The organism is Pseudomonas sp. NPDC077186 (assembly GCF_044543505.1).
Taxonomy (GTDB): Bacteria; Pseudomonadota; Gammaproteobacteria; order Pseudomonadales; family Pseudomonadaceae; genus Aquipseudomonas.
In genome coordinates this window covers 1,665,682-1,720,390 of the sequence record NZ_JBITWE010000001.1, presented here as the reverse complement: position 1 = coordinate 1,720,390, position 54,709 = coordinate 1,665,682, and the positions used below count along the sequence as shown (strand labels likewise).

The window sequence follows — 54,709 nt, the reverse complement described above, 5'->3', positions numbered from 1 at the left end:
GCCGAAGACATGGCGGTCGGCCAGGGCGAAGCGCTGGACGCCTATGCCACCCTGCTGGGCATCGAGGCGCAGGACCGCGCGCATTTCGCCAAGGTCACCCACCAGAACTTCGGCAGCATCTTCCAGCACTCCGACACCACCAGCGAGCAGGTGCTGGCCGCGACCCTCGAGGTGATGAGTCGCGACGCCCAGCTGGCGCGCTATGTGAAACAGCCGGCCTGATTGTCTTGGCCACAAAAAAGCCCGCCGAGTTGGCGGGCTTCTTCATTCGCGGCTGAGGCTTAGTTGCCGTAGACCGGGAACTTGGCGCACAGCGCCTTGACCTGCTCGCGCACGCGGCCTTCGACTTCGTCGTTGCCGATGTTGGCCAGCACTTCGCAGATCCAGCCGGCCAGTTGGCGGCATTCCTCTTCCTTGAAGCCGCGGGTGGTCACCGCCGGGGTGCCGATGCGCAGACCCGAGGTGACGAAGGGCGAGCGCGGATCGTTCGGCACGCTGTTCTTGTTCACGGTGATAAAGGCGCGGCCCAGGGCGGCGTCGGCGTCCTTACCGGTGATGTCCTGCTTGATCAGGCTGAGCAGGAACAGGTGGTTCTCGGTACCGCCGGAAACCACGTCGTAGCCGTTGTCGATGAACACCTGCGCCATGGTCTGGGCGTTCTTGATCACCTGCGCCTGGTATTCCTTGAACTCCGGCTGCAGGGCTTCCTTGAAGCACACCGCCTTGGCGGCGATCACGTGCTCCAGCGGGCCACCCTGGCCGCCCGGGAACACGGCGGAGTTGAACTTCTTCTCCAGTTCCTCGTTCTTGCGCGCCAGGATCAGGCCGCCGCGCGGGCCGCGCAGGGTCTTGTGGGTAGTGGTGGTGACCACGTCGGCGAAGGGCACCGGGTTCGGGTACAGGCCGGCGGCGACCAGGCCGGCCACGTGCGCCATATCGACGAACAGGTAGGCACCGACCTTGTCGGCGATGGCGCGGAAGCGCGGGAAATCCAGTACCTGCGAGTAGGCGCTGAAGCCGGCGATGATCATCTTCGGCTTGTGCTCCACGGCCAGGCGCTCGACTTCGTCGTAGTCGATCAGGCCGTTGTCGTCGATGCCGTACTGCACGGCGTTGTAGATCTTGCCGGAGAAGCTGACGCTGGCACCGTGGGTCAGGTGGCCGCCGTGGGCCAGGCTCATGCCCAGCACGGTGTCGCCGGCGTTGAGCAGGGCCATGTATACGGCGCTGTTGGCCTGCGAGCCGGAGTGCGGCTGGACGTTGGCGTAGTCGGCGCCGAACAGCTGCTTGGCGCGGTCGATGGCCAGTTGCTCGACCACGTCGACGTACTCGCAACCGCCGTAGTAGCGCTTGCCCGGGTAGCCTTCGGCGTACTTGTTGGTCAGCACGCTGCCCTGGGCTTCCATCACCGCCGGGCTGGTGTAGTTTTCCGAGGCGATCAGCTCGATATGTTCTTCCTGGCGCTGGGCTTCCTGCTCCATCGCGGCAAACAATTCGGCGTCATAACGAGCAAGGTTCAAATCACGGCTGAACATGGCATTCCCCTGAGAAAAATCAGCTGGGCGGTAGAAAGAGGGGGCGGATTCTACCGCAAAGGTCGCATTCAGGCATATGAAGGTCGGTCATGCGGCAGACAAATGGCCTTCATGGCGGGGGCGCTCCGCAGGCCATGGCCCGTTTTGCAGTGGCGTGTGCAGAAAGCTGGCGCGAGAAGCGGGCGCCCGGGCCGCGCTACCAGTGCCGGCGCCAGCGGTTCCAGCGATACAGGGCGCGGGCGAACAGGTTGTAGGCGCGCTGCGCCAGCCAGTGCAGGCCGGGCAGGCGCAGCAGGCGGGCCAGCCAGCGCTGGCCGCGGGTATGGCCGAACAGCGCAGCGAAGGCGTCCACGCCGACCAGCACTTGGCCCCGCTCGTCGCGCAGGTGCAGGCGCTCGCGCACCGGCTCCAGGGCCTGGTTCAGCTCCTCGACCGTCTGCGGCTGCCGGTGCACGTCGACCCATTCCACCGGGCAGTCGCCGCCGGCCTGCATGCGCCTGCGCTGCGCCGCGATGCCGGCGTCGCACACCGGGCAGGCGCTGTTGTAGAACACCTTGAGCTTGGTCATCAGAGGTAGGGCTCGGTTTCCACTGCCTGACACACATCGATCCACTCGGCGTCGACCAGCTCGGCCATGCTCGCGCCGCCTGCCGAGGCCGTCAATACCGCTTGGCCTCAACTTGCCAGCAGATGCGCCGCTTTTACCGCCTCATCGAGCCAGTAGCGACCTTTTTCGTCGCGCGTTACCCGGCCCATGGCCACCTGCGGATCGTGGGTGAACACCAGCCGGCCGCCGCGGGAAAACAGGTCGCTGAGCAGCGCCTGTTTTTCCTCGATCAGGCCTTCGGGGAAGCGGTCGTAACCCATGGTGATGGGCAGGTGGACCCAGGGCGCGCCGGGGATCAGGTCGCCGGGAAACACCACCGGCCCGCCCGGCATGGCCACTTCCGGCAGCAGCTGGCCCGGCGTGTGGCCGTCGCTCCAGTGCAGGCGCCAGTCGGGGCCGAGCAGTTCGCAGCTGTCGGTTTCGTCGATCAGCTGCAGGCGGCCGCTGGCTTCCAGCAGGTCGAGCAGCTCGGTGATATAGGAGGCGCGGTCGCGGGCATGGGGCTGGCGCGCCCGCTGCCATTGGCGGCGGCCGGTTACGAAGCGGGCCTTGGGAAACAGCAGGCGCGCCGGCTGGCCCTCTTGCCAGGCGGCGAGCAGGCCGCCGGCATGGTCGAAGTGCAGGTGGGTCAGCACGACGATATCGATGTCGGCATCGCTCAGGCCGAGTTTCGCCAGTTCGTCGAGCAGCACGTGGCGATCTTCCTGCACGCCGAAGCGCTGCTTTAGCTCAGGGCTGAAGAAGGCGCCGATGCCGGTTTCCACCAGGATGTTGCGCTCGTCCTCCTGCACCAGCAGGGCGCGGCAGCCGAGGTCGATGCGATTGAGGTCGTCGGCCGGCATCCAGCGTTGCCAGAGGGCCTTGGGCGCATTACCGAACATGGCGCCGCCGTCGAGTTTCTGGCTGTTGCCGGTCAGGGTGGTCAGGGTTCGCATGGGAGGACTCTTGTTATGGGGCGTGGTGCGGCGGGGATTGTATCCGGATGCAATCCGGGAGAGGCCTGCCGGCTGTCCCCGGATGGCATCCGGGCTACGGGGAATAAAAACGCGCGGCGCCTCGCAGAGGGACGCCGCGCAACACGCTCAAAGGTTTCAGAATTGCTCGGCAGCGAGGCCGTAGAGCGGGGCGCTGCCGCCACGAATGCTCGCCTCCAGGCTCAGGCTGCGCGGCAGCAGACGGGCGAAGAAGAACTCGGCGGTGGCCAGCTTGCCGCCGTAGAAGGCCTCGTCTTCGCTCTGCTTGCCCTGCGCCACCGCCGCCATGCGCGCCCACATATAGGCGTAGGCGACGTAGCCGAACAGGTGCAGGTACTCCACCGAGGCGGCGCCGACGGCGTTGGGCTCGCTCTTGGCCTGCTCCAGCAGCCAGCCGCTGACCGCTTCCAGGCGCTCCAGGGCCTCGATCAGGCGTTCGCGGTAGGGCGACTCGTGGGCGTGGGCGAAGTCGCGCACTTCGCCGGCGAACAGGCGCAGCGCGGCGCCACCATTGGCCACCACCTTGCGCCCGAGCAGATCGAGCGCCTGGATGCCATTGGTGCCTTCGTAGATCTGCGCGATGCGCACATCGCGCACCAGCTGCTCCTGGCCCCATTCACGGATATAGCCGTGGCCGCCGAACACCTGCTGGCCGTGCACGCAGCTTTCCAGCCCGGTGTCGGTGAAGAAGGCCTTGGCCACTGGAGTCAGCAGGGCGACCAGCGCTTCGGCGTTCTGCCGCTCGCTGGCGTCCTCGGCGTACTTGGCCAGATCGAGCTGCTGGCCGACGTAGCAGGCGAAGGCACGACCGCCTTCGTTCAGCGCCTTCATGCACAGCAGCATGCGACGCACGTCGGCGTGGACGATGATCGGGTCGGCGACCTTGTCGTGGTTCACCGGGCCGCTGGCGGCGCGGCTCTGGATGCGCTCGCGCGCATAAGCCACCGCCGACTGATAGGACGCCTCGGCGCAGCCGATGCCCTGGATGCCGATGGACAGGCGCTCGTAGTTCATCATGGTGAACATCGCCGCCAGGCCCTTGTTGACCTCGCCGATCAGGTAGCCGGTGGCGCCGTCGAAGTTCATCACGCAGGTGCTTGATGCCTTGATGCCCATCTTGTGCTCGATGGAACCGCAACTCACGGCGTTGCGCGCGCCGAGGCTGCCATCGGCGTTGACCATCACCTTGGGCACCAGAAACAGAGAGATGCCCTTCGGCCCGGCCGGCGCGTCCGGCAGTTTGGCCAGCACCAGGTGGATGATGTTCTCGGTCAGATCCTGCTCGCCGCCGGTGATGAAGATCTTGCTGCCGGTAACCTTGTAGCTGCCATCGGCCTGCGGCTCGGCGCGGGTGCGGATGATGCCCAGGTCGGTGCCGGCATGGGCCTCGGTCAGGCACATGGAGCCGGCCCAGCGGCCCTCGTACATCGCCGGCAGGTAGGTGGTTTTAAGGTCTTCGCTGGCATGGGCGTCGATGGCCAGGCAGGCGCCGGAACTCAGCGCCGAGTACAGCGCGAAGCTGGAGCCGGCGGCGTAGAGCATCTCCTCGAAGGCCACAGCGAGCATCTTGGGCATGCCCATGCCGCCGTAATTCGGGTTGCCGGAAAGGCCGACCCAGCCGCCCTCGGTGTAGGTGGCATAGGCCTCGCGGAAACCGGTTGGGGTGCGCACGTTGCCGCCTTCCCACTGCGCACCTTCCTCGTCGCCGCTGCGATTCAGCGGGGCGATCAGGCTGCCGGTGACCTTGGCCGCTTCTTCGAGAATGGCGTCGGCGGTGTCGGCGTCGACGATTTCCGCCAGGGCCGGCAGGCGTGCCCACAGGCTGGGCGCCTGGAACACCTCATGGAGGACGAAGCGCATATCGCGCAGCGGGGCGTTGAATTCGGGCATGGTGCAACCTCGACAGCGGAGGCGCCGCGACAGGCGCGGCGCCGGTGAACGAAAGAACTCAGTCGGCCTCGGCCGCTTCGTTCGGTTTGTCCTTGATGCTGGTGAATTTAAGCAGATGGGTGCGTTCGACCAGGATGTACAGCGCGGCACCCGCAGCCAGGCCCCAGCCCGCGCCGTAGACGGCGAGCACAACACCCATGGTGCCGGCGATGCCGCGCTCGGTGTTGTTGTTGAGCTGCTCGAAACCGACCATCAGGCAGATGTAGCCAGTGAGGATCAGCGTCAGCGACAGGGCGATCGGCAGTACCGGCTGGAAGAAACTGACCAGCGGCAGCATGAACAGCGCGGCGAAACCGGTGATCCAGAAGGTGCCGGCGCCGCTGTAGATCGAGTCCATCGCCTTGCGCCCGTACTTGTAGCGCTCGGCCATGGTCGCCGCCACTGCCGTCCACAGCGGGCCGGCCAGGCCCGGGTAGGGCGCGAAGAAGGCGTGCAGGGCGTTGCGGATGGCGGTCACCAGGTGGATGCGGTCGACGTTGTTTTCGATCACCTCGTCGGTGCGCAGTTCATCGGCGCGTTGCATCAGCGACTGGCCGACGATGATGTCGCCGAAGGCGATCACGTAGGCGATCACCGCGGTGGGCACGGCCAGCATGAACACGTCCAGGCTCGGGAAGCCGACGTTGAATGGCAGGTAGTTCCACATCTCGCCGAAGGCCGGCGCGGTGATGCCCCATTTCACGTCCGGCATCTTGTACTCGCCCACGGCGATGCCGATGAAGATGGCGATCAGCATGCCCGGCACCATGCCGTAGTTGACGATCTTGCGGGCGAAGGGCACGCGCTCGGTCAGGCCCTTGAACGACACCGAGAACATCAGGTACAGGCAGATCAGGCTGCCCAGCACCAGGGAAATCGGCGTATTGGCCAGGCGGCCGCCAGCGCTGATCTCGCCCATCAGTGCGGCGATACCGGCGCCGATGATGATGCCGCCCTTCATCGAGTTGGGGATCAGTCGTACCAGTGCACTGCCCAGGCGGGTGACGCCGAGGAAGAGGAAGATCACGAACACCAGAAATTGCAGGGCGAACAGTGCCTGAATGGCCGCAGGGCCCGGCTCGTAGTTGCCGAGAAACAGCAATACCACGGGAATGCCGGGGGTGATCCAGCCCGGCACCAGCGGCACGCCGAGCAGCGCCGGCAGCATGAAGCCGATACCGCACACCACCACATAGGCCAGGGCCACGTCGTAGGGCAGGCCGAGGTATTTCTCCAGCAGCGGGATCATCGCCAGGCTGACCACGAACATGATCAGCGCCTGCAGCATCTCCGCGGTTTCCCAGCGGTAGTGCACGAAGGGCAGGCGCAGCTTGAACGGGCCGAGGGGCCAGTGCGGTTGTTCGTCGCCGTCACGGCGCTGGAAAATTTGCATGAGGGTTCTCCGTCGGCCGCCTGGGCCGGTTCTTGTTGTTGTGCAAACGGTGGGCTGCGGTCTGTGGGAGGCGCTTTCGGCTCGGGCATCCTGCTTCGCTCTACCTCCTGCATCCATGCAGTCGTAGCGGCGACGCTCGCGGCTGAAGCCCCTCCCACAAGGGATCAGAGCGCCTTGGCCATATCGCGCAGGACGAACTTCTGGATCTTGCCGGTGCTGGTCTTGGGCAACTGGGTGAAGACCACGGTCTTGGGCACCTTGAAGCCGGCCAGGTGTTCGCGGCAGAAGCTCATGATCTCGCTGTCGCTGGCCTGCTGGCCGGTCTTCAGGGTGATGAAGGCGCAGGGCGTCTCGCCCCATTTCTCGTCCGGTCGGGCGACCACGGCCGCTTCCAGCACCGCCGGGTGGCGATAGAGCACCCCTTCGACCTCGATGGTGGAGATGTTCTCGCCGCCGGAGATGATGATGTCCTTGAGGCGGTCGCGGATCTCCACATAGCCGTCGGCATGGCACACGCCCAGGTCGCCGGTGTGGAACCAGCCGCCCTCGAAGGCCTCGGCGGTGGCGCTGGGGTTCTTCAGGTAGCCCTTCATCACGGTGTTGCCGCGCATGAAGATCTCGCCGATGGTCTGGCCGTCACGCGGCACCGGCTCGAGGGTTTTCGGGTCGGCGACCATCACCCCTTCCAGGGTCGGATAGCGCACGCCCTGGCGCGCCTTGATGGTGGCGCGCTCTTCCAGCGGCAGTTCGTCCCATTCGGCGTGCCAGGCGCACAGCGTTACCGGGCCATAGACCTCGGTGAGGCCGTAGACGTGGGTGACGGAAATGCCCATTTCTTCTACCGCGCCGATCACCTTGGCCGGTGGCGCGGCGCCGGCGACCATGGCCTTGACCGGATGATCGATGGCCGCCTTGGCCTCGGCCGGCATGTTCACCAGGGCGTTGAGCACGATGGGCGCGCCGCACAGGTGGCTGACCTGCTCGTCACGGATCAGGGTGAGAATCTTCGCCGGGTCGACGCGGCGCAGGAACACGTGCACACCGGCCAGGGCGGTGATGGTCCAGGGGTAGCACCAGCCGTTGCAGTGGAACATCGGCAAGGTCCACAGGTAGACCGGATGGTTGCCCATGTTCCAGGTCATCTGGTTGCCCATGGCGTTGAGGAAGGCGCCGCGGTGGTGATAGACCACGCCCTTGGGGTTACCGGTAGTGCCGGAGGTGTAGTTGAGGCTGATGGCCTGCCACTCGTCCGCCGGCCACTGCCAGGCGAATTCGGGGTCACCCTCGGCGAGGAAGGCCTCGTAGTCCAGATCGCTGACTGCCTGGCCTTCGCCGTACTCAGGGTCGTCGACGTCGATCACCAGCGGCGGGTGGTCGAGCATGCCGATGGCGGCGTGGATCACGTCATGGAACTCGCGGTCGGCGATCACCACCTTGGCCTCGCCATGCTGCAGCATGAAGGCGATAGCCTCGGCGTCCAGGCGCACGTTGAGGGTGTTGAGCACCGCGCCAATCATCGGCACGCCGAAATGCGCTTCGAGCATCGCCGGAATGTTCGGCAGCATCACCGCCACCGTGTCGCCCTGGCCGATGCCACGCCCGGCCAGCGCCGAGGCCAGGCGCCGGCAGCGTGCGTAGGTCTCGGCCCAGTTGCGGCGAATCGAGCCATGCACCACGGCCGGGTAGTGCGGGTATACCGCCGCGGTACGCTCGATAAAGCTCAGAGGGCTGAGGGCGACGTGGTTGACGGCGGCGCGGCCGAGGCCCTGCTCGTAGATCGACATGGCGGATACACCTTTGGCTGATTGTTAGCTCTGGTTATTCCGGTAATGATGCAGGCATTACCGAAGCTTGCTGGCGGTAATTTATAGGTCATTTCTATTCTTTATGGAAGTTGTACCAAGGTTTTATAGAATAATTACTATATGAAAACTGACGCTCATCTCCCCGCCGTTCCCCTGCAGTCCTGGCTGCGCATCCAGCGCGAGGCTCCGCCGCTGGGCGAGCGGGCCGAGGCCCTGCGCCAGGCTCTGCTGGGCTGCCCGCAGGTGCGCCAGGCCTGGTACCTGGCCTGGCAGCCGGCCAGTCGTACCTACGCTCAGGTGGATAGTGGGCCGCGCCTGCCGCCGGGCATGGGCGATCCGCTGGAGGCCAGCGACGAGGCGCTGTTCGCCGCGCTTGGCGAGCAGTCGAGCCTGACCTTCGACGCCCTGCGCCGGCTGCCGTGCTGGCTGGCCGGGCGTCTGCGCCGCGCCGCGCTGCATCATGGCCAGGCGCTGGCCCTGCAGCTGCGGCCCGGCCAGCCCGGCGTGCTGCTGTTGCAGGTCGACGAGGCGGCCGGGCTGGAATGGCTGCCCTGGCTGCGCGAACTGCTGGCGCAGATGGTCGAACTGGCCTCGGGGCTGGCGCGTAGCGCGCCGCTGCTATCGGCCGACCCGCAGCCGGCGTTGCTGCTCGATGCGCGCGCACGGCCGCTGGAGTTCAACCAGGCGTTGCAGGCGCTGCTCGACGAACGTCCGCTGGCCCGGGTCGGTGAACTGCTGCCGGTCAATCATCTGCCGCTGGTGCGCGCCTGCTTGCAGCAGTCGCGAGCCATCGAAGCGGTGGAGGCACAGGACGGCGAGCGCATCCTGATCTGGAGCTTTATTCCCGATGTGGCAGAGCAGCGGGTGCTGGCACGCTGCCGCGAAGCGACCCAGGAGATTCGCGAGCAGCGCGAGGCCGCGCGGGCGCGGCGGCTGTACCGGCTGATTACCGAGAACACCACCGACCTGATCTCCCGGCATACCCCGGACGGCGTATTCCTCGACGCCACGCCTGCCAGTTGGACGCTGCTCGGTTACTGGCCGGAAGAGCTGCGCGGCATGGCGGTCGACGGCCTGCTGCATGCGCAGGACCAACTGCAGCAGGCCAAGCAGGCGCGCGAGGCGCTGGAGCAGGACGGCTACCACACCATGACCTACCGCATCCGCCACCGCGACGGCCACTACCTGTGGTTCGAGACCGCCAGTCGCGCCATTCGCGAGACCTACACCGGCGCGGTGGTGGAGGTGGTCAGCGTGTCGCGCGACATCACCGCGCGCATCCAGGCCGAGGAGAACAAGCGCCGCCTGGAGGACGAGCTGGCGCACACCACGCGGCTGATCACCCTGGGCGAACTGGCCTCGGGCATCGCCCACGAGATCAACCAGCCGCTGGCCGCGGTGGTCAACTACGCCAGCGCCAGCCAGCGCTACCTGCAGGGCGTCGGCGGCGAACCGGCCGCAGTCGACAAGGTGGCCCAGGGCCTGGCGCGTATTACCGAGCACGCCAACCACGCCGCGGCAGTGATCAAGCGCCTGCGCGCCTTCCTGCGCAAGGGCCAGCGGCGCATGCAGGCGCTTAATCTGGCCGAGGTGGCGCGCGAGGCGGTGCGCCTGTGCAACTGGGAGGCCGGTGCGGCGCAAGTGGCGGTCAGCGACGTCTTGCCGGACAATCTGCCGCCGGTATTCGCCGACCGCGTGCTGCTCGAACAGGTGCTGCTGAATCTGCTGCGCAACGCCATCGAGGCCAACCGCGAGCTGCATCCGGACGCACCCTCGCAGATTCGCCTGGAGGCTGGCGAACGCGACGGCGGCCTGGCGATTCGGGTGATCGACCAGGGGCCCGGTGTCAGCGACGAGCAACTGGGCAAGCTGTTCACCCCCTTTTACACCAGCAAGGCGGACGGCCTTGGCCTCGGTCTGTCCATGAGCCGCAGCATCGTCGAAGGCTTCGGCGGTGCGCTGGAGGCCTATGCGGCCGAGGGCGGCGGGCTGTGTCTGGAATGCCGTTTGCCGCTGGGTAGGGACGATGAGTCGTTGTCGAACAGTCGCGGCTAAAGCCCCTCCCACGGAATATGCAAGCTATGGGAGGTAATGCTGTTCACTTAATGTTGCACGCGTTTGGCTCCCCTCTGCCATTGATGGGAGAGGGGCTGGGGGAGAGGGCCGAAAACACCGCGAAACCGCCGGTTTTCCCCTCTCCCCAAAGGGGCGAGGGGACTGAGCGTGTTTGACCGTTTCTTCAGTGAACAGCATCACTCTGTGGGAGGGGCTTTAGCCGCGACCCATGAAACGCATAACAACAAGAGGAGCAGCACGCAGATGCAACAACGGGTTTATGTGGTCGACGACGACCAGGGCATGCTCGACTCGACGCTCTGGCTGCTGGAATCGGTGGGCCTCAAGGGTGTGCCCTTCACCAGCGGCCGCGCCTTTCTCGAGGCCTGCGACCCGACTGCCAATGCCTGTGTGCTGCTCGACGTGCGCATGCCGGGCATGGGCGGGCTGAACGTGCAGGAAGAGATGCGTGCGCGCGGCATCGAGCTGCCGGTGATCTTCGTCAGCGGCCATGCCGATGTGCCCATCGTGGTGCGCGCGTTCAAGGCCGGTGCGGTGGACTTCATCGAGAAGCCCTACAACGAGCAGCTGTTGCTCGACAGCGTGCAGCAGGCGCTGGATCGCCGTCCGTCCCGGCCGCGGCACGATCCGCGGCTGGCCGAGGTGCAGGCGCGGCTCGATCAGCTCACCCCGCGCGAGCGCGACGTGCTGCTGCCGCTGGTGCGCGGCTACACCAACCGCGAAGTCGCCGAGCAGCTGGAGATCAGCGTGAAGACCGTCGACCTGTACCGTTCGCGGGTGATGAAGCGCATGCAGGCCGAGACGTTGGCGGAATTGGTGGGCATGGCCATCGCCGCCGGCCTGGTGGATGGCCTGGCGCTGCGCGAGACGGCCTGACGCCTCAACTCTGCTGGCCCGCGCCCTGGCGCACGCCGGCCGGCGTCGGGCCGTGCAGGCCGAGTTGCTCGGCCGGCTGCGGGGCGCCGTAGAGATAGCCCTGGAAGTAGTGACAGCCCAGGCGCAGCAGGGCGTCGCGCTGCGCCTGGCTCTCCACACCCTCGGCGATCACCCGCAGCTCCAGCGCCTGGCCCAGGGCCAGGATGGTGCGCACTATGGCGGTGTCGCTGGCGCTGTCCTGCAGGTCGTGGACGAAGCTGCGGTCGATCTTCAACTGGTCCAGCGGCAGGCGCTTGAGGTAGCTCAGCGACGAGTAGCCGGTGCCGAAGTCGTCCAGCGAGAAGCGCACGCCGTGGGCCTTGAGCTGAGCCATCTTGCCGATCAGCGCCTCGATGTCCTGCACCAGCTGGCTTTCGGTCAGCTCCAGTTCCAGGCGCTGCGGGTCGGCACCGCTTTCCTCCAGGGCGGCGAGCACGTCGGCGACGAAGTCGGGGTGATGGAACTGGCGCGCGCTGACGTTGATCGCCAGGGTCAGCCCGGCCTGACGCGGGTCCTGCGCCCAGCTGGCCAGCTGGCGACAGGCGCTGTGCAGAATCCAGCGGCCCATCGGCAGGATCAGCCCGCAGCTCTCGGCCAGCGGAATGAACTCGCCCGGCGGCACCAGGCCGCGTTGCGGGTGCTGCCAGCGCACCAGCGTCTCGACGCCGAGCATCTCGCCGCGCTGGTCGACCTGCGGCTGGTAGTGCAGCAGCAGCTGGCCGTCGGCCAGGGCGCGGCGCAGCTCGTGTTCCAGGGCGGCGCGGGCGGCCAGCGCCTGCTGCATGCGCGGGTCGAAGAAGCGCAGGGTGTTGCGCCCGGCGGCCTTGGCTTCGTACATCGCCAGATCGGCGTGCTTGAGCAGCTCCTCCGGTCGGTCGTGAGGCTGGGAGAACAGCGCCACGCCGATGCTGGCGCTGCTGTCGTGGCTGTGTCCGGGCAGCTCGAAGGGCATGGCCAGGGCGCGCAGGAGCTTGTCGGCGACCTGTTCGATGGCGGCGATGGCGGCCTGCGGCTCGGGGTCGAGGTTTTCCAGCATCAGCACGAACTCGTCGCCGCCCAGGCGCGCCAGGCTGTCTTCCTGGCGCAGCTGATCGAGCAGGCGATCGCCGACCTGCTGCAGCAGCAGGTCGCCCATGTCGTGGCCGAGGGTGTCGTTGAGCTGCTTGAAATTGTCCAGGTCGATGAACAGCAACGCGCCCTCGCGGCGGTTGCGCGCGCTGCGCGCCAGGGCGAACTGCAGGCGTTCGAGCAGCAGGCGGCGGTTGGGCAGGCCGGTCAGTGCGTCGTAGTAGGCCAGTTGGTGGATCTGTTCGAGGTTCTTCTTGTGCTCGCTGATGTCGGTGGAGATGCCGCACAGGGCGTAGATGCTGCCGTCGGCGGCGCGCAGCGGCAGCTTGACCGAGAGGTAGGTGCGCTCGCGCCGGCCGTTGCGCGAGCGGTTGGTTTCCTCGGTTTCCATGCGCTCGCCGCGCAGCACGCGGCGGTCGTTGTGCTGCAGCGCCAGCACGGTCTCGGCGTCGAAGAAGGCGGCATCGGTCTGGCCGATCACCTGCGCCGGCGGCAGCCCGAACAGCTCGCAGACCTTGCGGTTGGCGTACTGGTAGCGAAATTGCGGGTCCTTGATGTAGATGTAGGCCTCGACGCTGTCGAGGATGGTGTTCAAGCGTTCTTCGCTGGCCTTGAGGTGACGGGTCTTGTCCGCCACCTGGCGGCGCAGCAGCAGGCCACCGCCGACGGCCAGCGCCAGCAGCAGGCCGAGCGTCGCCAGGCCCCACCAGAGCAGGGTGGGCACGCGCCAGCGCGCCTGCTCGCCGCCCCAGCGCTGCAGCACCTGGTAGTAGATCGAGTCGGGCGCGTCCTGCCAGGCCTGCAGATGCCGGTCGATGGCGCTCAGCAGGTCGGCGTTGCTGCCCTTGCGCGTGGCATAGAACAGCTGCGCCGGCTGGAACATGATCGGCGTGCCGGTCAGGCGGTAGCTGGGCGCGTTGAAGTCGCCGAACAGATGATTGGCCGCCACCGCATCGGCCTGGCGCGCCACCACCAGCTCGAAGCCCTGGCGCAGATCGCGCAGCGGAATCATCTGCGCCTGCAGGCCGAAGCTGTACAGCAGGTTCTGCAGGTACTGGTACTGGATCGAACCCTCCAGCGCGGCGATGCGCAGGCCGCGCAGGTCGAGCACGCTGCGCAGCTGCACTTCCTCGTGGCTGTACAGCTGCGACCAGCTGAACAGCGACGGCACGCGGTGGAAATCCAGCACGCGGGCGCGCTCCTCGTTGAAGGCGACGTCCGGCAGCAGGTCGATCTCGCCGTCCTGGGCCAGCTGCAGGCACTGTTGCCAGGCGCAGGGCACGGGCTGCAGCTGCCAGCCCTCCTCGCGGGCGATGGCCAGCAGCAGTTCGCCGAGGATGCCGGCGGGCTGGCCCGCGTCGTTCTGGAACAGCTTCGGCTCGTTGGCATACAGGCCGACGCGCACCGTGCGCGCCTCGGCCAACAGCGGCCAGGCGCCCGCCAGCAGGGCCAGGCACAGGGCCAGGCGCTGGGCGAACGGGCGGAGACGGATGGACGGCGTGGCGGGCTTCATGCGCGAGTCGGCTTCCCTTCGGTGGAGGTCCAACAACCTGAGTTGCAGTATGGCCTGCCGCGGCGAGGATGCGAGCCGGGCGGTCGTTCGAGGCGCGGGCCCTCAGTCGGCCCAACCGCGATAGACATGGGTCATCGGCCGCGGGCCCTTGAGGTAGCCGCTGTCCAGCTGGCGGATATGAAAACCGCCGGCCTCGATCAGCGCGGGGATGTCGCGGTCCAGGTGGCAGCCGCCGGCCAGCGGTTTCCACCAGGGCGTCAGGCGCTTTTGCCAACGAACCACGGGTAGATCCGGGGCCAGGCCGTGCTCGCCGAACAGCAAGCGGCCGCCGGGCTTGAGCACGCGGCGCATCTCGCGCAGGGCCGCTACGGCGTCGGGGATGGTGCACAGGGTGAAGGTGCAGACGATATCGTCGAAGCTGGCGTCCTCGGCTTGGATCTGCCCCAGTTCCAGGGCGATCATTTCCACCGGCACCGCGCAGGCGGCGGCGCGGCTGCTGGCCAGGGCCTGCATCGCGGCGGACGGGTCGACGCCGACCACCGCGCTGACCTGCTCGGGGTCGTAGAAACCCAGGTTGAGGCCGCTGCCGATGCCGATCTCCAGCACCCGCCCACGCGCCAGGGGCACGAGCTGCGCGCGCAGCTTCATCACGTCGCCCATGCCGCAGGCGAAATCGATCAGGTGCGGCAGGATATGGCGCTCGTAGAGGCCCACGGTTCAGGCCTCGTCGGCGTCGTCGTCAGCCTCGTTGTCGCCGCGAAAGGCGGCGAAGCACTTGAGGCTGTGGCTCGCGTCGCTGCCGTCGAGGCGCCAGCTGTCGTCCTCCGCGACGTGCCGGGCGGCCTGCACCGCGGCCAGGGAGAACTGCCACAGGCGGCGCTCGCGACCATCGATGCAGTGCACCTGCAGCAGTGGCTTGGTCGCGCTGTCGGCGCTGACGCTGCCTGCGCTGACCTGGGCCAGCAGTTCGGTGTCGAGGTCGAACTGCCAGGCGTGCAGGCCGTCGATCTCCAGCATGTCGGCGTTTTGCAGGGCTTCGATCAGGCTTGTCGGTTGCATGGCTTCGTCCACGGCGTCAGCGCCCGAGGCGGCGCAGGTCGGAGGACTCTATCACGCGCACGCCGTCCTCTTCCTCCAGGGCCAGGCGCCACAGCGCGCGGGCCAGGGCGCAGGCTTCGATGCCGCGGTACTTGCCCGGCAGCCAGCGCAGCAGCGGCGCGGCCAGGCGTTCGCCGAGGCGGAATTCGCGGCGCGCGCCGAGCAGCAGCGAGGGGCGGACGATGGTCAGTTGCGGCCAGTCCATGGCTTGCAGCGCCTGTTCGGTCTCGCCCTTGACGCGGTTGTAGAACACCGAGGAATTAGGATCGGCGCCGAGGGCGCTGACCACCAGCAGATGCCGCGCGCCCAGCTCGCGGGCGCGGCGGGCGAAGGCCAGGACCAGGTCGTGATCGATGGCGCGGAAGGCCTCCTGCGAGCCGGCCTGCTTGATCGTGCTGCCCAGGCAGCAGAAGGCGGTGTCGACGGGCCCGGCCAGCTGCGGCAGCAGCTCGGCCAACTCGCCCACCGGGTTGTCCAGGTGGGCGTGGGCGGCCAGCGGCCGGCGCGTCGGCGCCAGCACGCGGGCCACGGTGGGTTCGCTGAGCAGGCGGTCGAGCAGGTGTTCGCCGGTGAGGCCGGTGGCGCCGGCGAGCAGGATGTGCTGCGGGGTCAGGTACATGCAGTTGTCTCTTGTCCGTTACAGCTGAGCTTAGTCGTTGGCGTCGTTGCTGGCCGAATGTAAATGAGCATCCGAGCCTGTTTTTAACGTAGCGGGGCCGACGCGCAGCAGATCGTACGCAGGTTCTCAGTCGTTGTCGTCGTTGCTGGCCACGGCGCTGAGGGCGCGTTCGGCCTGGCTCTGGCGCAGGCTGCGCCAGTGCTGGAGCACGCCGCGCGGGGCCCAGATCTGCGGTTCGGAGGCTTGATAGTCGTCGGCCTGTTCGCGTTCGGCGACGCGTTCCTTGGCCAGTTCGAAGGCGCGTTCGAGGTTGTCGGTCTCGCCCAGGGCCTCGGCGAACAGGGCGCGGCCGAAGTAGGTGAAATCGTTCTCTTCGCTGCAGCCGAAGGATACCCGGTCGGCGCGCGCGGCGGTCATCACCAGGGTCTTGTCGTCCTTGAGCGGCGGGATGAAACCGCCGGAATAGCAAGCCGAGATCACCACCACCTTGTGGCGCTGCTTGAGCGGGGCGAGCAGCGCGGCCAGCTCGCTGGCGGGCAGGTCGGCCAGCTGCAGGCGCGGCTGGTCGAGGTTGAGCTCGTGCTCGCGCGAGCCGTGGCTGGTCAGGTAGATGAACACCAGGTCTTCCTCGCCGCTGCGCTCGGCCAGGGCCTGCACGGCGCGGCTGAGGTTCTCGCGGGTGGCCAGCGGGCGGTCGGCGAGGTGGTCGCGGTGGTTGATCAGGCTGATGCTGCCGTGGGCGCCGAAGCGCTCGCGGAGCAGGCGGCTGACGTAGTCGGCCTCGCGCATGAACACGCTCTGCTTGCCGTCGCCGGCCAGGGTCAGGGCGTACAGCTCGCGCGCCGGAGTGGAGGCGGGCAGCGCGGCGATGGCCTCGTCGAGCAGCCGGCCCTGCTGCAGCAGGCCCAGTTCCAGGGCATCCGGCAGGGCCTGGCCCTGTTCGTCGCGCACGCGCCGGCCGCGTTGCCAGGTGCCGGCCTGGCGGCTGCCGTCGGCCTGGGTCAGGGTGCCGTTGCCGGCATAGTCGCCGGCGACGAACTGGCCCTGGTAGTGGCTGCCGTCGGCCAGGGTCAGCAGGCCCTCGCCCTGGTAGCGCCACTCCTCGAACTGGCCGACATAGCGGCTGCCGTCGCTGCCGATGTACTCGCCCGGGCCGCCGAGCACGCCCGCGCTGAATTCGCCGCTCCAGACGTCGCCGGCCGCGCTCTGGTAGCGGCCCTTGCCGTGGAACTCGCTGTCCTTGAAACCGCCGCTGTAGGTGTCGCCCTCGGCGTTGCCGAAGCTGCCCTGGCCGTTGAGCTGGCCCTGGCTGAACACCCCGCTGAACTGGTTGCCGTAGGCGTCGCGGCGGACCCCCTGGCCCTCGGGCTGGCCATTGACGAACTGGCCCTGGAAGCTGCTGCCGTCGGCCGTTTCGAGTTTGCCCAGGCCGTGGAAACGGTCGTCGGCGAACTCGCCCTGGTAGCGCTGGCCGCCCTGTTCCAGCAGGCCTTCGCCGGCGAAGCGGTTGCGCGCGAAACCGCCCTGGTAGCGGCTGCCGTCGCTGTAGGTGAGGGTGCCCTGGCCGTGGAACATGCCCTGGCGAAATTCCCCCAGGTAATGTTCGCCGCCCGGGCCCTGCCATTCGCCGGGGCCGTCGAGCTGGCCGTCCTTGAACCGGCCGACGAACCAGCTGCCGTTGCGGTAGTCCAGGCGCCCCGGGCCCTGCAGCAGGCCGTCGACTATCTCGCCGCGGTACTGCGCGCCGTCGGGCAGCACGGCATCGGCCGGCAGCAGGCTGCGCACCTCGTCGCAGCCGCCGAGCAGCAGGGTCAGGCAGAGGGGCAATAGGCGCGGCACAAGCGGCTTCATGGCAGACGTCCGGGTCGGGGCATTGCCGGCAGTATGCCGCAAGCGCGGGCGCTTGCGCTGCTGCGCCGCACGCTTTGGCGAAGGGCGGGGCGGAGCCCGCCGCGAGGGGTCAGACGAAGCAGAGGGTCAGCGGTTCGGCGATATAGGCCGGTTTCTCCTGGCCTTCGATCTCCAGCACGGCGCGGGCCTTGAGCAGCCACTGGCCGGGGTTCTTCTCGTTGGCGTCGGTCAGGGTCACCGTCAGGCGCACCTTGGAATCGACCTTCACCGGCTGGATGAAGCGCACGCTGTCGAGGCCGTAATTGACCGCCATCTTCAGGCCCTGGGGCATGATCATGATGCCTTCCATCAGCATCGGCACCAGCGACAGCGACAGGAAGCCGTGGGCGATGGTGGTGCCGAAGGGGGTCAGCTTGGCCTTTTCCGGGTCGACGTGGATGAACTGGTGGTCGCCGGTGCATTCGGCGAACTGGTTGATGCGCTGCTGGTCGATGGTCAGCCACTCGGACTTGCCGAGTTCCTTGCCAACATAGTCCTTGAGCTCTGCTACGGGTACGAACGGCATAGTTCCTCCTTGAGGACGCGGGTGTTGTTGTTTTTGCGTGGAACCCTTGCCGGCTAGATCATCACGAGGCCGGCAGCGGGTCAAGCCTGCTTCGCCGCACTGAATGACGCGGCATAGGCGCGGCAGGCGTGGCAAGATAGGGGCCAGCGCGCGGCCATCGCGCCTATAATGGCCGGCATGTCCTTGAAGATGCCCGAATACCCCTGAGAACTCGTTGGCGATCTGCTGCGCGGCGGCTTTGCTGCGTTGGCGAGCGCAAACAGCTTCCGCCATTCGGCATCGCACCTTTCGGAGATCTTGCCCATGCTGCTTCGCGGCCTGTCCTGGCTGGTGTTGTGCCAGTTGCTCGGTACCGCCCTCAACGTCCTGCTGCTGCCCATGCTGCCCGGGCCGATCATCGGCATGCTGTTGCTGCTGGTCTTCCTCATGCTGCGCGGCGAGGTGGGCGAGCCGCTCAGCGTCGCCTCCAGCAGCCTGCTCAAGTACCTGCCGCTGATCCTGGTGCCGCCGGCGGTGGGGGTGATGGCCTATGCCGGCGACATCCTCGCCGACTTCTGGGCGGTGGCCGGCGCGCTGCTGCTGTCGCTGCTGCTGTCGGTGGCCTTCGCCGGCTGGCTGATGCAGAAGCTGATCGAGCGCCAGCAGCGCCGGGAGCAGGCATGAGTCCGGACTGGCAGGGCGCCTGGCAGGCGCTGACCCATCACCCCTTGTTCGGTATCGGCATCACCCTGGGCGCCTACCAACTGGCCATCGCCGCCTACGAGCGCACCCGCTGGGTGTTCCTGCAGCCGGTGCTGGTGTCGATGCTGACGGTGATCGGCATCCTGTTGCTCTGCGGCCTGAGTTTCGCCGAGTACAAGAGCAGCGTCGCCGCCCTGACCCTGCTGCTCGGCCCGGCCACCGTGGCCCTGGCGGTGCCGCTGTACCTCAACCTGCGGCGCATTCGCCAGCTGTTCTGGCCGATCGTGCTGACCCTGCTGCTCGCCGGTACCCTGGCCACCGTGTTGGGCGCCGGGCTGGCCTGGCTGTTCGGCGCCGAGCGGCTGATGCTGATGAGCATGGCGCCGAAATCGGTGACCTCGCCGATCGCCATGCTGGTGGCCGAGCAGATCGGCGGCATCGCCGCGCTGGCGGCGGTGTTCGTCATGCTCACCGGGGTCATCGGCGCCATCGTCGGGCCCTCGTTGCTGCGCCTGTGCGGGGTGCAGCATCCGGCGGCGCAGGGCATGGCGCTGGGCATCACCGCGCATGCGGTGGGCACGGCGCGGGCGTTGCAGGAAAGCGACGAATGCGGCGCCTTCGCCGCCCTGGCCATGAGCCTGATGGGGGTGATCACCGCCGTGCTGTTGCCGCTGGCGATCATTCTGCTGCTGTGAGGTGACGATGAATCTGCCGCTGTTTCCGCTTAATACCGTGCTGTTCCCCGGCTGCATGCTCGATCTGCAGATTTTCGAGGCGCGCTACCTGGACATGATCAGCCGCTGCATGAAGCAGGGCAGCGGTTTCGGCGTGGTCTGCATCGTCGAGGGTGAGGAGGTCGGCGAGGCCGCCAGCCGCTTCGCCGCGCTCGGTTGCGAGGCGTTGGTGCGCGACTTCCAGCAGCGGCCCAACGGCCTGTTGGGGATTCGCGTCGAAGGCGGACGGCGCTTCCGGGTACGCAGCGCTCAGGTGCTGCCGGATCAGCTGACCATCGCCGAGGTGGACTGGCTGGACGAGGCCGCGGAACGCCCGCTGCTGGCCGAGCATGCCGACCTCGCCGCGCTGCTGGCGGCGCTGGCCGAACACCCGCTGGTCGCCTCGCTGGGCATGGGCGGCGTGGCCGTCGGCCAGGCGCAACTGGCCAACCAGCTGGCCTACCTGTTGCCGCTGGAGCCGGCGCAGAAACTGCAGTTGCTGCAGCAGGACGACCCCGGCGCGCGCCTGGCCCAGCTGCAACTGTTGCTCGAGCAGTTGCAGGGTGAGTCTGGCGGCTGAGCTAGCAGGCCGTTGAAAAACGTAGGCGAGGCAGCCAGCGCAAGGCAAAAACAGGTGAAAAAGCGGAGTTTACGAGTAGTAAATGAGCATTTGACCGGGCTGGCGTTCCAGCCTGTTTTTAACGTCGCGATGGCAACGCAGGTAGTTTTTCAACAGCCTGCTAGGGCGTGCCCATCCCTGCCGCCTGCATAAACAGGCGCAGCAACCAGGACAGCGCACCCAGGGCCAGTACGCTGCAGCCCCAGATCAATACCAGCCAGCCCAGGCGCTGCCACAGCGGTTTCTTCTCGGCATCGTGCATGGCGCGCCCTCAGTGGTAACCGTCTTCCTGGGTCACCTTGCCGCGGAACACGTAGTAGCTCCAGGCGGTGTACATCAGGATGAAGGGGATGATGAACAGCGCGCCGACCAGGATGAAACCCTGGCTCTGCGGCGGCGCGGCGGCCTCCCAGATGCTGATCGACGGCGGGATGACGTTGGGCCACAGGCTGATGCCCAGGCCGCTGTAGCCGAGGAAGATCAGCACCAGGGTGAGCAGGAAGGGCGAGTAGTGGGCGTTGTCCGCCACCGCCTTGAGCAGCGCCCAGGTGCAGACCAGCACCAGCACCGGCACCGGCATAAACCAGAACAGGTTCGGCAGGCTAAACCAGCGCTCGGCGATCTCCGGGTGCGCCAGCGGCGTCCACAGGCTGACGATGCCGGTCACCGCAAGCAGGACGAACACCAGCGGCCGCGCCAGGTCGTGCATCTGCAACTGCAGGCGGCCTTCGGTCTTCATGATCAGCCAGGTGCAGCCGAGCAGCGCGTAGGCGGCGATCAGCGCCAGGCCGCAGAACAGCGAGAAGGGCGTCAGCCAGTCCAGGGCGCCGCCGGCATAGGTTCGCTCGACCACCTCGAAACCGTCGATATAGGCGCCCAGCGCCACGCCCTGGAAGAAGGTGGCGGTCAGCGAGCCGCCGATAAAGGCCTTGTCCCACAGGTGGCGCTTGGCTGCCTTGGCCTTGAAGCGGAACTCGAAGGCCACGCCGCGGAAGATCAGCCCCAGCAGCATCAGGATCAGTGGCAGATAGAGGGCGTCGAGCACCACCGCGTAGGCCAGCGGGAAGGCGCCGAACAGCGCCGCGCCGCCGAGCACCAGCCAGGTCTCGTTGCCGTCCCACACCGGCGCCACGGTGTTCATCATCACGTCGCGCTCGCCCTCGTCCCGGACGAAGGGGAAGAGGATGCCGATGCCCAGATCGAAGCCGTCCATCACCACGTACATCATCACGCCGAAGGCGATGATCACCGCCCAGATCAGCGAAAGATCGATACCCATATTCAGGCCCTCCCGCCCGGCAGATCGGTTTCCGTGTCGTCGAAGTCCTCTTGCGCCGCCGACAGCGGCCGCGACGGCGTGCGCGGCTGGCCCGGGCCGCCCTGGGTGACTTCCTGGCCCTCGTCGATCTGCGGGCCCTTGCGCACCAGGCGCAGCATGTAGCCGATGCCGGCGCCGAACAGGGCGAAGTAGACCACCACGAACAGCGCCAGGGTCAGGCTCATCTGCGCGAAGCTGTGCCCGGACGAGGCGTCGGCGGTGCGCATCAGGCCCTGGACGATCCACGGCTGACGGCCGATCTCGGTGGTGTACCAGCCGGCGAGGATGGCCAGGATGCCGGACGGGCCCATCCACACCGCCAGGTGCAGGAAGGGCCGCGAGGCGAACAGCCGGCCGCGGTAGCGCAGCCAGGTGCCCCAGAGGCCGACCAGGATCATCAGCAGGCCCATGGCGACCATCACCCGGAAGGTCCAGAACACTATGGTGGCGTTGGGCCGATCCTCGGGCGCGAACTCCTTCAGCGCCGGCACCTGCTGATCCAGGCTGTGGGTCAGGATCAGGCTGCCCAGCGCGGGAATCTCGATCTTGAAGCGGGTTTCCTCGCGCTGCATGTCCGGCCAGCCGAACAGGATCAGCGGGGTCGGCTCGCCGCTGCTGTTGTCCCAGTGGCCTTCCATCGCGGCGATCTTGGCCGGCTGGTACTTCAGCGTGTTGAGGCCGTGTAGGTCGCCGATAAAGGCCTGCACCGGCGCCACCAGCAGCGCCATCCACACCGCCATCGACAGCATCTTGCGGATCGCCGGGTTGTCGCGGCCGCGCAGCAGGTGCCAGGCCGCCGAGGCGCCGACAAAGAAGGCGGTGGCGAGGAAGGCCGCCGTGGCCATATGCGCCAGGCGATAGGGGAACGAGGGGTTGAATACCACGGCAAACCAGTCCACCGGGATCACCCGCCCGTCGACTATCTCGAAGCCCTGCGGGGTGTGCATCCAGCTGTTGGAGGCGAGAATCCAGAAGGTCGAGATCAGCGTGCCGATCGCCACCATCAGCGTGGAGAAGAAGTGCAGGCCCGGGCCGACGCGGTTCCAGCCGAACAGCATGACGCCGAGGAAACCCGCCTCGAGGAAGAAGGCGGTGAGCACCTCATAGGTCAGCAAGGGGCCGGTGACCGCCCCGGCGAAGTCGGAGAAGGCGCTCCAGTTGGTGCCGAACTGGTAGGCCATGACCAGGCCGGAGACCACGCCCATGCCGAAGTTGACCGCGAAGATCTTCGCCCAGAAGTGATAGAGGTCGCGGTACACCGTCTCGCCGGTTCTCAGCCACAGGCCTTCGAGCACGGCCAGATAGCTGGCCAGACCGATGGTGATGGCGGGGAAGATGATGTGAAAGGAAATGGTGAAGGCAAACTGGATTCGGGCGAGATCGAGCGCCTCTAAACCGAACATGGCACATCCTCATACAGGTTATCTCGGACCCGGCACGGTCAGCCGGGCCACAGACTCCAGGCGTTGGAGTCACAGCAAGGCGCAATTGTTCTTGTCGAGCGAGGCGCAGCGGAGGTCGGGCCCAATGGCCCGCAGGCGCAAACCCACCAAGGTTGTATTGACCTGGATCAATCCACGACGAAAAGACTAGCGGGTCTGGGCGTGCTTGACGCTGTGGTGATTTGCCGCGCGGCAGGCCACCGCAGGGGCGTAGGGTGCGCAGCCGGGCAAAAAACGCCGGGAGCGTTTTTTGGCGTCGCGCCGCGACGGCCCGCAGGCTGGCCGCCAGGGATGGCAGGCCGCAAAAAAGGCTATGTCCCAATTGCATGTTGCACGGCGACAAACCGTAGGTTGGGTTGAGGCGCGCAGCGACGAAGCCCAACGAGACATGCCGATGCCCGTTGGGCTTCGCTGCGCTCAGCGCCAACCTACCCATCCATGTAATACCTAACGGGTACATAGCCCAAAAAGGTTATGCCCCAATTGCATGTTGCACGGCGACAAACCGTAGGCTGGGTTGAGGCGCGCAGCGAAGCCCAACGAGACATGCCGATGCCTGTTGGGCTTCGCTGCGCTCGGCGCCAACCTACCCATTTATGCAACAGCTAAGGGGTACATAGCCCAAAAAGGTTATGCCCCAATTGCATGTTGCACGGCGATAAACCGTAGGTTGGGTTGAGGAGCGCAGCGACGAAGCCCAACGAGACATGCCGATGCCTGTTGGGCTTCGCTGCGCTCGGCGCCAACCTACCCATCCCTGCAATACCTGGGTACATAGCCCAAAAAAGGTTATGCCCCAATTGCGTATTGCACGGCGACAAACCGTAGGTTGGGTTGAGGAGCGCAGCGACGAAGCCCAACGAGACATGCCGATGCCTGTTGGGCTTCGCTGCGCTCAGCGCCAACCTACCCATTCATGCAACCGCTAACGGGTACATAACCCAAAAAAAATAGGCGGCCGCGCATCGCGCGGGCCGCCCCAATTCACGGAGTTGCTTACATCCCGTGAGCGCGATGACTGGCGCTCACCGACATTGGATTACTTTTCCAGGATCGCGGTCACACCCTGACCGCCGGCGGCGCAGATGGAGATCAGCCCGCGCCCTTGGCCTGCCGCCGCAAGCAGCTTGGCCAGGTTGGCGACGATGCGCCCGCCGGTGGCGGCGAAGGGGTGGCCGGCGGCCAGCGAGCTGCCCTTGACGTTCATCCGGCTGTGGTCGATGGCGCCCAGCGGCGCGTCCAGGCCCAGGCGCTCACGGCAGTAGTCGGCGTCTTCCCAGGCCTTGAGGGTGCACAGCACCTGGGCGGCGAAGGCCTCGTGGATCTCGTAGTAGTCGAAGTCCTGCAGGCTCAGGCCGTTGCGCGCCAGCAGCCGCGGCACGGCGTAGACCGGCGCCATCAGCAGGCCCTCCTTGCCCCGGACGAAGTCCACCGCCGCCGCCTCGCCGTCGCGCAGGTAGGCCAGCACCGGCAGGCCGCGCGCCTTGGCCCAGTCCTCGCTGGCCAGCAGCACCAGCGAGGCGCCGTCGGTCAGCGGCGTGGAGTTGGCCGCGGTCAGGGTGCCGCGCGGGCCGCGCTCGAAGCAGGGCTTGAGGCTGGCGAGCTTGTCGGCGCTGATATCGGCGCGCAGGTTCTGGTCGCGGGTCAGGCCGCGAAACGGCGTGAGCAGGTCGTCGTGCCAGCCTTCGGCATAGGCGGCGGCGAGTTTCTGGTGGCTGGCCAGGGCCAGCTGGTCCTGCTCGTCGCGCGGGATGGCCCAGCGCTGCGCCATCAGCTCGCAGTGCTCGCCCATCGACAGCCCGGTGCGCGGCTCGCCGTTGCGCGGGATGGCCGGGGCCAGGTGGCGCGGGCGAATCTGCAGCAGGCTCTTGAGCTTGTCCATCGTGCGCTTGCCGCGGTTGGCCTCCAGCAGAATCTTGCGCAGCCCCTCGTTGACCCCGATCGGCGCATCGGAGGTGGTGTCGACGCCGCCGGCGATGCCGCAGTCGATCTGCCCCAAGGCGATCTTGTTGGCCACCAGCAGCGCCGCCTCCAGCCCGGTGCCGCAGGCCTGCTGCAGGTCGTAGGCCGGGGTCTCGGGCGCCAGGCGCGAGCCGAGCACGCATTCGCGGGTCAGGTTGAAGTCGCGCGAGTGCTTGAGCACGGCGCCGGCCACCACCTCGCCGAGGCGCTCGCCGTGCAGGTTGAAGCGCTCCACCAGGCCCTCGAGGGCGCTGGTCAGCATCTCCTGGTTGCTCGCCGTGGCGTAGGCGGTGTTGGAGCGGGCGAAGGGGATGCGGTTGCCGCCGACTATGGCGACCCGGCGTAGCTGGGCCATGCTGACTCCTTGCGAATAAAGATTGGGCTACAGGCTAGCGTGCGCCGCCGCATCTGCATTGGCCGCCTTGCCGCGGCCCCAGGCAGTGCGGTCAATTGCGCGTTGCCCGTCACTGCGTAGAGTGATGCAACTTTTGATGCGCCCGCAGGAGCCTTTCATGTCCGACCCTTACCTCGCCTTCGCCAACTCCGCCGCCGGCCGCCGCCTGGTCGGCGCCCTCGGCCTGCCGGCGCCGCTGCGCTTGGAGCGCTGGCTGGCCGGCCGCATGCGCCCGGTGGACGGCGCCCTGCTGCTCGGCGGCGAGGGCAACCTGCTGCCGGCCGTGCAGCCGTTCGCCGGCAAGCTCAGCGATCAGCTGTTCGCCGCCCGCGAAGGCCAGCTGGAGCTGCCGCGCTGGACCGCCGAGCACGGCCCCAAGCTCAAGGCGCTGCTGTTCGACGCCAGTGGCCTGACCCGCTTCGAGCAACTGATCGAGCTGCGCGACTTCTTCCAGCCGGCGTTCAAGGGCCTGGGCCACTGCCCGCGGGTGGTGCTGCTGGGGCGCGCCCCGGAAGCGCTGAAGGACCCGGTCGCCGCCAGCGTGCAGCGCTCGCTGGAAGGCTTCAGCCGCTCGCTGGGCAAGGAGATCCGCCGCGGCGGCAACGTGCAGCTGCTCTACGTCGGCAAGGGCGGCGAGCAGCCGCTGGAAGGCGCGCTGCGCTTCTTCCTGTCGCCGAAGAGCGCCTACGTCTCCGGCCAGGTGCTGCGCCTGGGGGGCTGCACCGAGCAGGTGCGCGACTGGACGCGGCCGCTGGCCGGCAAGAAGGCGCTGGTCACCGGCGCCTCGCGCGGCATCGGCGCGGCCATCGCCGAAGTGCTGGCGCGCGACGGCGCCGAGGTGATCCTGCTCGACGTGCCGCCGGCCGCCGCGGCGCTCGAGGCCCTGGCCGCGCGCCTGGGTGGGCGCGGCGTGGCCCTGGATATCTGCGCCGAGGACGCCGCCGCACAGCTTATTGACGCGCTGCCCGACGGCGTCGATATCCTCGTGCACAACGCCGGCATCACCCGCGACAAGACCCTGGCGAAGATGAGCGATGCCTTGTGGAACTCGGTGATAGACGTCAACCTCCGGGCCCCGCAGCTGCTGACCCAGGCCCTGCTGGACGCCGGCAAGCTGCACGACAACGGCCGCGTGGTGCTGATCGCCTCGATCAGCGGCATCGCCGGCAATCTGGGGCAGACCAACTACGCGACGAGCAAGGCCGGGGTGATCGGCCTGGCCCAGGCCTGGGCGCCGGCGCTGGCCAAGCGCGGCATCAGCATCAACGCGGTGGCGCCGGGCTTTATCGAGACGCAGATGACCGCCGCCATCCCGCTGGGCATCCGCGAGGCCGGGCGACGGATGAACTCGATGAGCCAGGGCGGCCTGCCGCAGGACGTCGCCGAAGCGGTGGCCTGGTTCGCCCAGCCCGGCTCCGGCGCGGTCACCGCGCAGGTGCTGCGCGTTTGCGGGCAGAGTCTGCTGGGCGCCTGAGTGGAATTGGTGGGCTAAAGCCCACCCTACCAGGCAGTAGGGTGGGCTTTAGCCCACCGATTCGACCGCTCGCCTCACACCTTGCCGCGCTTGCGAAACTCCACCGGGGTCTCGCCGACCCAGCGCTTGAAGGCGCGGTAGAAGGTGCTCGGCTCGGAGAAGCCGGTGCGCTCGACTATCACTTCGATGCGCTCGTCGGTCTTCAGCAGCAGCTCCTTGGCCAGCCGGCAGCGGTAGTCGGTGATCAGGTCGTTGAAGCGCACCCCGGCCATGGCCAGGCGTTCGCGCAGGCGCCGCGCCGGCATGTTCAGGCGCGCCGCCACCTGCTCCAGGGTGGCGCCGCCATCGACCAGCAGCTCGCCGATTAGCTCGCGCACCTGGCGCACCAGGTCCAGCCGCTCCACCTCGGCCAGTTGCCGACGGGCCAGCGACTCGTGCATGCGCAGCAGCTCCGGCGCGGCATGGCGCGAGGCCTTGTCCAGCACCGCGGCGTCGAACACCAGGGCGTAGTCCTCGGCGCCGAGCCGTGCGGGGCAGCCGTAGACCTGCTGGTAGCGCGCCGCCGGTGCGCCTGCGGCATGCATCAGGCGCACCTCGCGGGCGACGAAGGCGCCTTCGGTCAGCGCGTCGAACAGGCGGATCACCGCGCCGGCGAGCATCTCCGGAAAGTGCCGCGGCGTATCGGGTGCCAGGCCGAGGCTGAGCACGGCGCGTTCGCCCTGCACCTGCAGGCCGGCGTTGAGCGTGTCGGAGAGCAGGCGCACGTAGCGCAGGGCGTGGCGCAGGCCGCTGCCGAAGGTGTCGCTGGAGAGGAACAGGTATTCCAGCAGCAGGCCGTGGAAGGCCGGCAGGTGCTGGGCCAGGAACAGGCCGACATGCTCCTGTCCGCATTCGTCGCTGGTGGCTTTCCAGAACTGCGCCTGGGCGCTGTGCGGGAAGCGTCCGGCAGGCAGGCCGCCGGGCGCCAGGCCGACGCGCGCCAACACCCGGTCGGGGTCGGTTCCGCTGGCACGCAGGGCTTCGATTACCGGGCGCATCAGCGCCACATCGTCGGTCAGATCACGCATTTTCTAGGTTTTCTTGTTATCCGTGAGGCGCCGCCATCTTAGGGGCAGCGGAGGCCATGGCGCAAACCGGCGCGGCCGGCGGATTGACTGGCTTGCCGCAGCGGCGGGCAGCACAGCCAATGTCGGGACGAGCGGGGCGGCTAAGCTGCTGCATTCATTTGCCGAGGAGTTTGCCCATGGTCGTCGACTGGCTCGACCTCAACGCCCCGCCGGCCTTGCCCGGCCTGTTCCTGCGCGCCGCGTTGCGGCGCAAGGTGAGCGGTCGGCGCCTGCCGGAGCTGGGCCTGCGCTGCCCGGTGGAGGTCAACCCGGCGCATCTGGCGCGCTACCGCCAGGTCTGCGGCATCGCCGAGAGCGCCTATTTGCCGCCGGTCTACCCGCATATCCTCGCCTTCGGTCTGCAGATGAAGTTGCTTACTGACCGCCGCTTTCCCTTCCCGCTGCTCGGCCTGGTGCACCTGGAGAACCGCATCCGCGTGCTGCGCCCGCTCGGCGGCCTGGGGCCGTTCCAGGCCAGCGTGCAACTGGCCGACCTGCAGGCGCACGACAAGGGCGCCAGCTTCAGCCTGATCACCCGCCTGGAAGACCAGCTCGGCCTGCTCTGGGAGGGCGACAGCCGCATCCTCTGCCGCGCCCTGCGCCTGGATGGCCAGCCGCAGCCGCGCGCGGAGCAGGCGCCGTTGCCGCTGGCGCCGCTGGCCGACTGGGCGGCGCCGGCCGATACCGGACGGCGCTATGCGCGGGTGGCCGGCGACTACAACCCGATCCACCTGTATGCGGCCAGCGCCAGGCTGTTCGGCTTTCCCCGCGCCATCGCCCATGGCCTGTGGAACAAGGCGCGCTGCCTGGTCGAACTGCAGGCGCGGCTGCCGCTGGCGGGTTACGAGGTGGAGGTGCGCTTCCAGAAACCGGTGCTGCTGCCGACGCACGTCGCCCTGCAGGCCAGCGAACCCGCGGCGAGCGGCCAGTTCCGCTTGAGTGGCGAAGGCGACGTGGTGCATATGGCCGGCAGCTGGCAGCCGCTGCCAGCCTGAAGTAGCCCGGTGGGCGCACCGCCATCCCCGTAGGAGCCGGCTTGCCGGCGATCCGCGACTTGAAGCATCGCCGGCAAGCCGGCTCCTACGCAAAGCACCATTCCTCCGGGGCGATAGAACAGCTTCTATACCTTGCAGTGCGCCCTTTTCGAGCCGAAGCTATGCGGCTCGAAAGGAGCCCGTCATGAACCTGCCCGAACTCACCGCCCGCCTGCACGCCATCCGCGACGGCAACCAGTGGAAGCGCTTCCACAGCCCGAAGAACCTGGCCATGGCCGCCAGCGTGGAAATGGCCGAGCTGGTGGAGATCTTCCAGTGGCTCTCCGAGGACGAATCGCGCCAGTTGCCGGCGGACCAGCTGGCCCACGCCGGCCAGGAAGTCGGCGATATCGTGCTCTACCTGCTGCTGCTGTGCAGCGAGCTGGGCCTGGACATGGACGAAGTGGTACGGGCCAAGCTGGCCGACAGCGAAAGGCGCTTCGGCCAATGAGCGACCGCCACTTCGACGAGCTGGCGACCCGTTTCGCCGAGAAGATCTACGGCGGCGCCAAGGGCGCCATCCGCCTCGCCGTGCTTCAGGCCGACCTGGCCGAGGCGCTGCCGGAGCGCCCGCTGCGGGTGCTCGACGTCGGCGCCGGGCTCGGCCATATGAGCCTGTGGCTGGCCCAGCGCGGCCACCAGCTGACCCTGGCCGAGCCGGCCGCGCCGATGCTCGACGGCGCCCGCCAGCGCTTCGCCGAGGCCGGCCAGGCCGCCAGCTTTATCCAGGCGCCCTGGCAGGAGCTGCTCGGCCAGCTCGAGCAGCCCTTCGACCTGGTGCTGTGCCACGCCGTGCTGGAATGGCTGGCCGAGCCGGCGGCGATCCTGCCGGTGCTGCACCAGCTGGTCGCGCCCGGCGGCTGGCTGTCGCTGGCCTTCTACAACAAGGACGCGCTGGTCTACCGCAACCTGCTCAAGGGCCATTTCCGCAAGCTGCGCAAGGAGTGCTTCGCCGGCGAGGGGCAGAGCCTGACCCCGCAGCGCCCGCTCGACCCGCGCGAGCTGGCGGCGCAACTCGGCGCGCAGTGGCAGGTCGAAAGCCGCAGCGGCGTGCGCGTGTTCCACGACTACATGCCGCAGGAGTTTCAGGCCAAGGCCGAGCTGCTCGACCTGCTGGAAATGGAACTGGCCTACCGTCGCCACCCCAGCTTCGCCGGGCTGGGGCGCTACCTGCACTGGCTGTGCCGGCCGCGCTGAGCGGCCGCGATGGACGCCGCGGCAGGCCGGGCGTAGCCTGAAACCACTGGGTATGCCGCGCGCGACCACGGAGAACGCCATGCGCACCGCCATCGCCATCCTGTCATTGCCGCTGCTGGCCGCCTGCCAGAGCCCCAATCCCTACCAGGCGCAATCCCTGCCGATGCCGCCGGCGCCGCCCGAGGCCGCCCAGGTCTTCGACCGCAGCGCCTACCCGGCGCCGCCGCGCGACTACGGACGCTACCGCAACTGGAGCTGGCAGGGTGGCCAGCTGCCGGTGGGTAGCGCCTGGGCCGGCAGCGAGCTGCTGGCCGAGAGCCTCGGCAGCGGCCTCGACCAGCACGGCCTGCGTCCGGCGCCGGCCGGCCAGCCCGGCGACCTGCAGGTCAGCGCCTCGCTCAACCTGGAACGGCGCCTGCGCCAGTACTATGACGACTACGGCGCCTACTACGGCCATGGCCGCTACTGGGATGGCTACGGCGCCTGGGGCAGCGTGCCGCTGGTGCGCACCTACGAGGAGGAGGTGGCGGTGGTATACGTGCAGTTCTTCGACGGCCGCGACGGCCAGCCGGTGTGGAGCGGCAGCGGCGAGGCGCGCAGCGGCGGCAGCCAGCGCGAACGCGCCGATGCCCTGCGCGCCGCGGTCAAGGCCGCCCTGCGCGGCTACCCGCCCTATTGATACCAGAGGAGGAGCCGCCATGTTCCCGCGTCTACTGATTCTCCCGGCCCTGGCGCTGCTGGCCGCCTGCCAGAGCATCCAGGTCGAGCGCGACTACGACACCAGCCGCGACTTCGCCGCCTACCGCAGCTGGAGCTGGCAGGAGCCGGCGCTGACCTACAGCCCCAACGACCCGCGCCTGCACAGCGACCTCACCGAGCAGCGCATCCGCGACGCCACCGCCGAACAGCTCGACCAGCGCGGCCTGCGTCCGGCCGTCGGCGGCGCCCCGGCCGACTTGCGGGTGCAGGCGGCGCTGATCGTGGAGAACAAGCAGAACCAGGTCAGCACCTACCACGGCGGCTTCTGGGGCGGGCCCTGGGGCGGCTACTGGGGCGGCCCGGCCTACACCGAGACGCGCACCCTGGACTACCAGGTCGGCACCCTGCAGATCGACCTGATCGACGGCCGCGATGGCAAGCTGGTCTGGCGCGGCAGCGCCCAGCAGGTGCTGCGCAACAACGCGCCCAGCCCGGCCGAGCGCGCCGCGGCGATCCGCGAGACCGTGGCCAAGGTGTTGGCGCAGTATCCGCCGCACTGAGAGGTTCGCCACGCAGGTAGGGTGCGCCGCGCGCACCACGCCTCCTATTCATGGTGGTGCGCACGGCCTAGGCGGCCCCGCGACACCCTACGGCCAGGCGCCGTGACAATGGATTATTGCCAGGCGAGGCACTAGGCTCGGCATCTACTTCCCCCGACCGGTCCCGCCATGCTCACGACCTCCAGCCTCACCGTCCGCCCGGCGCAGGCCGCCGACCTCGCCGCGGTGGTGAGCTTTCCGCAGAACCCCGACGAACTCTTCTACTGCTACCCCAAGGCCAGCTGGCCGCTGAGCGTCGGCCAACTGGCCGCGGCCATGGCCGAGCGTCGCGACAGCACGGTGGTCTGCCTGGACGACCGGGTCGCCGGCTTCGCCAACTTCTACCAATGGCAGCACGGCGAGTACTGCGCCCTGGGCAACGTCATGGTGGCGCCCTGGGCGCGCGGCCAGGGCGTGGCGCAGCGGCTGATCGAGGCCATGGAGGCGCTCGCCCGTCAGCACTTCAAGGCCCGCGAGATGCGCGTGTCCTGCTTCAACGCCAACAGCGCCGGGCTGTTGCTCTATCCGCGCCTGGGCTACGCGCTCAGCGGCCTGGTCGAACGCCAGGATCACCGCCAGCAGCGGGTCGCCCTGCTGCAGTTCAGCAAGCCGCTGTGATGCCGCCGGCCGCCGCGGGCTGACGGGGCGGACAGGATTTGCGGCATAATCGCGCGCTCTTTGTTGCGCTGGAGATCGCCATGCCTGCCATACCCTGGTGGATGCTCGCCCTGCCGCTGGTCGCCGGCGCCTTCCTGCCGCTGCAGGCCGGGATCAACGGCCAGCTGGCCAAGCAGGTCTCCAGCGTGCTGGCGGCGGCCTTCATCTCCTTCGCCGTAGGCGGCCTGGCGCTGCTGCTGATGGTGCTGGTGCAGCGCGAGGCGCCGAGTTTCGCCGCGCTCAAGGGGCTGACCTGGTGGCACTGGAGCGGCGGCCTGCTCGGCGCCTTCTTCATCGCCACCGCCGCCTTCGCCGGACCGCGGGTCGGCGCGCTGCTGTTCATGGTGCTGGTGATCGCCGGCCAGCTGGGCATGGCGCTGCTGCTCGACCACTTCGGCTGGGCCGGTTTTCGCCAGGCGCCGATCAGCCTGGGCAAGGTCGCCGGCCTGTTGCTGATCGTCGCCGGGATCTGGCTGATTCGTCGCGGCTGAGTCTGCCGGCGCTTGCCCAGGCCAATGTTGGGAGTGGGGGCAAAGCGTAGGGTGGGCTTTAGCCCACCAGCGGTGATTGGCGTGGGCTAAAGCGGATCGCTGCCCGGCCCACCTACAAGGCGGAGTCAGTCGCGCTCGAAGCGGTAGAACAGGTTGGGTTCGCTGGCCAGGTAGAGGTCGCCGCGATTGTCGAAGGTCACCCCCTCGGCCTGCGGCACGCTGTCGCCCAGGCCGGCGAAGCCCCGCAGCAGGGAGCGGAAACTGACCAGCTTGCCGGCGCCGTCCAGCTCGATCAGCAGCTGCGATTCGTCGCTGAGCAGCACCAGGTGCCCGGTGCGTTCGTCGAAGTGCACGGACGACAGGTCGGTGGCGAACACCCCATGATCGATCCAGGCCTGGCGGTCGATGACCTCCAGGTTGAAGTCGCCGGCCAGGCTGCTTTTCAGGCCGCGGATTTCATAGAGCTTGCGCGGCGAGTGTTCCTTGACCACGAACAGGCGGTCGCCGGCGCGGTCGTAGCCCAGCCCCTCGAAGCCCTGGTTGCCGCCCAGGCCGATGCCCAGGGTCAGCGCCCGGTAATCCTCGCGAAACAGCGGCCCCGGCTGTTCCGGCACCTGAACCGCCACCAGACCGTGCTGGCGTTCCTCGGCCAGCAGCAACAGGCCGTCGCCCAGGTAGGTGACGCCTTCGACGTCTTCGAAACCGCTCAGCGGGTAGCGCCCGAGCAACTCGCCGTCCGGGCTCAGACGCAGCAGCTGTTCGGGGTTGTTGACCACGGCCCAGAGCTGGTCGCGGTCGTCGTCGTAGCTCAGCCCGGAGAAATTGTCCGTCACTCCCGCCACCGCCTTGGCCTCGATGCTCACGCGGTATTCCGGCAGCCACAGGCTGCGGTGTTCCCAGGCCTCTTCGTGCCAGCTGGTCTTGACCCAGAAGTACAGGCGGTCGTCCAGATGCAGGGCGCGCACCTGATAGACCATCAGCAGGACGAATAGCAACAGCGCCCATTTCCATGGGCTGACGACAGGTAGCCTTCCTAGCACCCCCTTGGCAGCGGACAGCATCGCTAAAGCGCTCGCAGACAGGTGGGAAAACGGCAGTATGGCGGCCCTGTGTTGCAGTTGAGCGCGCCTGCCGGCCTCGCAAGAGGCTGGCGTTCGACCGGGCGCTGCGCCATGCGTTCGGCCGGGGTTTTGGGCAAAAACGTAACCGGGTGTTAGACTGTGCGCCCTTTTCGCACGCCACGAACCTAGACAGGTCGCCATGACCCTGACTCAAGCGTACGCCTGGCTGCCTACGCCGCCATAAGTTTTCGTCCCCCTCTCGCGCCCGCGTCGGCCCTCGGCTGAGCGCGTGCGCCGCCGCGTGTCCGCCGTTGCGAATGGCCGGCGCACCTCTTTTCTCCGTTTTGTCGTCAACCCCTGTCCGCCTCGCGGCTGCGCGAGCATTGGCGGACCACAACCCTGGAATGTCCCGATGCTGCAAAGCCTGAAAAACACCTGGTTCTTTAATCTTCGCGGCGACGTGCTCGCCGGTCTGGTGGTGGCCCTGGCGCTGATACCCGAGGCCATCGCCTTCTCCATCATCGCCGGGGTCGATCCCAAGGTCGGCCTCTATGCCTCGTTCTGCATCGCCGTGGTGATCGCCTTCGTCGGCGGCCGCCCGGGCATGATCAGCGCCGCCACCGGGGCCATGGCCCTGCTGATGGTGACCCTGGTCAAGGAACACGGCCTGGAATATCTGCTGGCCGCCACCCTGCTGTGCGGGGTGCTGCAGATCGGCGCCGGCTACCTCCGGCTGGGCAGCCTGATGCGCTTCGTCTCGCGCTCGGTGGTCACCGGCTTCGTCAATGCCCTGGCCATCCTGATCTTTATGGCCCAGCTGCCCGAACTGACCAACGTCACCTGGCAGGTGTACGCCATGTGCGCCGCCGGTCTGGCCATCATCTACCTGTTCCCCTATGTGCCCAAGCTCGGCCAGCTGATTCCCTCGCCGCTGGTGTGCATCCTGTCGATGACCGCCGTGGCCATCTACTTCGGCCTGGATATCCGCAGCGTCGGCGATATGGGCGAGTTGCCCGATACCCTGCCGATCTTCCTCTGGCCGGACGTGCCGCTGACCCTGGAAACCCTGGCGATCATCTTCCCCTATTCGGCGGCGCTGGCCGTGGTCGGCCTGCTCGAATCGATGATGACCGCCACCATAGTCGACGACCTGACCGATACCGAGAGCGACAAGAACCGCGAATGCAAGGGCCAGGGCGTGGCCAATATCGCCTCCGGTCTGCTCGGCGGCATGGCCGGTTGCGCCATGATCGGCCAGTCGGTGATCAACGTGAAATCCGGCGGTCGCGGCCGCCTGTCCTGCCTGGTGGCCGGTGTGGTGTTGCTGTTGATGGTGGTGTTCCTCGCCGACTGGGTCAGCCAGATTCCCATGGCGGCGCTGGTGGCGGTGATGATCATGGTGTCCATCGGCACCTTCAGCTGGGACTCGCTGCGCAACCTGAAGAAATTCCCGCTGTCGACCAACCTGGTCATGCTGGCCACCGTGGCGGTGACGGTCTACACCCACAACCTGGCCTACGGCGTGTTCGTCGGCGTGCTGCTGGCGGCGATGTTCTTCGCCAACAAGATCGGCCACTTCCTCTATATCAGCTCGGAGACCGACGCCGACGGCCGCCAGCGCAACTACCAGGTGGTCGGCCAGGTGTTCTTCGCCTCCGCCGACAAGTTCGTCGCCGCCTTTGATTTCAAGGAGGCGGTTGCTAAGGTGAGCATCGACCTGTCGCGCGCGCATTTCTGGGACATCACCGCGGTCGCCGCGCTGGACAAGGTGGTGATCAAGCTGCGCCGCGAAGGCACCGAGGTAGAGGTGCTGGGCCTGAATCAGGCCAGCGCGACCATCGTCGACCGCTTCGGCGTGCACGACAAGGACAACGCCACCGACCTGCTGTCGGGCCACTGAGAAGGAGAACGACAATGACCCAGGTAATGGCCTGTATCGACGGTTCCCAGTCCTCCCCGGCGGTGTGCGACTACGCCGCCTGGGCCAGCCTGCGCTTGGATGCGCCGCTGTGCCTGCTGCACGTGCTCGACCACAAGCAGTACCCGCCGCGCAGCGACCTGTCCGGCAATATCGCCCTGGGCAGCCGCGAGCAGCTGCTGCAGGAACTGGCCGACCTCGACGAGCAGCGCAGCAAGCTGGCGCTGGAGCAGGGCCGTCTGGCCCTGGAGGCGGCCAAGGAACGCGCCCAGCGCGACGGCGTGGCCAATCCGCAGCTGCGCCAGCGCCATGGCGACCTGGCCGGCAGCCTGCGCGAACTGGAGAACGACATCCGTCTGCTGGTGATCGGCCGCCAGGGCGAGACCAGCGACGCCGTCAGCCAACTGGTCGGCAGCCAGCTGGAAAGCGTGATCCGCACCCTGCACCGGCCGATCCTGGTCAGCCCCGGCCAGTTCCAGGCGCCGCGCAGCCTGATGCTGGCCTACGACGGCAGCGCCACCTGCGACAAGGGCGTCGATATGCTCGCCGCCAGCCCGCTGTTCCAGGGCTTGCCGATCCACGTGGTGATGGTCGGTGCCGACAGCGACGATGCCCGCGCACAGCTGGAGCAGGCCAAACAGCGTCTGGTCGCCGGCGGCCACGAAGTACAGCTGGCGATCCGCGCCGGCGAGGTCGAGCCGACCCTGCACGACTACCAGGCCGAGCAAGGCATCGACCTGCTGGTGATGGGCGCCTATGGCCATTCGCGTATCCGCCAGTTCCTGGTCGGCAGCACCACCAGCCATATGCTGCAGACCAGCGTCAGCCCGCTGCTGCTGTTGCGCTGAGTGCCGGCAGACGGGCGGCGCACCGATACTGGCAGTTCGATATCTCGCTGATCGGCAAAAGGCGCTATGCTCAGGCCAGTAGTTGCTGTGATCACAAACAACATGACCGACGCCGAAGTACCGCGCCATCCCGCCGCCTTTGCCCTCTGGCGCGAAGTGCAAGACACCCGCGTGCGCACCCGTCTGGGCGGTTTCTACTACCTGCTGGCCTGGCTGCTGATCTGGCTGTTCAGCGCCGAGCCTGCCGCTCTGCTCGCCGTCGGCTTGGGCGGTAGCGCGCTGTTCTTCGTCCTGCTGCTGGCGCGCCAGCTGCACCGCCCCGGCCAGTTGGAAAGCCCGCAACAGTTGCAGCGCTGGCTCGACCAGCACTGGGGCCTGCTGCTGCTCACCTCGCTGTGCTGGGGCCAGGCCCACGCCTGGACCCTGTACCGCGCCGAATTCGCCGACTCGGCGCTGATCGCCACCCTGGCCACCGTCGCCTTCAGCACGGCGATGACCTTCAACTTCGCCATGCGCAAGCGCCGCGCCATGCTCGCCATCGCGCTGCTTTACCTGCCCGGCCTGGTGGTGCTGGCGTTGGAGTGGCCGCAGCAGCGCGCACTGCTGGTGACCCTGGGCTGCTACCTGAGCTACCTGCTGCTGGTGCTCGGCCGCAGTCACCGCGAATACCAGGCCACTTTGGCCCTGGAACTCAAGCTGCTGGAACAACAGGCGCGCCTCGACCTGCTCAGCCGCACCGACAGCCTGACCCAGTTGGGCAATCGCTACCAGTTCAACAACCTGTTCCCCAGCCTGGTGGCCAACGCCCGGCGCCGCGGCGAGCCGTTGTCGCTGGTGCTGCTGGATATCGACTGGTTCAAGCGGATCAACGACGAGTATGGCCATAGTTGTGGCGACGCCTGCCTCAGCGCCTTCGCCGAGCGCCTGCGCGAGGTGTTCCGTCGCGACGGCGACGCCCTGCTGCGCCTGGGTGGCGAGGAGTTCGGCGTGCTGCTGCCGAACACCGACCTCGCGCATGCCGCCGCCCTGGCCGAGCAATTCCGCCAGGAGCTGGCCCGCGACGGCCTGCGCCTGGGCGATCAGCGATTGCCGCTGACCGCCAGCCTCGGCGTCGGTAGCTTCGACGTCGACCAGGACGCCGAAGCCGAGGCCTTCTTCCGCCGCGTCGATCGCGCCCTGTACCGCGCCAAGGCGCAGGGACGCGATCGCCTGGTGCACGCCTGAGCGCTTGAAGCGTTCGAGTGGGGCGGACATGCCGAAGGCTTGTCCGCCGCATCGCCGGCCACGGTGGACAAGGCTGCGCCATGTCCACCCTACACAGGCGCGGCGCAACACATGAGCTTTGCTTTGCATGGTTTCGGTTCGCACTCCTGGAGAACTGCCAAAATGCCATCACTCGGCTAGGCTGATACTGTAGTGGTCGGAGTGCGCGCCATGCTGTCTGAAGTGAAGATGTCCAGCAGTGCCTTCAAGCTGTGGCGCGAGGCGAACGACGTGCACGCGCGCTCGCGTTTCGGCGGCTTCTACTACCTGCTGGCCTGGTGCCTGTTGTGGCTGACCAGCCGCTCGCCGACGCAAAACCTCTGGCTATGGCTGGCCGGCGGCCTGTTGCTGTTGCTGTTCGTCGCCCTGCGCATCCTTCACGAACCTCGCGAGCAGTGCGGCGAGATCGGCCTGCAGCTTTGGCTGCGCCAGCACTGGCTGCTGATGCTGCTGCAGGCGCTGCTCTGGGGGCTGATGCTGGCCGGGGTCGAGCTGAGCCGGGCGCTGGACGTCTCGCACCTGATGGTGATGCTCAACGTGGTGGTGTTCGCCACCGCAATGGCTTTCACCTACCCGATGCGCCGCGGCCCCTGCGCCCTGGCCATGCTGCTGATCTACCTGCCGGCCACCGCGGTGAAGTTCTGGCAGGAGCGCGGCGCGCCCGCCGAGTCGGTGGCGCTGCTGATCTACCTGGCCTACATGATGCTGTTTCTCTACCGCTGGCACCGCGAGTACCGCATCGGCCTGGAGCGCGAGATGCGCCTGCGCCAGCACAGCGAGGAGCTCGACCAGCGCAGCCGCACCGACGCCCTCACCGGGCTGGGCAATCGCTACCAGTTCAACGTGCTGCTGAGCAACTGGCTGGCCTACGTGCGCCGCCAGCACGGCCCGCTGGCCCTGGTGCTGCTGGATATCGACTGGTTCAAGCAGGTCAACGACCGCCACGGCCACAGCGCTGGCGACCTCTGCCTGCACCTGTTCGCCGAACGCATGCGCAAGGTGTTTCGCCGCGACAGCGACATCCTCCTGCGCCTGGGCGGCGAGGAGTTCGCCGTGCTGATGCCGCACACCGGCCTGGAGCAGGCCCTGCAGCTGGCCGAACGCTTTCGCCGCGAGCTGGAGCAGGAGCCGCTGCAGCTGCCGGCGCTGAGCCTGTCGATCACCTGCAGCATCGGCGTCGGCGACTACCTGCCGCTGTGCGACGACTCGCCGGAGGCCTTCTACAAACGGGTCGACGACGCCCTCTACCAGGCCAAGAGCAAGGGCCGCAACCGCGTCGAACTGGCCTGAGCCGGCCTGCCGGTGTGCGTAGGGGGCGCCGCGCGGCGATCCGCTTTAGCCTTGTAGGGTGGGCCGGGCGGCGATCCGCTTTAACCCACCAACGGTGGTTGGCGTGGGCTAAAGCCCACCCTACGGCCTTTGCACCCACTCCCAACGCTTAACACAGGCACAGCCTTATCCTGAGACGGCCGGTTAGACCGTCTTGGCCATGCGCCCGGCCAGCAGCGCCCAGCCCAGCAGCAGGGCGCAGAGGATCGCCAGCGGCCAGATGCGCCACTGCAGGTAGGGCGTCAGCCCCGTCATCGGCAGTACTTCGCCGTAGAGCACGCCCTGCTCGAACTGCGGCAGCTCGAAAACAATCTGCCCCTGCGGGTCGATCACCACGGTCATGCCGTTGTTGGTGGCGCGGATCATCCAGCGGCCGGCCTCCAACGCGCGCATCTGCGCCATCTGCAGGTGCTGCAGCGGGCCGATGGAGGTGCCGAACCAGGCGTCGTTGCTCACCGTCAGCAGGATCTCGCTATCGGCTGCCAGCGCCGCGGCGAATTCCGGGTAGACCACCTCGTAGCAGATATAGGGGGCCACCCGATAACCCTTGGCCAGCAGCGGCGCCTGCTCGGCCGGGCCGCGGGCGAAGTCGGACATCGGCAGGTCGAAGAAGGCGATCAGCCCGCGCAGCACTTCCTGCAGCGGCACGTACTCGCCGAAGGGCACCAGCTTCTGTTTGAGGTAGGTGCCCTGGCCGTCGCCGAAGCTGGTGATGGCGTTGTAGTAACGCAGCTCGCCTCGTTCATTGGCCTGGCGCACCGGCACCCCGGTGATCAGCGCGCTGCTGCGCTCGCGGGCGAAGCGATCCATCACGCCGATATAGCCTTGCGCCAGGTCCTTGAGTACCGGGATGGCGGTTTCCGGCCAGACCAGCAGGTCCACCCGCTCGGCGCTGAAGCTGAGGTCGCGGTACAGCGCCAACTGGGCGTTGAGTTGGGCCGGGTCCCATTTCAGGTTCTGTTCGACGTTGCCCTGCACGGCAGCGACCGTCAGGCTGTCGCCGGCCGGGCGAGTCCAGGGGCGATCCTTGAACGCCGGGCCGGCGACCCAGGGCGTCAGCAGCAGCACCAGGCCGACGGCGAGAAAAGCCGTGCGTGCCCGCAGGCGCGGCAGGTTGACCAGCAGCGCAGCGGACAGCGCCAGGCTGAAGGAAATCAGCCAGACCCCGCCGAGCGGTGCCAGGCCGGCCAGCGGCCCGTCCAGCTGGCTGTAGCCGGCGTAGAGCCAGGGAAAACCGGTGAGGAACCAGCCGCGGAACACTTCCTGAGCTAGCCACAGGGCGGCGAAGGCCAGGGCGTCGGCCAACGGCGCCTCGCTGCGCCGCAGCCAGCGCGCCCAGAGCGCGGCGGTGAGGGCGAAGAACAGGCCGAGGCCGGCGACGAAACCCAGGGTGAGGAAACCGGCCAGCGCCGGCGACGCGGCGCCGTAGTCGTGAATGCTGACGTAGACCCAACTGGTGCCGGCGGCGAACAGGCCGAAGCCGTAGCTCCAGCCGCGCAGCGCCGCCTGGCCGGGGCGCAGCTCGCGCAGGCCCAGGTAGAGCAGGGCAATCGACAGCAGCGCCAGTGGCCAGATATCGAAGGGGGCGAGGGCCAGCGGGGTGAGGGCGCCGGCGCCGAGTGCGAGCAGGTGGCCGGGCCAGCCCGGGCGAGTCATCCATTGCAACATGGGCAAGTCCTTGGATTCGGGTGGCGCAAGGGTAGGGGCAGGGAGCCGCCAGCGGCAAGCCTCAAGCGAAGGCAATTGCATGCATGGGTAGGGTGGACATGGCGAAGCCTTGTCCGCCATTGCCGGTTCCGCGGTGGACAAGCCTGGCGGCATGTCCACCCTACGCTTCCGCCGTTTGGATTGCGTTTCGCTGATCCACCTTACGCACTCGGCCTTGTAGGAGCCGCGCCCCGCGGCGAATCTCGGTGTGTGCGGCGGCGCAGAAGCCCAAAGCATCGCCCCGGGGACGGGGCTCCTACATGGATGTTGGCGGGCTAGAACCCGGCGAACTTCAGATAGCTGCCGGTAATCGCATCGCCCCAGAGCAGGGCGATCCAGCCGGCGATGGCCAGGTAGGGGCCGAAGGGGATCGGAGTGCCGGCGTCGCTGCCGCGCAGGCGCAGGATGATCACCCCGAGCACCGCGCCGACCAGCGACGACAGCAGGATGGTCAGCGGCAGGATCTGCCAGCCGCCCCAGGCGCCAAGCATGGCCAGCAGCTTGAAATCGCCATAGCCCATGCCTTCCTTGCCGGTGATCAGCTTGAACAGCCAGTACACCGACCACAGGCTCAGGTAGCCGGCAATCGCCCCCCACAGCGCGTCTTCCAGGCTGCTGAACAGGCCGAAGTAGTTGACGATCAAGCCCAGCCACAGCAGTGGCAGCACCAGTACATCGGGCAGCAACTGGTGGTCGGCGTCGATCAGGCTCATCGCCAGCAGGCCCCAGGCCAGCAGCAGCATGGCGCCGGCCTGCCAGGTAAAGCCGAAGTGCCAGGCGACGTAGCCGGAGAGCAGCCCGCAGGCCAGCTCCACCAGCGGGTAGCGCTTGCCGATCGGTGCCTTGCAGTTCGAACACTTGCCGCGCAGCAGCAGGTAGCTGATCACCGGGATATTCTCCCTGGGACGGATTTCATGGCCGCAGCTGGGGCAACTGGAATTGGGCAGCACCAGGTTGAACGTCTGCGCCTTGGGCGCCGGCGGCAACTCCAGCACCTCGCGCGCCTGGCTTTGCCAGTCACGCTGGAGCATCAGCGGCAGGCGGTAGATCACCACGTTGAGGAAGCTGCCGATCAGCAGGCCCAGCAGCAGGGCGCAGAAAACAAAGGCCAGCGCATGGCTGGCCAAAAAATCCAGCAGCATAAGTCAGCCGACCACCGCGCCCAGTTGGAAGATGGGCAGGTACATCGCCACGATCAGGCCGCCCACCAGCACGCCGAGCACCGCCATGATCATCGGCTCCATCAGCGTGGTCAGGTTGTCCACCGCGTTGTCCACTTCCGCTTCGTAGAAGCTGGCGGTCTTGTCCAGCATCTCGTCCAGCGAGCCGGCCTCTTCGCCGATGGCGGTCATCTGCACCGCCATGGTGGGGAAGATGCCGGTAGTGCGCATGGAGAAGTTCAGCTGGGTGCCCGACGACACATCGACCTTGATCTTGTTCACCGCATTGCGAAACACCACGTTGCCCGTGGCGCCGGCCACCGAGTCGAGCGCATCGACCAGCGGCACGCCGGCGGCGAAGGTGGTCGCCAGGGTACGGGCGAAGCGTGCAACCACGGCCTTGTAAAGAATGTCACCGACGATGGGGGCCTTGAGCAGGGCTCTGTCGAGGGCGTCGCGAAATTTCTCCGAACGTTTGTAGGTTTGGGTAAAGGCGAAGGTGGCGACGAACACCACGCCCAGCACCACGAACCACCAGCGCTGCAGGCCGCGGGAAAGGTTTACCACCATTTGGGTAAAGGCCGGTAGTTCCGCACCGAAGCCCTGGAACACCGACTCGAACTGCGGCACCACCTTGATCAACAGAATTGCGGTCACGATCACGGCCACCACTATCACCGCGATCGGGTAGGTCATGGCCTTCTTGATCTTGGCCTTGAGTGCCTCGGTCTTTTCCTTGTAGGTGGCGATACGATCCAGCAGGGTTTCCAGGGCGCCGGACTGCTCGCCCGAGTCCACCAGGTTGCAGTACAGATCGTCGAAATACATCGGCTTCTTGCGCAGGGAGGCGGCGAAGCTGTTGCCTGCGGCGACTTCCTGTTTCACATCGTCGATCAGCTTGCGCATATTGGGGTTGTCGAAGCCTTCGCCGATGATGTCGAAGGACTGCAGCAGCGGCACCCCGGCCTTCATCATGGTGGCCATCTGCCGAGTGAACAGGGCAATATCCATCGGCTTGATTTTCTTGCCTGCACCACCGAACAGCGGAGCGGCTTTCTTGCGCACCTTGAGCGGATTGATGCCCTGCTTGCGCAGTTGCGCCTTGACCAAGGCAGGAGATTGGCCGGACAACTCGCCCTTGACCTTGCCGCCTTTCCTGTCGGTACCTTCCCAGGCGAATACGCTGGTTTTTAGTGCTTTTGCCGCCATGGATTAATCCTTGGTCACGCGGTTGACTTCTTCCAGGCTGGTGATGCCCTGCATCGCCTTGAGCAGCCCGGAGGTGCGTAGATCGTTGAAGCCATCGGCTTTCGCCTGTGCGGCAATTTCGATGGAGTTGCCTTCCTCCATGATAATGCGTTGCAGAGAAGGCGTGATTTTAACTACTTCATAAATCCCCACCCTTCCTTTATAGCCGCCTTTGCAATTGTCGCAGCCATTGGGCGCGTAGAGCTTGAAGCTGCCGATCCTGCTTTCGGGGAAGCCCTCCTTGAGCAGAACCTCCCGCGGTACTTCCACTTCCTTCTTGCAGTTGCAGAGTTTGCGCGCCAGGCGCTGGGCGATGATCAGGTTGACCGAGGTGGCAATATTGAACGCCGGCACGCCCATATTGCGCAGGCGGGTGAGGGTTTCCGCGGCGCTGTTGGTGTGCAGGGTGGACATCACCATATGCCCGGTTTGTGCGGCCTTGATGGCGATCTCGGCGGTTTCCAGGTCGCGGATCTCGCCGACCATGATCACGTCCGGGTCCTGGCGCAGGAAGGCGCGCAGGGCCTGGGCGAAGTCCATGCCGTGCTTGGGATTGACGTTGACCTGGTTGATGCCTTCCAGGTTGATCTCCACCGGGTCTTCCGCGGTGGAAATATTGATATCCGTGGTGTTGAGGATATTCAGGCCGGTGTAGAGCGACACCGTCTTGCCCGAGCCGGTGGGGCCGGTGACCAGGATCATACCCTGCGGTTGTTTCAGAGCGGTCATATAGAGGTCTTTCTGGTACTCCTCGTAACCCAGTGCGTCGATGCCCATCTGCGCGCTGGTGGGGTCGAGAATCCGCATCACGATCTTCTCGCCCCACAGGGTGGGCAGGGTGTTGACGCGAAAGTCGATGGCCTTGTTCTTCGAGATCTTCATCTTGATCCGGCCATCCTGCGGCTTGCGCCGCTCGGAGATATCCAGCTGGGCCATGACCTTGAGGCGCGCCGACAGGCGGCTGGAGAGCTGGATCGGTGGGCGGGCGACCTCGTGCAGGATGCCGTCGGTGCGAAAGCGCACGCGGTAGACCTTCTCGTAGGGCTCGAAGTGCAGGTCGGAGGAGCCGCCCTTGATGGCATCCAGCAGCATCTTGTTGATAAAGCGCACCACCGGTGCATCGTCGGCGTCGCCGCCGGTACCGGCGTCGTCCTTGTCGTCGTTGACCGCCTCCACGTCCAGCCCATCGAGGTCGACGTCGGCCAGGTCTTCCATGCCGCTGGTGCCGGTATCGAAGAACTTGTCCAGCGCGTCGCCAAGGCGGTCGTCCTCGACCAGTAGCGCCTCGGTGCTGAGGCCGGTGCTGAACTGCACATCGGTAACGGCCTGGTGGTTGGTCGGGTCGGACAGGGCGATAAACAGCTTGTTGCCACGGCGGTACAGTGGCAGCACGCGGTGCTGGCGGCACAGCTTCTCGCTGATGACGTCGCGCGGCTGGCTGTCCTTGTCGATGGCCGTCAGATCGAAGAAGGGCACGCCGAACTGCTCGGCGGCGATTTCCGCCAGGGCGCGACTAGTGGCCAGCTTGTTCTGCACCAGATACGACACCAGGGGGATCTTGTTGCGCAGGGCCTGCGCCTGGGCCTGGCTGGCGGCGCGCTCGTCGAGCAGTTCGGCGTTGACCAGTTGCCGGGCCAGGCCGGTAAGAGAGGGGGCGTCGTTCATCGCACTTCGCTAATCGGATGTATAGAGAGTGCTGAACTTATAGCCCAATAGTGCGGCGAGCCCAAGTGCGGCATAACAAACTGACAAAAAATGTCATTTGCTGCCGTTGAAGGTTATTGCGTGGGCGAGAAAAGCTCGGGCAGCCCTTGTTGTGTGGGATTTGTAGAGTTGGCACGCCGACTGCTAGGTCTATGTCAGGTCGCTGACCTTAACCACAATAGGAGCTTGCCCATGAAGTCTCTCAAGAAACAAAAGGGTTTTACCCTGATCGAGTTGATGATCGTAATTGCGATCATCGGTATTCTCGCCGCCATCGCTATCCCGCAGTTCAACGAATACCGCCAGCGTGCTAACGACACCTCTGCTGTGGCGGATGTCAAGAATGGCACTACTTCGATTATTGCATCCCTACGGTAATGAACTGAGGACAAGATCATGAAAAAGATTTCTCTTGCTGTCGCAGGTTTGCTGTTTTCCGGTTTGGCCTCTGCTGTCCAGTTGCCGTCAACCGGTACAGTCTTTCAGACTGTGTGCTCGAATCTGAATGAGGACGTCAGAATTAACCTGACTACGGGTGTGGTTGCGGGTGTCAGCTGCACCAACGCCAGGGTCGCGCTTGCCGCTTGCCATACTGGTGGTATGCAGAAGTCGCGCTCTGTGGGGCAGAAGACTATTACGGTTCAAGTTGATGATGGCAGCGGTAATATGGTCGATCAGCAGCAAACGGTATCCTGCAGCGTGGGGACTGCTGATCCAGATTGTGCAACCGTTGCGGTGACAGGGGCCGCGGTTCCATCTTCTACCACGAATGCCGGTACCGTGAATAACCAGTATCCCGGTACTGGTGCTTGCACGGTAGGAGTGGCCGAGACCGTTGCAAACGGCTTGAACTAATTGCCTTTTAGGTGTTAGGGGGGGCTTGGCTCCCCTTTTTTATTTGTGGATAGCGGCGTGGGGTGGGGCTCCAATGGCGTCTCAGGTGTTTATCGCGCGGGGTGGTGATTTAAATGTTTTTCACTTGAATAAACTGTTATTTTCGTTTTATTTAGATTGGCGAGTAACTACTTTGTAACGTCGATTTTTCGGCTCAAGTATGTCCGGTAAGAGATGTCTATATTTCGCGATTTACTGACTGCACTCCGTCTGGCGTTTAAGGCAAAATTCGTCTGGATGGGTTTCGGCTTGTTGCTGGCCGTGGCGCTGGTAATGCTGTTGTCCGCCTATTTCGGCGGTCGTCAGCCGGTCACCGTGGCGCTAGACGTAGGCGTTTCCACTATTCGCTTGCTACTGCCGCTGCTGATTGTGCTCCTAGTGCAGGAGCTTTTGTCGCGCGAGTTCGACAAGCGTTATTATCTCAGCTCGCTAACTTACCCACGGGCACGCAGTAGCCTGTTGTTTGGACGTTTTGTTGCGGTATTGGCTTTGTTTTTGGGGCTGTTGTTGCTTTTGAGTTTTTTGCAAATCGGCCTGACGCAATTTCTCAGTGGCTTCTACCCGCAGGCCACGCCGGTGGCGTTGGGGCAGCCCTATCTGATTGTTATTGCCTTTATGGCCCTTGATCTGCTGGTGCTGGCGGCGCTTGCCACCTTGTTGGCAGTGGTGGCCTCGACGCCGAGCTTCGTTCTGATCGGTACCTTCGGCTTTATGCTGGTGGCTCGTTCTTATGGCGCTATTGTCGAGTTGCTTGGGCGTGATGCCGGGCTGGTGAGCAATACCGAGGGCTATCGTGCTGGCCTCGGTGTACTGGGTTATCTGTTGCCGGATCTCGGTGCGCTGGATGTGCGTATGGTGGCGCTCTACGGCAAGATGGAATTTCTCCCTGCCGACTGGCCCTGGTTGCTGCTAAGTAACCTGGCCTACGCCTTCGCCTTGCTGGCGCTGGCGGTGTGGGCGCTGCAACGCAAGCGCTTCAGTTGATCATGCGCCGCGGATCTTGCCGGTCTCTACTGCTGACCCTGCTCGGGTTTGGCGTGTTCTCCGTAGCCTCGCAGTGGCGCACTCAAGTGCCCGAGCAGGCGTTGCCGGTTGTTGAGGGGCGTGTGGTAATCGCCGCGCCAGTGTTGCTAACTCTTTTTGGTGGTGACCGCTTTCTTGCTGCCAACCTAGAGACCATGCGTCTGGCCGCTACCGGGGTGGACTGGGGTCAGGCAGATACCGGTTATCTGATCCGCGCTCAGGGGGAGGTGGCCGAGCTCAATGCCTGTCATGAGGACAACTACTACCTGGCCAATGGTCTGCTTACCTGGGGCGGTGCGGATCGCGAGGGTACCGAGGTGCTGCGTCGGGCCATGCAGTGTCGCTTCTGGGACGAATTTCCGGCGTTTTTCTATGGTTTCAACCAGGCGTTCTTCAACAAGGATATCGCCGAAGCTGGTCGCGCGTTGGAACTGGCGGCCCAGCGGGCGACCGATAATGCGGCTGGTTTTCGCAAGTTGGCGGTGATGCTGCAGGCGGAAAGCTTCGCCGACGAGAAACTGGCCCTGGAGTATCTGATCCAGCAGCGCGATACCGCGCGCGACGATCCTAAGCTGTTTCAGATGCTCGACAAGCGTGTCGTTCGCCTGCAGGGGTTGGTCGCCTTGCGCGAGGCGCAGCGGCGTTTCGAAACCGCGAACGGTGCTTTGCAGCGTCTGGATCAGTTGGTCGAAGCCGGCCTATTGGCTGCCCTGCCCGAGGATCCATTGCGGCTCGGTTACGAGTTGAAAGATGGTCGGATTGTGTTGAAGAAGATGAAGATCGCAGGGGTGGAGGAATAGTCTTGAATGCCGCACTGGAGTTTCACGGCGTCAGCCAGACTTTCCATGTAAAAGGCAGGTCGGTGCAGGCGCTGCGCGATGTGAGTTTTGCATTGGCCGAAGGCGAGGTGTTCGGTTTCGTCGGCCCCAATGGCGCCGGCAAGTCCACCACCATCAAGGTGATGCTGGACATCATCAACGACTATCAGGGCGAGGCGCGTATCTACGGTGTGGATGCGCGTCGTGCCGAGTCGCGTAAACCTTTGGCCTATGTGCCCGAGACGCCCGCGCTCTACGAGCAGTTCACCCCCCTGGAAATCTTGCGCATGGGTCTGTCCATGTATGGCATCAAGCGGGCGGACGCCGATGCCTGGTGCATGCACTGGCTGGAGCGCTTCTCCGTGGATATGAACGCCAAGCGGCGTATCCGCGAGTTGTCCAAGGGCAATGTGCAGCGTGTGGCACTGGCGCATGCCATGGTGGTGCAGCCCAAGCTGCTGGTGCTGGACGAGCCGTTGTCCGGGCTCGACCCGGTGGGGCGCAAGGATGTGGTGGATATCCTCACCGAGTTCAAGCAGCAGGGCGGGGCGATCTTCTTCACCTCCCATGTGTTGCACGACGTCGAGCGCATCGCCGACCGCTTCGGTTTCATCAACAAGGGTGAGCTGCTGACCGTGCGTTCCCCGCGCGAACTGGCCGCCGAGCGCGCCGACGATATGCTGGTGCGCTATCACGCCACACAGCCGATCGGCGAGCAGGTTCGTGTGCTGCGCGAGGGCGAGTTCGAGTGCGAGGTGGCGCAGGCGGATCTGCCGGCCTTTATCGCCCATCTGAACCAGGTCGGCGGCCACCTGCTGACGATCAAGCCGGCGGTTTCCCTGGAGACCGTGTTCTTCAATATCCTCGAAGGGGCCGCGCGCCAGGCTTCCTGAGTCGAGCGTTCTGCGCGCAGGGTGGACGGCGCTTTTTCATCCACCAGCCGGTTACAGGGTGGGGTAGTGATGCCTGATCCAGCCTGCTGGCTTCGCGCACTGTCACCGTTCGATGCTCGGAGGTTTGGGGCGCATATGCCGCGCAGCTTCCGTTGACGTATTACCCTTCGCCAGGCTGCGCGCCCCGCCCCGCAGTCCTGGGATACACTGGCGCAGTTGTATACGGAGGTTCGTCATGAATAGAGGGGCGTTGCTTGATTTGCTGCGTTCGCGCCTGGACGGGTTGCTGGCCGTTTACGCCTTTGGTAGTCGTGTGCAGGGCACGGCGGATAAGCGCAGCGATCTCGACCTGGCCGTGCTGGTGCGGGGCTATGTCGAGCCCTTGCGGCTTTGGGGGCTTGCCGGGGAGGCCGCGGATATCGCCGGTTGCCCGGTCGATCTACTGGATCTGCGTAAAGCGTCCACGGTGATGCAGCAGCAGGTGTTGCTGGGGGGCGAGCGCTGGTGGGTGGTCGATGGCGCCGAGGCCGGTCTGTTCGAGTGCGCGGTGCTGAGCGAGAAGGTCGAGCTGGATCGGGCCAGGGCTCCCCTGTTGCGGGATATCGAACGAGATGGGCGGGTCTATGGCTGACGATGTGCTGTTGAACAAGGCGGCGAGTATCGAACGCTGCGTGCGGCGTGCGCGCGAGGAGTACGATCGCGACCCGGCGAGTTTTGCCGAGGATTTCACTCGCCAGGATGCGGCGATTCTGAATATCCAACGGGCCTGCGAGGCGGCGCTGGATATGGGGCAGCATCTGATCCGGCGCGAGCGTCTGGGGATTCCGCAAAGTGCGCGCGATGTGTTCGCATTGCTGGCGGTGGCGGGTTGGATCGACAGCGACCTGGCCGAGGCACTTAAGCGCATGGTGGGTTATCGCAATATCGCTGTGCATGAATACCAGGCGCTGCAGTTGCCCATTACCGTTGCGGTCATCACCCGTCATCTGGGTGAGTTTCTCGACTATTCCAAGGCCATTCTGCAGGGCGATGCGCGCCGGCGCGGCTAGCCGGGTGCCACCTGTGCGTGCTTCGCCGCGGGGCGCGGCTCCTGCAGGGCGGGCCGGTTGCAGCGCCAGCCGCATCGACAGATCCACCGCCTGCAAATCCGCGATCCGCGGGCGTCTAAGGACGTTCTGAAAAAGCCATTGATCGTCACTCCCGCGAAGGCGAGAGCCCAGGGGCTACGCAGGTTCTGGATTATTCCCCTTCGGGCCAGCGCAAGCGCTGTTCAGCGATAAAGCCGCTGTCCCGCCTGTGCGGGAATGACGGCTATTTCAGCGTTTCCCCAAGGGCATGCAGTTCGCGCGGGTATTGGGATGTGGGCGGTAGTTTTCCGCTTTGTTCGGGCTGGCTTGAGCCATGGCGGAGTTGCTGTTCGGGTGAGTTATGATGCCGGGCAAGTCACCTTCTTTATGCTGGAAGTTTTCCCATGACCGATCAGGATATTCGTTGGCTGCAGCGGCTGAACAACTATCAGCGTGCGCTTGGGCAACTGACGCGGGCGGTGGACCTTGCGCAGAGTCGTCCGCTCAGCGAGTTGGAGCGGCAGGGGTTGATCCAGGCATTCGAGTTCGTCTTCGAGTTGGCCTGGAACCTGATGAAAGATTACTTCCTCTATCAGGGCGACCCGGCCATTACGGGTTCTCGCGATGCGATTCGTACGGCATTCAAGCGAGGGCTGGTGGTCGATGGCGAGGGCTGGATGGAGATGATCAAGAGCCGCAATCAGACCGCTCACACCTACAACGAAGCCGTTGCCATCGAGATCGCCGAGCGCATCCTGACGCGCTATCAGACGCTTTTCGTGCAATTTGAGCTGCGCATGCAGGGGCTGGCTGACGAGTTATGACGGGTGATAGTCGGTTCGGGCTGCCGCTGCGTGCGGTCGAGAAAATTTGCTCGGTATTTCGGGCTTGGCCGCAGGTCGAGCGGGTAACCCTGTATGGCTCGCGTGCCAAGGGTAGCTATCGCCCTGGGTCGGATATCGATCTGACGGTTGAGGGGGAGGGGCTGGCCCTGGAGCAACTGCTGGCGATGGAGAGTCAGATCGATGAGTTACTGCTGCCCTGGATGGTCGATCTTTCCCTCAGGGATCATATCGACAATCCGGCGTTGCTCGAGCATATCGCTCGTGTCGGTGTTTCCTTCTACGAGCGTTCTACCTGCCGGTAGGTGATTGCGTAGCCCGGATGCAATCCGGGGCTTTCTGTAACGGCTTTCCCGGATTTCATCCGGGCTACAGGCTACGGGTTGACCCCTCTGGCGTAGGAGCCCCGCCCCGGGGCGAGGCTTTTGGCTGAGCTGTCGCCTGTGCGAGCGCTTTCGCCGCGGGGCGCGGCTCCTGCAGGGATCGTTGAGCCGGGGCGGGCTTACAACGCCAGCCGCATCGACAGATCCACCGCCTTGACGTCCTTGGTCAGGGTGCCTAGGGAGATATAGTCCACCCCCGTCTCGGCGATGCTGCGCAGGGTGCTGTCGTTGATGCCGCCGGAGGCTTCCAGTTTGGCGCGGCCGGCGGTCAGGCGTACGGCTTCGCGCATATCTTCCAGTGAAAGCTCGTCGAGCATGACGATATCGGCCCCGGCTGCCAGGGCCTGGCGCAGTTCTTCCAGGTTTTCCACTTCCACTTCCACCGCCTTGCCCGGGGCGATCTGCTGGGCGGCGCTGACGGCCTGGGCGATGCCGCCGCAGGCGGCGATATGGTTCTCTTTAATAAGGAAGGCGTCGTACAGGCCGATGCGGTGGTTGTGGCAGCCGCCGCAGGTCACCGCGTATTTCTGCGCCAGGCGCAGACCGGGCAGGGTCTTGCGGGTGTCCAGCAGTTTCACCGCGGTGCCTTCGACCAGGTCGGCGTAGTGGCGGCAGCGGGTGGCGACGGCCGACAGGGTCTGCAGGAAGTTCAGCGCGCTGCGTTCGCCGCTGAGCAGGGCGCGGGCCGGGCCTTCGAGGCTGAACAGGGTCTGCCCGGCGCCGACCCGGTCGCCGTCCTGCACCTGCCAGTGCACCGCGACGCGCGGGTCGAGCTGGCGGAACACTGCATCGACCCAGGCCGTGCCGCAGACCACCGCCGCCTCGCGAGTGATCACACGGGCGCTGGCCAGGCGTTCGGCGGGGATCAGCTGGGCGGTGATGTCGCCGCTGCCGATGTCCTCGGCCAGGGCGCGGCGGACATTGGCCTCGATTTCGGCGGTGAGGTCGGCGAGGGTCAGGTTGGGCATGGTCGGCTCCGGGTCGGGGGTGCGGCGATTATAGGGGCAGCCGACCATTGGTGCAGCGGGCAGGCGCATGGGCCGTTACGCTGTAGGTGTGGCGCTTGTCCTGTGGCGACGACCGCCCGGAGGTGGTCGGGCGCTATCTGTGACCTGGGTCATGGATGTGGGAAAAATTGGCTTGGTGTGGCGTGCAGCCTCCCTATAATGCCTTTACTTTTTCCATTATTGACGCCAGGCCTTTGACGTTACGGACGACGCTCGGTTGACGCTGTGCAGACCAGAAGGCCCGAGTTCGGGCAGTCTGCGGGAGACTAGAATGAAGACCGACGCGAATGTGGTGCCTCTGAACAAGGCCGCCGCTGAGCAATCGCCAACTTCGCCGGTAGGAAGACTGCCCGTGGCGCTGATCCAGGTGCGTGACAAAGCTGCGCAACAGCTCAAGCAGAGCCTGCAGAGCCTGTTCGACAACGCCGACGATACCCTCTTCGAGATGGCCGACCGGGCGACCAGCAATGCCGAGCAGAACGCCTTCTTCGAGGCCATGCGCGACCTGCGCCTGAAACGCAAGAACATCGAGCGCGGTTTCCTGCAGAAGGTCTTCGAATCCTTCTCCAGCCTCAATCAGTACGAGATCGGCAAGCCGCAACCGGCGCTGGACGCGGTGTCGTTCGACAGCCTGAGCCTGGTGCAGAACGACGAGCTGGAAGAAACCGTGGCCCTGGATGCCATGGTGGCCAAGGTCATGAGCCGCGACGGCGTCGCCCTCGGGCACCTCACCACCCGTATCAATGCGGTGATCAGCAAGAAGCTCGACGACAAGAGCAACCCGCTCGGGCCGACCCAGCTCAGCGAGCATTTCCTCGATGCCTGCAGCAGCCTGGGCGTGGAAATCAAGGTCAAGCTGATCATCCTCAAGCTGTTCGAAAAATACGTGCTGGGCGGCAGCGATCTGCTCTACGCCGAGGCCAACCAGGCGCTGGTGGCGGCCGGCGTGCTGCCCGAACTGAAGTCCGCGGCGCCGCGCCGGCAGCAGCGTCCGGCCGCGTCCGCACATGCCCACGGCGCCGGCGAGGAAGGCATTCCGCTGCTGGAAGGGGCCGGCGAGGGCGTGCAGGAGGTGTTCGGCGCCCTGCAGGAGCTGCTCTCCCAGGTGCGCGGCACGGCGATGCCCAGGCGCGCCCAGGTGGCCGATGCGCTGCCGATTTCCAGCCACGACCTGATGCGCCTGCTGTCGCACATGCAGCAGCGCGCCCCGGCGCAGGTCAGCGTCGCCGATTTTGACCTGCGCGATCAGCTCGAACAGCTGCTGGTGCGCGCCAGCGCCAAGAGCGGCAAGGCGCGCGTGGTCGGCGAAGTCGACGAGGATGTGATCAACCTGGTGTCGATGTTGTTCGAGTTCATCCTCGACGACCGCACCCTGCCGGACTCGCTCAAGGCGCTGATCGGCCGCCTGCAGATTCCCATGCTCAAGGTCGCGGTGCTGGACAAGACCTTCTTCAGTCGCGGCAGCCACCCGGCGCGCCGGCTGCTCAACGAGATCGCCTCGGCGGCCCTGGGCTGGGTCGATCAGGACGACGCCCAGCGCGACAGCCTGTACCAGAAGATCGAGCAGGTGGTGCAGCGCCTGCTCAACGATTTCGTCGACGACCCGACCATCTTCTCCGAGCTGCTCGCCGAGTTCATGGCCTTCACCGGCGACGAGCGCCGGCGCAGCGAACTGCTCGAACAGCGCACCCGCGATGCCGAGGAAGGCAGCGCCAAGGCCGAACTGGCCCGTCGCGAGGTGGAGCAGGCCTTGAACGAGCGGCTGCTGGGCAAGACCCTGCCCGAGGTGGTGGTGCGCTTGCTGGAGGAAGCCTGGAGCAAGGTGCTGATGCTCACCTGCCTCAAGCACGGGGTGGATTCGCCGGAGTGGCAGGCCGCTCTGCAGACCATGGACGACCTGGTCTGGAGCGTGGCGCCGCACGAAGATCCCGAGGCGCGCCTGCGCCTGCTGGAACTGGTGCCCGGCCTGCTCAAGGCGCTGCGCGAGGGGATGGCCAGTGCGGCCTTCGATCCCTTCTCCACCAGCGAGTTCTTCAGCCAGCTGGAGGTGCTGCACGTGCAGGCCTTCCAGCGTTTCAAGCGTGCCGTCCCGGAGGCCGAAGTCGCCCCGGCCGAGCTCGACGAAGAGCAGCGCAGCGCCCTGGCCGACGCCGGTCTCGAGCTGCCGCTGCTGGAGCTGCCGGCGGCCGAGGAGGTCGAGGACGCACCGGCGATGGTCGAGGTGATCGAGGAGATCGTGCTCCTGGCGCCCGGCCAGACCCGCCCGCAGGAGCCGGAAGTGGCGCTGCCGGACGACGACGAGGCGCTGCTGCAGGTGGACAACCTGCGTGTCGGCAGCTGGGTCGAGTTCCAGGAAGACGAGGAGCACAAGCTGCGCTGCAAGCTGGCGGCGATCATCAAGCCCACCGGCAAGTTCGTCTTCGTCAACCGCACCGGCATGAAGGTGCTGGAGAAGACCCGCACCGGCCTGGCCGTGGAATTCCGCCGCAACGCCATCCGCCTGCTCGACGACGCACTGCTGTTCGACCGCGCCCTGGAGTCGGTGATCGGCAATCTGCGCAAGCTGAAGAACGCCTGAGGCGTTCTGCCGGGCCGCCCAGGTGGCCCCGGCGATGCTGATGCGGCGTGGGTCGATGTTGGGCTTCGTCGCAGGCTCCTCAGCCCAACCTACGATTGAACCGGCAATCGGCCATTTATGTGGCGTAGGTTGGCGCTGAGCGCAGCGAAGCCCAACGCGGGAGGCAACGCTCCCCGCTGATTTGGACGCGGCGTGCGCCGATGTTGGGCTTCGTCGCGGGCTCCTCAGCCCAACCTACGATTGAACCGGCAATCGGCCATTTATGTGGCGTAGGTTGGCGCTGAGCGCAGCGAAGCCCAACGCGGGAGGCAACGCTCCCCGCTGATTTGGACGCGGCGTGCGCCGATGTTGGGCTTCGTCGCGGGCTCCTCAGCCCAACCTACGATTGAACCGGCAATCGGCCATTTATGTGGCGTAGGTTGGCGCTGAGCGCAGCGAAGCCCAACGCGGGAGGCAACGCTCCCCGGTGATTTGGACGCGGCGTGCGCCGATGTTGGGCTTCGTCGCGGGCTCCTCAGCCCAACCTACGATTGAACCGGCAATCGGCCATTTATGTGGCGTAGGTTGGCGCTGAGCGCAGCGAAGCCCAACGCGGGAGGCAACGCTCCCCGGTGATTTGGACGCGGCGTGCG

Annotated in this window: 52 protein-coding genes (1 of these 52 cut by a window edge); 28 read left to right on the top strand and 24 right to left on the bottom strand. The window is 66.4% G+C overall.

All coding sequences use genetic code 11. The features are described 5' to 3' along the window. Nucleotides 1-222: the 3' end of a DUF3015 domain-containing protein gene (locus ACIGKL_RS08105; RefSeq protein ID WP_397486149.1), read on the top strand. Its footprint begins 294 nt before the window's first position; only the last 222 of its 516 coding nucleotides appear in the window; the start codon falls outside the window, past its left edge; its stop codon occupies nt 220-222. 59 nt (nt 223-281) lie between these two features. On the opposite strand, the gene glyA is transcribed toward ACIGKL_RS08105, so the two are convergent. The 6 genes from glyA to ACIGKL_RS08075 form a co-directional block, all read right to left on the bottom strand. Next, on the bottom strand, nt 282-1,535 hold the full coding sequence (glyA, locus tag ACIGKL_RS08100; protein ID WP_397486148.1) for a serine hydroxymethyltransferase: 1,254 nt from the start codon (nt 1,533-1,535) through the stop codon (nt 282-284). 196 nt (nt 1,536-1,731) lie between these two features. Next, nucleotides 1,732-2,103 carry a thiol-disulfide oxidoreductase DCC family protein gene (locus ACIGKL_RS08095; RefSeq protein WP_397486147.1) on the bottom strand — a complete coding sequence of 124 codons (372 nt, stop codon included), beginning with the start codon at nt 2,101-2,103 and terminating at the stop codon, nt 1,732-1,734. A 107-nt stretch (nt 2,104-2,210) separates the two neighbouring features. Next, a complete protein-coding gene (locus tag ACIGKL_RS08090; protein WP_397486146.1) occupies nt 2,211-3,077 on the bottom strand; it encodes an MBL fold metallo-hydrolase in 867 nt (288 codons plus the stop codon). A 156-nt stretch (nt 3,078-3,233) separates the two neighbouring features. Further along, nucleotides 3,234-5,006, bottom strand: coding sequence for an acyl-CoA dehydrogenase C-terminal domain-containing protein (locus tag ACIGKL_RS08085; RefSeq protein ID WP_397486145.1), 1,773 nt, complete (start codon nt 5,004-5,006; stop codon nt 3,234-3,236). Nucleotides 5,007-5,064: 58 nt separating this feature from the next. Beyond that, complete coding sequence (locus tag ACIGKL_RS08080; protein ID WP_397486144.1) at nt 5,065-6,438, bottom strand: solute carrier family 23 protein; 1,374 nt, start codon at nt 6,436-6,438, stop codon at nt 5,065-5,067. A 164-nt stretch (nt 6,439-6,602) separates the two neighbouring features. Further along, nucleotides 6,603-8,222: an acyl-CoA synthetase gene (locus ACIGKL_RS08075; RefSeq protein WP_397486143.1), complete on the bottom strand. Its 1,620-nt coding sequence runs from the start codon at nt 8,220-8,222 to the stop codon at nt 6,603-6,605. Nucleotides 8,223-8,363: 141 nt separating this feature from the next. Between ACIGKL_RS08075 and ACIGKL_RS08070 the strand changes: the two genes are divergently transcribed. Continuing rightward, entirely contained in the window at nt 8,364-10,298 is a 1,935-nt protein-coding gene (locus tag ACIGKL_RS08070) for a sensor histidine kinase (protein WP_397486142.1), read from the top strand. Between the two features lie 264 nt (nt 10,299-10,562). Then, entirely contained in the window at nt 10,563-11,195 is a 633-nt protein-coding gene (locus ACIGKL_RS08065) for a response regulator transcription factor (RefSeq protein WP_397486141.1), read from the top strand. 4 nt (nt 11,196-11,199) lie between these two features. On the opposite strand, the gene ACIGKL_RS08060 is transcribed toward ACIGKL_RS08065, so the two are convergent. The 7 genes from ACIGKL_RS08060 to ACIGKL_RS08030 form a co-directional block, all read right to left on the bottom strand. After that, nucleotides 11,200-13,815 carry an EAL domain-containing protein gene (locus ACIGKL_RS08060; protein ID WP_397486140.1) on the bottom strand — a complete coding sequence of 872 codons (2,616 nt, stop codon included), beginning with the start codon at nt 13,813-13,815 and terminating at the stop codon, nt 11,200-11,202. Nucleotides 13,816-13,917: 102 nt separating this feature from the next. Next, nucleotides 13,918-14,529: a class I SAM-dependent methyltransferase gene (locus ACIGKL_RS08055; RefSeq protein WP_397486139.1), complete on the bottom strand. Its 612-nt coding sequence runs from the start codon at nt 14,527-14,529 to the stop codon at nt 13,918-13,920. A gap of 3 nt (nt 14,530-14,532) precedes the next feature. Then, complete coding sequence (locus ACIGKL_RS08050; RefSeq protein WP_397486138.1) at nt 14,533-14,874, bottom strand: DUF5629 family protein; 342 nt, start codon at nt 14,872-14,874, stop codon at nt 14,533-14,535. A gap of 16 nt (nt 14,875-14,890) precedes the next feature. Beyond that, nucleotides 14,891-15,532 carry an oxidoreductase gene (locus ACIGKL_RS08045; RefSeq protein ID WP_397486137.1) on the bottom strand — a complete coding sequence of 214 codons (642 nt, stop codon included), beginning with the start codon at nt 15,530-15,532 and terminating at the stop codon, nt 14,891-14,893. A 126-nt stretch (nt 15,533-15,658) separates the two neighbouring features. After that, the gene (locus ACIGKL_RS08040) at nt 15,659-17,383 is read right to left on the bottom strand and encodes a C13 family peptidase (RefSeq protein WP_397486136.1); all 1,725 of its coding nucleotides are present in this window, start codon (nt 17,381-17,383) and stop codon (nt 15,659-15,661) included. 109 nt (nt 17,384-17,492) lie between these two features. Then, nucleotides 17,493-17,948 carry a MaoC family dehydratase gene (locus tag ACIGKL_RS08035; RefSeq protein ID WP_003240173.1) on the bottom strand — a complete coding sequence of 152 codons (456 nt, stop codon included), beginning with the start codon at nt 17,946-17,948 and terminating at the stop codon, nt 17,493-17,495. A gap of 80 nt (nt 17,949-18,028) precedes the next feature. Beyond that, nucleotides 18,029-18,253: a hypothetical protein gene (locus tag ACIGKL_RS08030; RefSeq protein ID WP_397486135.1), complete on the bottom strand. Its 225-nt coding sequence runs from the start codon at nt 18,251-18,253 to the stop codon at nt 18,029-18,031. Here ACIGKL_RS08030 and ACIGKL_RS08025 point away from each other — a divergent pair. The 3 genes from ACIGKL_RS08025 to ACIGKL_RS08015 are packed head-to-tail and all read left to right on the top strand — an operon-like array spanning nt 18,252 to nt 19,922. Next, the gene (locus ACIGKL_RS08025; protein WP_397486134.1) at nt 18,252-18,611 is read left to right on the top strand and encodes a CidA/LrgA family protein; all 360 of its coding nucleotides are present in this window, start codon (nt 18,252-18,254) and stop codon (nt 18,609-18,611) included. The genes ACIGKL_RS08030 and ACIGKL_RS08025 overlap by 2 nt on opposite strands. Further along, a complete protein-coding gene (locus tag ACIGKL_RS08020) occupies nt 18,608-19,324 on the top strand; it encodes an LrgB family protein (RefSeq protein ID WP_397486133.1) in 717 nt (238 codons plus the stop codon). The genes ACIGKL_RS08025 and ACIGKL_RS08020 overlap by 4 nt, the downstream gene beginning before the upstream one ends. 7 nt (nt 19,325-19,331) lie before the next feature. Then, nucleotides 19,332-19,922: an LON peptidase substrate-binding domain-containing protein gene (locus ACIGKL_RS08015; protein WP_397486132.1), complete on the top strand. Its 591-nt coding sequence runs from the start codon at nt 19,332-19,334 to the stop codon at nt 19,920-19,922. A gap of 160 nt (nt 19,923-20,082) precedes the next feature. On the opposite strand, the gene ACIGKL_RS08010 is transcribed toward ACIGKL_RS08015, so the two are convergent. The 4 genes from ACIGKL_RS08010 to ACIGKL_RS07995 form a co-directional block, all read right to left on the bottom strand. After that, a complete protein-coding gene (locus tag ACIGKL_RS08010) occupies nt 20,083-20,223 on the bottom strand; it encodes a DUF2474 domain-containing protein (RefSeq protein WP_397486131.1) in 141 nt (46 codons plus the stop codon). A 9-nt stretch (nt 20,224-20,232) separates the two neighbouring features. Further along, nucleotides 20,233-21,240, bottom strand: a complete 1,008-nt coding sequence (gene cydB, locus ACIGKL_RS08005) for a cytochrome d ubiquinol oxidase subunit II (RefSeq protein ID WP_397486130.1) — start codon at nt 21,238-21,240, stop codon at nt 20,233-20,235. 2 nt (nt 21,241-21,242) lie between these two features. Continuing rightward, entirely contained in the window at nt 21,243-22,682 is a 1,440-nt protein-coding gene (locus ACIGKL_RS08000) for a cytochrome ubiquinol oxidase subunit I (RefSeq protein ID WP_397486129.1), read from the bottom strand. Nucleotides 22,683-23,760: 1,078 nt separating this feature from the next. Then, nucleotides 23,761-25,038 carry an acetyl-CoA C-acetyltransferase gene (locus ACIGKL_RS07995; protein ID WP_397486128.1) on the bottom strand — a complete coding sequence of 426 codons (1,278 nt, stop codon included), beginning with the start codon at nt 25,036-25,038 and terminating at the stop codon, nt 23,761-23,763. A 157-nt stretch (nt 25,039-25,195) separates the two neighbouring features. On the opposite strand from ACIGKL_RS07995, the gene ACIGKL_RS07990 reads away from it, so the two are divergent. Next, nucleotides 25,196-26,551 carry a 3-oxoacyl-ACP reductase gene (locus ACIGKL_RS07990; protein WP_397486127.1) on the top strand — a complete coding sequence of 452 codons (1,356 nt, stop codon included), beginning with the start codon at nt 25,196-25,198 and terminating at the stop codon, nt 26,549-26,551. A 74-nt stretch (nt 26,552-26,625) separates the two neighbouring features. Here ACIGKL_RS07990 and ACIGKL_RS07985 read toward each other — a convergent pair whose 3' ends face one another. Next, nucleotides 26,626-27,618 (bottom strand): AraC family transcriptional regulator, encoded by a 993-nt coding sequence (locus ACIGKL_RS07985; RefSeq protein WP_397486126.1) that lies wholly within the window; start codon nt 27,616-27,618, stop codon nt 26,626-26,628. 176 nt (nt 27,619-27,794) lie between these two features. On the opposite strand from ACIGKL_RS07985, the gene ACIGKL_RS07980 reads away from it, so the two are divergent. From ACIGKL_RS07980 to ACIGKL_RS07950, 7 genes are all read left to right on the top strand, one after another. Beyond that, nucleotides 27,795-28,652, top strand: a complete 858-nt coding sequence (locus ACIGKL_RS07980; protein ID WP_397486125.1) for a MaoC family dehydratase — start codon at nt 27,795-27,797, stop codon at nt 28,650-28,652. A gap of 184 nt (nt 28,653-28,836) precedes the next feature. After that, on the top strand, nt 28,837-29,142 hold the full coding sequence (locus tag ACIGKL_RS07975; RefSeq protein WP_397486124.1) for a MazG-like family protein: 306 nt from the start codon (nt 28,837-28,839) through the stop codon (nt 29,140-29,142). Beyond that, on the top strand, nt 29,139-29,888 hold the full coding sequence (locus ACIGKL_RS07970) for a methyltransferase domain-containing protein (protein ID WP_397486123.1): 750 nt from the start codon (nt 29,139-29,141) through the stop codon (nt 29,886-29,888). The genes ACIGKL_RS07975 and ACIGKL_RS07970 overlap by 4 nt, the downstream gene beginning before the upstream one ends. Before the next feature lie 79 nt (nt 29,889-29,967). Further along, the gene (locus ACIGKL_RS07965; protein WP_397486122.1) at nt 29,968-30,567 is read left to right on the top strand and encodes a DUF4136 domain-containing protein; all 600 of its coding nucleotides are present in this window, start codon (nt 29,968-29,970) and stop codon (nt 30,565-30,567) included. A 19-nt stretch (nt 30,568-30,586) separates the two neighbouring features. Next, a complete protein-coding gene (locus ACIGKL_RS07960) occupies nt 30,587-31,147 on the top strand; it encodes a DUF4136 domain-containing protein (protein ID WP_397486121.1) in 561 nt (186 codons plus the stop codon). Nucleotides 31,148-31,315: 168 nt separating this feature from the next. After that, the gene (locus tag ACIGKL_RS07955; protein ID WP_397486120.1) at nt 31,316-31,804 is read left to right on the top strand and encodes a GNAT family N-acetyltransferase; all 489 of its coding nucleotides are present in this window, start codon (nt 31,316-31,318) and stop codon (nt 31,802-31,804) included. An 80-nt stretch (nt 31,805-31,884) separates the two neighbouring features. Next, a complete protein-coding gene (locus ACIGKL_RS07950) occupies nt 31,885-32,334 on the top strand; it encodes a DMT family transporter (protein ID WP_031302760.1) in 450 nt (149 codons plus the stop codon). Nucleotides 32,335-32,459: 125 nt separating this feature from the next. Here ACIGKL_RS07950 and ACIGKL_RS07945 read toward each other — a convergent pair whose 3' ends face one another. Beyond that, nucleotides 32,460-33,395 carry an SdiA-regulated domain-containing protein gene (locus tag ACIGKL_RS07945; RefSeq protein WP_397486119.1) on the bottom strand — a complete coding sequence of 312 codons (936 nt, stop codon included), beginning with the start codon at nt 33,393-33,395 and terminating at the stop codon, nt 32,460-32,462. Between the two features lie 412 nt (nt 33,396-33,807). On the opposite strand from ACIGKL_RS07945, the gene ACIGKL_RS07940 reads away from it, so the two are divergent. The 4 genes from ACIGKL_RS07940 (at nt 33,808) to ACIGKL_RS07925 (ending at nt 38,714) form a co-directional block, all read left to right on the top strand. Continuing rightward, nucleotides 33,808-35,295, top strand: coding sequence for a SulP family inorganic anion transporter (locus ACIGKL_RS07940; RefSeq protein WP_397486118.1), 1,488 nt, complete (start codon nt 33,808-33,810; stop codon nt 35,293-35,295). Between the two features lie 14 nt (nt 35,296-35,309). Then, complete coding sequence (locus ACIGKL_RS07935) at nt 35,310-36,161, top strand: universal stress protein (protein WP_397486117.1); 852 nt, start codon at nt 35,310-35,312, stop codon at nt 36,159-36,161. 102 nt (nt 36,162-36,263) lie between these two features. Continuing rightward, nucleotides 36,264-37,385 carry a GGDEF domain-containing protein gene (locus ACIGKL_RS07930; protein WP_397486268.1) on the top strand — a complete coding sequence of 374 codons (1,122 nt, stop codon included), beginning with the start codon at nt 36,264-36,266 and terminating at the stop codon, nt 37,383-37,385. Between the two features lie 210 nt (nt 37,386-37,595). Beyond that, nucleotides 37,596-38,714, top strand: a complete 1,119-nt coding sequence (locus ACIGKL_RS07925; protein WP_397486116.1) for a GGDEF domain-containing protein — start codon at nt 37,596-37,598, stop codon at nt 38,712-38,714. 183 nt (nt 38,715-38,897) lie between these two features. Here the strand turns inward: ACIGKL_RS07925 and lnt are convergent, their stop codons facing one another. The 4 genes from lnt to pilB all read right to left on the bottom strand — a co-directional run bounded on the left by lnt (nt 38,898) and on the right by pilB (nt 44,533). After that, a complete protein-coding gene (gene lnt / locus ACIGKL_RS07920; protein WP_397486115.1) occupies nt 38,898-40,421 on the bottom strand; it encodes an apolipoprotein N-acyltransferase in 1,524 nt (507 codons plus the stop codon). 314 nt (nt 40,422-40,735) lie between these two features. After that, nucleotides 40,736-41,602, bottom strand: a complete 867-nt coding sequence (locus tag ACIGKL_RS07915; RefSeq protein WP_397486114.1) for a prepilin peptidase — start codon at nt 41,600-41,602, stop codon at nt 40,736-40,738. A 3-nt stretch (nt 41,603-41,605) separates the two neighbouring features. Then, nucleotides 41,606-42,829, bottom strand: coding sequence for a type II secretion system F family protein (locus ACIGKL_RS07910; RefSeq protein WP_397486113.1), 1,224 nt, complete (start codon nt 42,827-42,829; stop codon nt 41,606-41,608). Nucleotides 42,830-42,832: 3 nt separating this feature from the next. Further along, complete coding sequence (gene pilB, locus ACIGKL_RS07905) at nt 42,833-44,533, bottom strand: type IV-A pilus assembly ATPase PilB (protein WP_397486112.1); 1,701 nt, start codon at nt 44,531-44,533, stop codon at nt 42,833-42,835. 231 nt (nt 44,534-44,764) lie between these two features. Between pilB and ACIGKL_RS07900 the strand changes: the two genes are divergently transcribed. From ACIGKL_RS07900 to ACIGKL_RS07860, 9 genes are all read left to right on the top strand, one after another. Then, complete coding sequence (locus ACIGKL_RS07900) at nt 44,765-44,950, top strand: prepilin-type N-terminal cleavage/methylation domain-containing protein (protein ID WP_397486111.1); 186 nt, start codon at nt 44,765-44,767, stop codon at nt 44,948-44,950. An 18-nt stretch (nt 44,951-44,968) separates the two neighbouring features. Beyond that, nucleotides 44,969-45,427 (top strand): hypothetical protein, encoded by a 459-nt coding sequence (locus tag ACIGKL_RS07895; protein ID WP_397486110.1) that lies wholly within the window; start codon nt 44,969-44,971, stop codon nt 45,425-45,427. A gap of 213 nt (nt 45,428-45,640) precedes the next feature. Continuing rightward, nucleotides 45,641-46,450: an ABC transporter permease gene (locus ACIGKL_RS07890; protein WP_397486109.1), complete on the top strand. Its 810-nt coding sequence runs from the start codon at nt 45,641-45,643 to the stop codon at nt 46,448-46,450. 2 nt (nt 46,451-46,452) lie between these two features. Continuing rightward, nucleotides 46,453-47,289, top strand: a complete 837-nt coding sequence (locus tag ACIGKL_RS07885) for a hypothetical protein (RefSeq protein WP_397486267.1) — start codon at nt 46,453-46,455, stop codon at nt 47,287-47,289. Nucleotides 47,290-47,291: 2 nt separating this feature from the next. Further along, complete coding sequence (locus ACIGKL_RS07880) at nt 47,292-48,200, top strand: ABC transporter ATP-binding protein (RefSeq protein WP_397486108.1); 909 nt, start codon at nt 47,292-47,294, stop codon at nt 48,198-48,200. A gap of 235 nt (nt 48,201-48,435) precedes the next feature. Next, a complete protein-coding gene (locus ACIGKL_RS07875; protein WP_397486107.1) occupies nt 48,436-48,831 on the top strand; it encodes a nucleotidyltransferase domain-containing protein in 396 nt (131 codons plus the stop codon). Continuing rightward, nucleotides 48,824-49,249 (top strand): DUF86 domain-containing protein, encoded by a 426-nt coding sequence (locus ACIGKL_RS07870; RefSeq protein WP_397486106.1) that lies wholly within the window; start codon nt 48,824-48,826, stop codon nt 49,247-49,249. The genes ACIGKL_RS07875 and ACIGKL_RS07870 overlap by 8 nt, the downstream gene beginning before the upstream one ends. Nucleotides 49,250-49,671: 422 nt before the next feature. Beyond that, the gene (locus ACIGKL_RS07865; protein WP_397486105.1) at nt 49,672-50,091 is read left to right on the top strand and encodes a nucleotidyltransferase substrate binding protein; all 420 of its coding nucleotides are present in this window, start codon (nt 49,672-49,674) and stop codon (nt 50,089-50,091) included. After that, on the top strand, nt 50,088-50,414 hold the full coding sequence (locus ACIGKL_RS07860) for a nucleotidyltransferase family protein (protein WP_397486104.1): 327 nt from the start codon (nt 50,088-50,090) through the stop codon (nt 50,412-50,414). Before ACIGKL_RS07865 ends, ACIGKL_RS07860 begins: the two co-directional genes overlap by 4 nt. A gap of 197 nt (nt 50,415-50,611) precedes the next feature. Here the strand turns inward: ACIGKL_RS07860 and nadC are convergent, their stop codons facing one another. Next, nucleotides 50,612-51,460, bottom strand: a complete 849-nt coding sequence (gene nadC / locus ACIGKL_RS07855) for a carboxylating nicotinate-nucleotide diphosphorylase (RefSeq protein ID WP_397486103.1) — start codon at nt 51,458-51,460, stop codon at nt 50,612-50,614. Nucleotides 51,461-51,770: 310 nt separating this feature from the next. Between nadC and ACIGKL_RS07850 the strand changes: the two genes are divergently transcribed. Beyond that, the gene (locus ACIGKL_RS07850; protein ID WP_397486102.1) at nt 51,771-54,077 is read left to right on the top strand and encodes a DUF1631 domain-containing protein; all 2,307 of its coding nucleotides are present in this window, start codon (nt 51,771-51,773) and stop codon (nt 54,075-54,077) included. Nucleotides 54,078-54,709 lie beyond the last annotated feature (632 nt).

What these genes read in the sequence shown, in the direction of transcription:
- glyA (WP_397486148.1), bottom strand. Translation starts at nt 1,535, where the DNA reads ATGTTCAGCCGTGATTTGAACCTTGCTCGTTATGACGCCGAATTGTTT.
- ACIGKL_RS08095 (WP_397486147.1), bottom strand. Translation starts at nt 2,103, where the DNA reads ATGACCAAGCTCAAGGTGTTCTACAACAGCGCCTGCCCGGTGTGCGAC.
- ACIGKL_RS08090 (WP_397486146.1), bottom strand. Translation starts at nt 3,077, where the DNA reads ATGCGAACCCTGACCACCCTGACCGGCAACAGCCAGAAACTCGACGGC.
- ACIGKL_RS08085 (WP_397486145.1), bottom strand. Translation starts at nt 5,006, where the DNA reads ATGCCCGAATTCAACGCCCCGCTGCGCGATATGCGCTTCGTCCTCCAT.
- ACIGKL_RS08080 (WP_397486144.1), bottom strand. Translation starts at nt 6,438, where the DNA reads ATGCAAATTTTCCAGCGCCGTGACGGCGACGAACAACCGCACTGGCCC.
- ACIGKL_RS08075 (WP_397486143.1), bottom strand. Translation starts at nt 8,222, where the DNA reads ATGTCGATCTACGAGCAGGGCCTCGGCCGCGCCGCCGTCAACCACGTC.
- ACIGKL_RS08070 (WP_397486142.1), top strand. Translation starts at nt 8,364, where the DNA reads ATGAAAACTGACGCTCATCTCCCCGCCGTTCCCCTGCAGTCCTGGCTG.
- ACIGKL_RS08065 (WP_397486141.1), top strand. Translation starts at nt 10,563, where the DNA reads ATGCAACAACGGGTTTATGTGGTCGACGACGACCAGGGCATGCTCGAC.
- ACIGKL_RS08060 (WP_397486140.1), bottom strand. Translation starts at nt 13,815, where the DNA reads ATGAAGCCCGCCACGCCGTCCATCCGTCTCCGCCCGTTCGCCCAGCGC.
- ACIGKL_RS08050 (WP_397486138.1), bottom strand. Translation starts at nt 14,874, where the DNA reads ATGCAACCGACAAGCCTGATCGAAGCCCTGCAAAACGCCGACATGCTG.
- ACIGKL_RS08045 (WP_397486137.1), bottom strand. Translation starts at nt 15,532, where the DNA reads ATGTACCTGACCCCGCAGCACATCCTGCTCGCCGGCGCCACCGGCCTC.
- ACIGKL_RS08040 (WP_397486136.1), bottom strand. Translation starts at nt 17,383, where the DNA reads ATGAAGCCGCTTGTGCCGCGCCTATTGCCCCTCTGCCTGACCCTGCTG.
- ACIGKL_RS08035 (WP_003240173.1), bottom strand. Translation starts at nt 17,948, where the DNA reads ATGCCGTTCGTACCCGTAGCAGAGCTCAAGGACTATGTTGGCAAGGAA.
- ACIGKL_RS08025 (WP_397486134.1), top strand. Translation starts at nt 18,252, where the DNA reads ATGCTGCTTCGCGGCCTGTCCTGGCTGGTGTTGTGCCAGTTGCTCGGT.
- ACIGKL_RS08030 (WP_397486135.1), bottom strand. Translation starts at nt 18,253, where the DNA reads ATGGGCAAGATCTCCGAAAGGTGCGATGCCGAATGGCGGAAGCTGTTT.
- ACIGKL_RS08020 (WP_397486133.1), top strand. Translation starts at nt 18,608, where the DNA reads ATGAGTCCGGACTGGCAGGGCGCCTGGCAGGCGCTGACCCATCACCCC.
- ACIGKL_RS08015 (WP_397486132.1), top strand. Translation starts at nt 19,332, where the DNA reads ATGAATCTGCCGCTGTTTCCGCTTAATACCGTGCTGTTCCCCGGCTGC.
- ACIGKL_RS08010 (WP_397486131.1), bottom strand. Translation starts at nt 20,223, where the DNA reads ATGCACGATGCCGAGAAGAAACCGCTGTGGCAGCGCCTGGGCTGGCTG.
- cydB (WP_397486130.1), bottom strand. Translation starts at nt 21,240, where the DNA reads ATGGGTATCGATCTTTCGCTGATCTGGGCGGTGATCATCGCCTTCGGC.
- ACIGKL_RS08000 (WP_397486129.1), bottom strand. Translation starts at nt 22,682, where the DNA reads ATGTTCGGTTTAGAGGCGCTCGATCTCGCCCGAATCCAGTTTGCCTTC.
- ACIGKL_RS07995 (WP_397486128.1), bottom strand. Translation starts at nt 25,038, where the DNA reads ATGGCCCAGCTACGCCGGGTCGCCATAGTCGGCGGCAACCGCATCCCC.
- ACIGKL_RS07990 (WP_397486127.1), top strand. Translation starts at nt 25,196, where the DNA reads ATGTCCGACCCTTACCTCGCCTTCGCCAACTCCGCCGCCGGCCGCCGC.
- ACIGKL_RS07985 (WP_397486126.1), bottom strand. Translation starts at nt 27,618, where the DNA reads ATGCGTGATCTGACCGACGATGTGGCGCTGATGCGCCCGGTAATCGAA.
- ACIGKL_RS07980 (WP_397486125.1), top strand. Translation starts at nt 27,795, where the DNA reads ATGGTCGTCGACTGGCTCGACCTCAACGCCCCGCCGGCCTTGCCCGGC.
- ACIGKL_RS07975 (WP_397486124.1), top strand. Translation starts at nt 28,837, where the DNA reads ATGAACCTGCCCGAACTCACCGCCCGCCTGCACGCCATCCGCGACGGC.
- ACIGKL_RS07970 (WP_397486123.1), top strand. Translation starts at nt 29,139, where the DNA reads ATGAGCGACCGCCACTTCGACGAGCTGGCGACCCGTTTCGCCGAGAAG.
- ACIGKL_RS07965 (WP_397486122.1), top strand. Translation starts at nt 29,968, where the DNA reads ATGCGCACCGCCATCGCCATCCTGTCATTGCCGCTGCTGGCCGCCTGC.
- ACIGKL_RS07960 (WP_397486121.1), top strand. Translation starts at nt 30,587, where the DNA reads ATGTTCCCGCGTCTACTGATTCTCCCGGCCCTGGCGCTGCTGGCCGCC.
- ACIGKL_RS07955 (WP_397486120.1), top strand. Translation starts at nt 31,316, where the DNA reads ATGCTCACGACCTCCAGCCTCACCGTCCGCCCGGCGCAGGCCGCCGAC.
- ACIGKL_RS07950 (WP_031302760.1), top strand. Translation starts at nt 31,885, where the DNA reads ATGCCTGCCATACCCTGGTGGATGCTCGCCCTGCCGCTGGTCGCCGGC.
- ACIGKL_RS07945 (WP_397486119.1), bottom strand. Translation starts at nt 33,395, where the DNA reads ATGCTGTCCGCTGCCAAGGGGGTGCTAGGAAGGCTACCTGTCGTCAGC.
- ACIGKL_RS07940 (WP_397486118.1), top strand. Translation starts at nt 33,808, where the DNA reads ATGCTGCAAAGCCTGAAAAACACCTGGTTCTTTAATCTTCGCGGCGAC.
- ACIGKL_RS07935 (WP_397486117.1), top strand. Translation starts at nt 35,310, where the DNA reads ATGACCCAGGTAATGGCCTGTATCGACGGTTCCCAGTCCTCCCCGGCG.
- ACIGKL_RS07930 (WP_397486268.1), top strand. Translation starts at nt 36,264, where the DNA reads ATGACCGACGCCGAAGTACCGCGCCATCCCGCCGCCTTTGCCCTCTGG.
- ACIGKL_RS07925 (WP_397486116.1), top strand. Translation starts at nt 37,596, where the DNA reads ATGCTGTCTGAAGTGAAGATGTCCAGCAGTGCCTTCAAGCTGTGGCGC.
- lnt (WP_397486115.1), bottom strand. Translation starts at nt 40,421, where the DNA reads ATGTTGCAATGGATGACTCGCCCGGGCTGGCCCGGCCACCTGCTCGCA.
- ACIGKL_RS07915 (WP_397486114.1), bottom strand. Translation starts at nt 41,602, where the DNA reads ATGCTGCTGGATTTTTTGGCCAGCCATGCGCTGGCCTTTGTTTTCTGC.
- ACIGKL_RS07910 (WP_397486113.1), bottom strand. Translation starts at nt 42,829, where the DNA reads ATGGCGGCAAAAGCACTAAAAACCAGCGTATTCGCCTGGGAAGGTACC.
- pilB (WP_397486112.1), bottom strand. Translation starts at nt 44,533, where the DNA reads ATGAACGACGCCCCCTCTCTTACCGGCCTGGCCCGGCAACTGGTCAAC.
- ACIGKL_RS07900 (WP_397486111.1), top strand. Translation starts at nt 44,765, where the DNA reads ATGAAGTCTCTCAAGAAACAAAAGGGTTTTACCCTGATCGAGTTGATG.
- ACIGKL_RS07895 (WP_397486110.1), top strand. Translation starts at nt 44,969, where the DNA reads ATGAAAAAGATTTCTCTTGCTGTCGCAGGTTTGCTGTTTTCCGGTTTG.
- ACIGKL_RS07890 (WP_397486109.1), top strand. Translation starts at nt 45,641, where the DNA reads ATGTCTATATTTCGCGATTTACTGACTGCACTCCGTCTGGCGTTTAAG.
- ACIGKL_RS07885 (WP_397486267.1), top strand. Translation starts at nt 46,453, where the DNA reads ATGCGCCGCGGATCTTGCCGGTCTCTACTGCTGACCCTGCTCGGGTTT.
- ACIGKL_RS07875 (WP_397486107.1), top strand. Translation starts at nt 48,436, where the DNA reads ATGAATAGAGGGGCGTTGCTTGATTTGCTGCGTTCGCGCCTGGACGGG.
- ACIGKL_RS07870 (WP_397486106.1), top strand. Translation starts at nt 48,824, where the DNA reads ATGGCTGACGATGTGCTGTTGAACAAGGCGGCGAGTATCGAACGCTGC.
- ACIGKL_RS07865 (WP_397486105.1), top strand. Translation starts at nt 49,672, where the DNA reads ATGACCGATCAGGATATTCGTTGGCTGCAGCGGCTGAACAACTATCAG.
- ACIGKL_RS07860 (WP_397486104.1), top strand. Translation starts at nt 50,088, where the DNA reads ATGACGGGTGATAGTCGGTTCGGGCTGCCGCTGCGTGCGGTCGAGAAA.
- nadC (WP_397486103.1), bottom strand. Translation starts at nt 51,460, where the DNA reads ATGCCCAACCTGACCCTCGCCGACCTCACCGCCGAAATCGAGGCCAAT.
- ACIGKL_RS07850 (WP_397486102.1), top strand. Translation starts at nt 51,771, where the DNA reads ATGAAGACCGACGCGAATGTGGTGCCTCTGAACAAGGCCGCCGCTGAG.